This window comes from Agromyces mediolanus, from assembly GCF_023715325.1.
In the GTDB taxonomy this organism is placed as follows: domain Bacteria; phylum Actinomycetota; class Actinomycetes; order Actinomycetales; family Microbacteriaceae; genus Agromyces; species Agromyces mediolanus_A.
This window is the reverse complement of record NZ_JAMBNX010000009.1, coordinates 54,614-111,648: the sequence shown is the minus strand read 5'-3', so window position 1 is coordinate 111,648 and position 57,035 is coordinate 54,614. Positions and strand designations below refer to the sequence as shown.

Genomic DNA, 57,035 nt, shown 5'->3' with positions numbered 1-57,035 from the left:
CGGAGCGCATGCCATCGGCGGCATGAGCGCGTTCATCCCCGACCGCCGCGACCCGGAGATCACCGAGCGCGCGCTCGCCGCGGTCGCCGCCGACAAGCGCCGCGAGGCGGGCGACGGCTTCGACGGCACCTGGGTGGCGCACCCCGACCTGATCCCGACGGCGCGCGCCGAGTTCGACCGGGTGCTCGGCGAGCGGCCGAACCAGCTGGAGCGGCTCCGCGAGGACGTCGAGGTGACGGCGGCGCAGCTGCTCGACATCCCGTCCATCGGCGGCGCGGTCACCGAGGCGGGCGTCATCGACAACATCCAGATCGCCATCCGCTATGTGGAGTCCTGGCTCCGCGGCGTCGGCGCGGCCGCCATCGAGCACCTGATGGAGGATGCCGCGACGGCCGAGATCTCGCGCTCGCAGATCTGGCAGTGGCTGCACGACAACACGGTCACGGCCGAGGGCACCCGCATCGACCAGACGTACATCGTGCAGGCGATGGGCGAGGCCGTGCGCGGGTTGCCGCGCTTCGAGGGCGACCGCTTCGACGACGCCATCCAGGTGTTCCGCACGGTGGCGCTCGAGCCGGAGTTCCCGACCTTCCTCACCCTGGGTGCGTACGCCCGCTTCCTCTGAACAACGCCCACCCCCTCGACTTGCCCGACTTTCATGAAAGTCGGGCAAGTCGGGTTCGGGCAGAATCGGAGGGTGACCGTGCTGACGATCCGCGCCGCCGCGCCCGCCGACCTCGAGGAGCTGGCCGAGCTCGCGGCCGAGACCTTCCCGCTCGCCTGCCCGCCCGGAGCGACCGCCGCGGACATCGCCGCCTACCTCGCGGCCGAGCTCACCCCGGAGCGCTTCGCCGCGCATCTGGCGGACCCGGCCCGGGCGGTGCTCCTCGCCGCCGACGAGCGCGGGCGGCTCATCGGCTGGTCGATGCTCGTGGGCGGCGAACCCGGTGACGCGGATGCCGCCGCCGTCGTCGCGGCCCGCCCCACGATCGAGCTCAGCAAGTTCTACACGCACGCCGACGCACACGGCCACGGCGTCGCGGCCGAGTTGATGACGGCGAGCCTCGAGGTCGCCGCCGCGGGCGGCGCCGCCAGCGTGTGGCTCGGGGTGAATGCCGAGAACGCGCGAGCGATCCGCTTCTACGAGAAGCAGGGGTTCGCCCGGGTGGGCACGAAGCGCTTCCGGCTCGGCGACCGGCTCGAGCACGACCTCGTGCTCGAGCGCGCCTTCGCCGCCCCCGCCGGAGCCTAGGCGGCGGCCGGCTCGGCCGGCTCGGGCAGCTCGGCCGAGGCCGCATCCGCCCGGCTCGCGGCGCGGCGGGCGATCCAACGGATGCCGAGGCCCGAGGCGAGGAACACCCCGGCGAGCACCGCCCAGCCGGCGAGGCCATGCGAGATCGCGGTCGCATTCACGACGAGCGGCGCCGCGAGCGCGCCGACCGAGTAGCCCATGCCGAACACGCCCTGGTACGCGCCCGCCCGCACGGGGTCGGCCAGCTCGAAGCTGAGCCCCCAGCCGCCGGCCTGCGAGAGCACTTCGGCGAAGGCGTGCGCGACGGCCGCGATGACGAGGACGGCGATCGCGAACCCGACCGGCAGCCCCGCGGCGGCGGCGTAGACGAGGCACGCCGCCGCCATCAGCCACGCGGCGATGCCGGAGACGCGGCCCGCGACCCGGAGGTCGTGCGTGCCCCGCGAGGCGGGCACCTGGAAGACGATCACGATCGCGGTGTTCAGGATCAGCAGCACCGAGATGAGCACCTCGGGCACGGCCGTCTCGCGCGTGATCCAGAGCGGCACGCCGAGCTCGGCGACCCCGAACTGCATGCCGAAGATCGCGCTGAGGGCGGTGAGCAGCAGGTACCTGGGGTTGCGCCACGGCGAGTGGCTGCGCCAGTCGCGGCGCGCGGTGCGGGCGGCCGCGGCGGTGGCCGAGGCATCCACCGATCCGGTCTCGGTGACGACCTCGGCGATCGTGGCGCGCGCCGGGGCGTCGACGCGGGCCGGGAGCTTCACGAGCTGCAGCAGTCCGAGGAGGTAGAGCACGCCGGCGCCGACGATGAGCGCACGGTACGCCTCGGCGGTGCCGATCGCGAGGGCGAGCGCCCCGAGTCCGGAGCCCACCGCGATCGAGGCGTTCGTGACGGTGCGCAGCACCGCCCGGGCGCCGACCCGAGCCTCGCCCTCGAACGCCCGGGCGATGATCGCCGAGCGGGTGGAGTTCGCGCCCTGCTCGAAGAGCCCGCAGACGATCGCGATGACGAGCGCGGTGAGGAAGTCTCCGGCGAAGACGTAGGCGATGAGCGCGACGCCCTCGATCCCCGTCGCCCAGAGCAGCAGCCGCCTGGCGCTCACCCGGTCGGCGAGCCAGCCGCCGGCGAAGGAGGCGACGACGCCCGCCGCGCTCGCCGAGGCGAGCACGATCGCGACCTCGCCGGGGGTGAGTCCGACGATGAGGGTGAAGTACAGCACCGTCACCGTGAGGAAGATGCCGCGGCCGACGCGGGAGATGAGGGTCGAGCCGACGAGGATGCGCAGCACGGGGTCGCTCACCGCGGCGGCGAGGCGCTCGCGGAACGGCGGACGGGCGGGGGCGTCGGCGGGCGGGGTGCTGGTCACGGGTTCAGTTCTGCCAGAGCCGGATGCCGCGGGAAATCGATGTAGCGTTGTGCTTCATGCTCAGGTACGTGCTCAAGGAGTCCGATGTCGCCGCCGTGCGCTTCGGCATCTCCCCGCTGTGCGAGCTCGGCCTCTCGCTCCGAGCCGTCATGGTGCCCGCCGGGTTCCCGCTGCAGCTGCCCTGGCTGCGGCGCACCGAGGAGGCCCGCGCCGAGCTCGACCTCGAGGTGCTGCGCGCGCTCATCGACGAGCGGCTCTGGACGCCGGACTTCCTGAACCCCAGGCCGGCCTCCCCGCTCACCCGGATCGACGACGAGTTCGCGGCGCTCGAGGCGCTGCCCACCGAGGTGTTCCTCGCCGACCTCGTCGCCGTGCACGGGCGGATCCCCGACGCGCTCTCGGGGCCGCCGCGTGCGGCCTTCCGGCGGGTCATCCGCGCACTGCGCGAGCTCTGGACCGCGACCTTCGAGCCCTACTGGCCGCGCATGCGCACCGTGCTCGAGGCCGACGTCGTCTACCGCGGCCGGCAGATCGCGCAGAACGGGCTGTCGACGATGCTGAACGGCATCTCGTCGACGGTCGACTACGCCGACGGCGTCGTCGCGGTGCGCCTGCGCGACCCGGGGGAGCGGCTGCAGCCGATCGACGGCAACGGGCTCACCCTCGTGCCCACGATGTTCACGAGGCGCGCCTCCGCCCCCGTCGGCGACGGGCCGCCCATGCTGATGTACCCGGCGCGCGGGCAGGGGGCGCTCTGGGAGACCGAGCCGGTCGCGAACCCGGGCGCGCTCGCGGGCATCCTCGGCGAGACCCGGGCGAAGCTCCTCGCGGCCCTCGGCGACCCGGCCTCCTCGACGGAGCTCGGCGTGCGTTTCGGGGTGACCACGAGCGCGGTGAACCAGCACCTCCGCGCGCTCCGTGACGCCGGGCTGCTCGTCGGCACCCGCTCCGGGCGGAGCGTGCTGTACCTCCGCAGCGAGCTCGGCTCGGCGCTCCTCGCTGGTCGCAGCGGATAGCTCCCGACGGTCCCGGGGCAGCCACTAGGCTCTGGGCCATGCGCATCGCTTTCGCGGTCCTGCGGCTCGTCGCCGCCGCGGCCATCGTCGCCGCCGTCGTCGGCCAGTTCGTGAAGAGCCTCTCGCTCGTGCCCGAGCCCGGCGTCTTCCTGGTGAACTTCTTCAGCTTCTTCACCATCCAGTCGAACCTCATCGGGGCGGTCGTGCTCGTCATCGCGGCCGGGCTCGCGTTCCGCGGGCGCGACGACGCTCCGACGTTCGCGCTGGTGCGCGCCTGCGCGACCACGTACCTCACGACCACCCTCGTCGTGTTCAACCTGCTGCTGCGTGATCTCGCGCTCGACCAGGCGACGACCGTGCCCTGGTCGAACGAGATCCTGCACGTCTGGGCGCCGCTGTACGTGCTCGTCGACTGGGTCTTCGGGCCCGGACGGCGGCCGATCCCGTGGCGACGGCTCTGGCTCGTCGCCGTCTACCCGCTCGCGTGGGTCGTGTACACGATGGTCCGCGGGCCGATCGCCGACTGGTACCCGTACCCGTTCCTGAACCCGGACGTCGCACCGGGCGTCGGCTACGACGGCGTGCTCGTCTACGTGATCGCGATCGCGGCCTTCATCCTGCTGGTGGGTGCGGGCATCGTCGCGCTCAGCCGGACGAGTTGGCCGTACCCCCGGGCGACCGGGGCGGCGCCGCTCAGCGGCGGGGCGGATTCGCCTCCAGCCAGCGCGCCACGCCCTCGCGAATCCGTGCGCTGAGCGCGGGCAGGCCGTCCTCCCGCGGCGGGGCGACGACGAGTTCGGCCGCGAGCCCCGACGCCCAGCGTTCGCCGAGTTCGATCGGATGCACCGGATCGCGCTCGGCGGCGACCACGAGGGAGCGGACGCCCCCCTCGGGCACGCGCGCGAGCTCCGCGTCGCTCGCGAACGCGCGGTTGCGCGGCACCTCGACGAGCCGCACGGCCCGCTCCGCCGCCCGCGGCGAGCCGAACTGGCTGAGCAGTGCCCGCGCCCCCGCCGGCGAGCGGTGCTGCACCGTGCGGTAGTGCCAGCTCTCGCGGAAGTCCTCGACCGCGGCCGGCCCCCGGTCGTGCAGCAGCTGCCCCATGACGGGGAACGGCCGGAGCTGTTCGGGGTACGGGGTGTCGTCGAACGACGGCCGCACGAACACGGCCCGGTCGACGGGCAGCAGCCCCCGCAGGGCGATGCGCAGCGCGATCGCGGCGCCCATCGAGATGCCGAGGAGCGTCACCGGCCCATCCGCGAGGCCCGGATCGAGGGCGAGCGCGTCGGCGACCGCCTCTTCGGCGAGCCCGTCGAGCGCGAAGTCGGCGGGCGTGCCGAGGAGCGCGGAGTCGCCGTGCGCGCGGGCGTCGGTCGCGAGCATCCGCACCCCGGGCCCTTCGACGCCGATGAGGGGCGGGGCGAGCAGCTCCAGCGGCTGGCGACGGTCGGCGCCGAGTCCGTGCAGGAGCAGTGCGGTCACGCGAGCGCGCCCGGCCGGTAGAAGGAGCGGTCGCGCTCGCGGGGCTGCGGCGGGGCCGGGCGCGGCCCGAGCGCCTCGAGCAGTTCGCCGGCGAGGGTGACGAGGCGCTGGATCTCGTCGTCGTCGCGGTCGACCCAGCGGCAGCGCGGCTCGGGCTCGACGGGGACGAAGTCGTCGTGCTGCTCCCAGACGACGAGCGTTCGCTCGGCACCGAGCACGTACTGCTGCCACCACACCTGGCGGAGGTACGAGCGGGGGATGGAGCGCCAGGGCTTCGAGGTGGTCTTGATCTCGCAGAGCGTCAGCCGGCCGGCCGGGTCGGCGACGAGGCCGTCGGGCGTGGCGAGGTGGCGGCGCTCGGTCTCGGCGTGGAACAGGAGGCTCGAGGGCAGGATGCCGTGGGACTGCTTGACCCAGGCGGCGATGACGGGTTCGCGTTCGCGGCCGTGGTCGGTGAAGCGGCTGCCGCCGAAGCTCCGCCGGGAGCCGTGCAGCTTCTCGTACGCCGCCGAGCGGACCGACTCGCGGGTGGCGAGCTTCGCGGCATCCGTCGCGGTGATGCCCTGGCTGCGCGCCCGGAGCCAGGCGACGCGGTCGCCCGAATCGGCGACGATGCGCCGCTCGTGCGGGTGCGGCTCGTGCCGCAGCGCCTCGGACACCCTGGGCGCGACCTCGTCGAGGTCGAAGAGGGCGAAGGGCTCGGTCACCCTCCGAGGGTACCTCCGCCGGGCGACGGCGGCCGGATGCCGGGCGGGATGCCGTGGCCGGATGCAGGGCGGGATGCCGGGGCCGGATGCCGCCGAAGTCGGGGATTGACGGCCGCGAGCTCGCGCCGTACGCTTTGGAATCGATTCCGGAATCGATTCCATCCCCCAATCCCCGAGTCCGCACGTTCAATGAGGAGTGACATGGACACGACCGCCCCCTCGCCCACGAAGGCCCCAGCGGCCTCCTGGCGCGCCGTCACCGCCAGCACCATCGGATCGGTGCTCGAGTACTACGACTTCTTCGTCTTCGGCACGCTCTCCGCCCTCGTCTTCGGCCAGGTCTTCTTCCCGACGGGCGACGCCGGCGTCGCCACCCTGCTCTCCCTCGCCACCTTCACCGTCGGCTTCATCGCCCGGCCGCTCGGCGGCATCATCCTCGGCCACTTCGGCGACCGCATCGGCCGCAAGCGCGTGCTGCTGTTCACCTTCATGCTGACCGGCACCGTCACCGTGCTCATCGGCGTGCTGCCGACGTACGCGCAGATCGGCGTCGCCGCGCCCATCCTGCTCGTCGTGCTGCGCGTGCTGCAGGGCATCGGCATCGGCGGCGAGTGGGGCGGCGCGGCCCTCCTCGCGGTCGAGCACGCCCCGGCCGCGCGGCGCGGCTTCTTCGGCAGCCTCGTGCAGGCCGGCGCCCCGATCGGCGTCATCCTCTCGAGCGGGGTCGTCGCCCTGCTCACCGCCACCATCGGCCTCGAGGAGCTCGTCGCCTGGGGCTGGCGCATCCCCTTCCTCGCGAGCGCCCTGCTGCTCGTCGTCGGTGTCTTCCTGCGGCTGAAGGTCGACGAGAGCCCCGAGTTCGTCGCCGTGCAGGAGAAGAAGGCGGAGGCGAAGCTCCCGGTCTGGGAGGCCGTCCGGCGCTACCCGAAGGAGATCGCGGCCGCGGTCTTCATCCACACGAGCGACACCACCCTCGGCCTCATCCAGGGCGTCTTCGTGCTCGGCTACGCCTCCGGCGCCCTCGGCATGGACCCGACGGTCGTGCTGCTCGCGAACGTCTTCTCCTCGCTCACGAACCTCGTCACGACCCCGATCGCCGGGCACCTCGGCGACCGCTTCGGCCAGCGCCGGCTGCTCATGGTGGGCCTCGTGCTGCTGGTGCTCTGGGCGTTCCCGATGTTCTGGCTCATCGGCACCGAGACCGTCGTCGGCCTCTTCGCCGCGACAGGCGTCAGCGGCATCCTCGTCGGCCTGCTGTTCAGCCAGCAGGCGACGCTCTTCGCCGACCTCTTCGAGCCGCGCGTGCGCTACTCGGGCATGTCGCTCGGCTTCCAGCTCGGCACCGTGCTCGGCGGCGGCTTCGGCCCGCTCATCGCGCAGGCGCTCACGAACGCCGCGGGCGGCCAGACCTGGTCGGTCTCGAGCTACCTCGTGCTCGTCGCGGTCGTGGCCCTCGTGTTCACCGCGATCGTGAAGCCGCGGTTCGGCTCGCACGCCGTGCTGCCGCTGCCGGAGCCGGCCGCGCGCAGCCACGTCGGCTGAGCCCCGACACCACTCCCGCGACCAGGCATCGGCCGGGGCATCCGCCCGGCCCGGAAAGGCACCACCATGTCGACCACGCATCCCGACTTCCCCGGCCGGATCGGCACCACCGTCGCCGAGTCCACCCCGTGGTGGCCCGAGCGGCGCCAGGGCGCGAAGCGCCCGAACGTCGTCGTCGTCATCCTCGACGACACGGGCTGGGGCGACCTCGGCTGCTACGGCTCCGAGGTGCGCACGCCGACGATCGACGCCCTGGCCGATGCCGGCCTCCGCTACACGGGGTTCCACGTCACCCCGCTCTGCTCGCCGACCCGCGCCGCGCTGCTCAGCGGGCGCAACCACCACGGCATCGGTATGCGCTTCCTCGCCGACACCGACACCGGCTTCCCGAACTCCCGCGGCTCGATCCGCCGCGACGTGCCGCTGCTGCCCGAGGTGCTCCGCGAGGAGGGCTACGGCACCTACCTCGTCGGCAAGTGGCACCTCGCGCCGCTGCACGAGATCACGCCCGCCGGCCCCTACGGCAATTGGCCGCTCGCCCGCGGATTCGATCGCTACTACGGCTTCCTCGACGGCTGCACCGACCAGTACGAGCCCGAGCTCTTCGAGGACAACCACCCCGCGCCGGTGCCCGCGCGCGAGGGCTACCACCTCAGCGAGGACCTCGCCGACCGCGCCATCGGCTACGTGCGCGACCACCTCGCGTTCCGGCCGGGCGACCCGTTCTACCTGCACCTCGCCTTCGGCGCGACGCACGCGCCCTTCCAGACGCCGAGGGAGTTCATCGCGCAGTACCTCGACACCTTCACCGTCGGCTGGGACGAGACCAGGAAGGCCCGCCTCGCCCGGCAGATCGAGGCCGGGCTCGTGCCCGAGGGCACTCCGCTCGCCGAGCGCAACGACGGCGTGCGCCCCTGGGTCGAGCTCGACGACGACGAGCGCCGCGTCTACGCCGCGCTGCAGGCGGCGTTCGCCGGGTTCCTCGAGCACGCCGACGCGCAGCTCGGCCGCGTCGTCGCCGCGCTCCGCGAGTTCGGCGAGCTCGACGACACCATCGTGCTCGTCACGAGCGACAACGGCGCGAGCCGCGAGGGCGGACCCGGCGGCGACGTCGACACGAACGCGCCGTACAGCGGCATCCGCCGCCCGGCCGCCGAGCTCGTCGGCGAGCTCGACCGCGTCGGCACCCTCACCGGCGGCTCGCACTACCCCGAGGGCTGGGCGATGGCGGGCAACACCCCGTTCCGCCGGTACAAGCAGTTCGTCGACCTCGGCGGGGTGCGCTCCCCGCTCGTCGTGTCCTGGCCGAACGGACCGGGCACGCCCGGCGGCGTGCGCCGGCAGTTCGTGCACGCGATCGACGTCGCGCCGACGCTCTACGAGCTGCTCGGCATCCCGGCACCCGACGCGCTCGACGGCCGCAGCGTCGCCGCGACCCTCGCCGACGCGGCGAGCGACGCCGGGCGCACCACCCAGTACTGGGAGACGCTCGGCCACCGGGCGATCTGGCACGAGGGATGGCGCGCCGTCACCGCGCACGTCCCGGGCACCGACTACGCCGACGACGAGTGGCGGCTGTACGACACGGCCGCCGACTTCGCCGAGGCCACCGACGTCGCCGCCAGCGAGCCCGCCAGGCTCGCGCAGCTGCAGGAGCTCTGGTGGCAGGAGGCGCGACGGCACGACGTGTTCCCGCTCGACGACCGCCCGCTGCACGAGGTGATCGAGGCGCGCGGGCCGATCGGGCTGTACGCCGAACGGCGGATCGTGCTGCGTCCCGGGCAGAGCCACATCCCCTTCCCGAGCGCCGTGACGGGGTCGAACCGCTCGATCGACGTGCGGGCGCGGTTCCGCGCCGACGCCTCGACCGCGAGCGGCGTGCTGCTCTCGAGCGGGAACGCCCAGGGCGGCTACGTGCTCGCCCTCCAGGACGGCGTGCTCTGTTTCGCGCACTCGACGCTCGGCGAGACCGTCGAGCTGCGTGCGCCGCGCCCGCTCGACCCGGGGGAGCGGGAGGCCGGGTTCCGGCTGCGCTCGCTGCCCGATCTCAGCGGCGAGCTCGTGCTCGAGGCCGGCGGCGCGGAGCTCGCCTCCGCCCGCATCCCGCGCACCGGCGCCCACCTGTCGTTCTGGGGCCTCGACGTCGGGCAGGCGCCGGTCAGCGCGTTCAGCCCGCTGCAGGCCGTGCCGCTCGACCCCGAGCTGCTCGAGCTCGTCGCGATCGACGTGCACCCCGCGGCCGACGACGCCGCCGAGTACGCCGAGCTGATCCTGGCGAGCGAATGAGCGCGCGGCCGATCCCCGTCGTGCTCGACGTGGACACGGGCGTCGACGACGCCCTCGCCCTGCTGCTCGCGGTGCGCCATCCCGCCCTCGAGCTCCTCGCGGTCAGCTGCGCGGGCGGCAACGTGCCGCTCGCCCAGGTCGTGGAGAACACCCGCCGGGTGCTCGACCTCGCCGACGCGCCCGCGGTGCCGATCGCCGCGGGCCTGCACCGCCCCCTCGTCGAGACGCCGCGGGACGCGGCCTACGTGCACGGCCCGACGGGGCTCGGCACCCTGGAGCTGCCGCCGAGCGAGCGCGAGGTCGAACCGGTGCACGCGGTGGAGCTGCTGCGGCGCACCCTCCTCGACTCGCCCGAGCCGGTCACCGTGATCGCCCTCGCCCCGCTCACGAACGTCGCCGTGCTGCTGCGGATGCATCCGGAGGTCATGCCGCACCTCGCGCGGATCGTCATGATGGGCGGCGCGATCGGCGCGGGCAACGCGACCGCCGCGGCCGAGTTCAACGTCTGGCACGACCCGGAGGCGGCCGAGATCGTGCTCACGAGCGGCGTGCCGGTCGTGATGTACGGGCTCGAGCCGTTCTACCGCGCGACGGTGCCCGCGGAGCGGATCGCGCAGCTCGGGCGTTCGGCCGATCCGGTCGCCCGCGCCGCGGGCTCGCTGCTCGCGCACCTCGCCGGGGTCACCGAGGACGAGGGCCGAGTCGGCGCGGCCGGAGCCGCGGCCATCGGCGATGCGGGCACGGTCGCCGCGGTGATCGATCCGACGCTCCTGCGCCTGCAGCGCGCGCCGGTGCGCGTCGCGCTCGCCGAGGGCCCGACGCGCGGTTGCACCGTCGTCGACCTCCGCACCGGCCTCGGCGCGGGCGGCGAGACGACGAAGGATGCCGCGAGCGCCGTCGAGGTCGTCCTCGACCTCGACGGGGCGCGCTGCGCGGAGCTCTTCCTCGCCGCCGTCGACGCCGGTGCGGCGGTGCCGGCTCGATAGGATCGCGGATGTGACGGCACCGGAACGCGGCCAGGCGACCATCCTGGATGTCGCCCGGCTCGCCGGCGTCTCCCGGACCACGGTCTCGCGGGTGCTGAACGAGCCGGAGCGGGTGACCCCGGGCACGCTCGCGAAGGTGCGCGCCGCCGCAGACCGGCTGAACTTCGTGCCGAGCGCCGCCGCGCGGAGCCTCCGCAACGGCCGCACCGGCACGATCGCGCTGCTCGTCGGCGACGTGTCGCAGCCGTTCCACGGGGGCCTCGCGAAGACGATCTCGCACGAGGCCGACGACCTCGGCTACAGCGTCATGCTCTACGACCTCGCGCACAGCGAGACCCGCCTGCGGCGCGTGCTCGAGAAGCTGCCGAAGCAGGGCGTCGACGCGGTCGTGCTCGCGACCGCCGACGCCCTCGTCGAACCCGAGACGCTGCAGGCGCTCGAGGTGCTGCACGAGCAGGGCATCCCGGTGCTCACCACCGTCGACCGCGACGACGCGCGGCACGCGCTCAGCCTCGGCTTCGACTACCGCGAGCCCGCCCGGGCCGCGACGAGCGCGATGGCCGGTTCCGGCCACGGCCCGGTCGCCCTGCTCGTCGGCGAGGGCGTCGGTCCGCTCGGCCGACAGCTCGTCGCGGGCTACCTCGACGCCCTCTCGGCGGGTGCGCCGGAGCTCGTCGTGGAGACGCCGTACGACTTCGACGGCGCGCAGGCGGCGGCCGCGGCCCTCCTGGAGCGGGCGAGCGTCGGCGGCATCCTGGCGGCGACGGTGCCGATGGCGATCGGCGCGATCCGGGCGGCCGAGGCGCGCGGACTCCGCGTGCCCGACGACCTCGTGGTCCTGAGCGGCGAGGAGGTGCCGCTCGCGGCCCAGGTGCGTCCCTCGATCACGACGCTGTCGGCCGCCGCCGAGCGCAACGGCAGCGCGATCATGCGGCTGCTGGCGGACGCCCTCGCCGGGCGCGACGGGGCGCCTCCGGTGCTCGACGCGGAGCTCGTGGTGCGCGAGTCCTTCGTGCCGAGCGCCTAGCCTGTCGGTATGGCGGAGCGGGCGGGGCGCGGCTACACGAGGCGGGTGCGCGAGGACCGACGCGACGAACTGCTCGTGGCGGCGGTGAAGCTCGCGCGCGAGGGCGGGTTGACCTCGATCACGGCGCGACGGCTCGCGGCCGAGGTCGGGGTCGCGCAAGGACTCGTGACGCACTACTTCGGCACGGTGGACGAGCTGCTGGCCGCGGCGTTCGCGTTCGCCGCCGACGCCGAACGGCGCGAGCTGGCCGAGCGCGTGGCCGGCGACGGCCCGCTCGAGCAGCTCCGGGGGCTGCTCGCGGCGTACGGCGCCCACGAGCGCGATCCCGCGGCGCTGCTGTGGCTCGACGCCTGGCGGGAGAGCGCTCGACGCCCGGCCGTGCGCGACGCCGTGGTGCGCCAGATGGAGCAGGACCTCGCCGAGCTCGACGAGCTCGTCGGCGTCGGCGTCGCGGCGGGCGTGTTCCCGGCGGCCGGGCCGCACTCCGCGATGCGCATCCTCGCGCTCGTCGACGGGCTCGCGGCGAACGCGGCGGTGCGCACCGGCCTCGCGGACTCGCCGCTCGACTATGCGGACGTGTTCGACTTCGTGCTGCGCACGGCCGAGACCGAGCTGGGGCTCGAACCCGGTCTGCTCGACGCCTGAGTCGATCGCCGCTCCGGCAACTATTGACCGCGAGGCCAATAGCCGCTACTGTCGCTCATCATATTGGCCGATAGGCCAACAGCGCGAGGAGGCGTGAGATGAGCGACCGCGAGCGGAACACGGCGGCGGGTCGGATCGAGCAGCGGGGCACCGACCACGTCCCCGTCATCGAGCGGCACGGGACGGCGCGATCGCTGTTCACCGTCTGGGCGGCGTCGAACGTCACCTACCTCTACTTCGTGCTGGGCGGGCTGCTCGTGCTCTTCGGACTCGACGCGTGGCAGGCGATCGCCGTGGTGGTCGCGGGGAACCTCTTCTTCGCGGGCGTCGGGTTCCTCGCCGTCAGCGGGCCGACCGCCGGGGTGCCGAGCGAGGTGATCACCCGGGCGTTCTACGGCGTCCGCGGCAACCGCGTGCTGAACTTCACGGCCGGCTGGGCGATCGGCGTGCTCTACGAGGCGATCAACCTCGCGGTCGGCGCGACCGTCGGGTTCGCCCTCCTCCGCTGGTTCGCCCCGGAGGCGCCGGCCTGGCTGCAGGCCGTCATCGTCGTCGTCCTCGCGGTCGTCACGTTCACGATCAGCGTCTACGGTCACGCGACGATCGTGCGAGTGAGCGGCTGGGTGAGCTGGGTGCTCCTCGCCGGCATCGGGGTGCTCGCCGTGTTCGTCGTCGCCGGTGCGGACTTCGGCTACCAGCCGCCCGCCGGGCGGCTCGAAGGGGCGGAGCTCTGGGCGGTCGCGGCCGCGGGCTTCGCGATCATCGCCTCCGCACCGCTGTCGTGGCAGGTGGGTGCGGACTACTCGCGCTACCTGCCGGAGGACACGAGCCCGGTGCAGGTCGCGGGCTGGACCGCGCTCGGCGGATTCCTGCCGGCCGTCGTGATCGGCTCGCTCGGCGTGCTCGCCGGCACCGTGGTCGACATGTCCGACCCGGCGACCGCGATGGCCGGGATCGTGCCCGCGTGGTACTACCCGATCTTCCTCCTCGTCGTGGTCGTCGGCTCGATCGCGAACAACGCGCTCACGGCGTACAGCACCGGGCTCGCGCTGCTCGCCGCCGGGGTGCGCTGGCGCCGATCGGTCACGGTCGTGTTCGATGCGATCGTGGCGGTCGGCATCACCCTCTTCGCGCTGTTCGTCGTCGACTTCCTCGACGCGCTGAGCGGACTGCTCGAGCTCAGCATCGTGGTGCTGGCGCCGGCCATGGCGATCTACGCGGTCGACATCGTGCTGCGGCGCAACCGCTACGATGGCGCCCGGCTCGAGGACGAACGGCCCGGCGGAGCGAACTGGTTCTCCGGCGGGTGGAACCCGGCCGGCGTGATCGCGCTCGTCGGCGGCGCCACGGTCACGGCGCTGTTCGCCAGCACGACGTTCTACACCGGCCCGCTCGGGCTCGCGCTCGGCGGCGCCGACCTCTCGCCGCTCGTCGGGATGGCCCTCGGCGGCGGGCTCTACGCGGCGCTCGCGGCGCCCGGGCTGCGCGGCTCGGCGATCCGGGCCGAGGGCGCGGGGGATGCCGCGTGAGCGCGCTCCCCGTCGCGCACCCCTGGTTCCGCCGGGATCGCATCGACGACCGCCTCACCCGGATCGTCGAGCCGCACGTGCACGAGTTCCTCCAGGGCAACAGCTGGTGGCTCGCCGGGCGCGACCGCGACCTCGTGGTCGACGCCGGCCTCGGAGTGGCCTCGATGCGGGCGGAGCTGCCGGAGCTCTTCGCCCGGGAGCCCGTGCTCGTCATCACGCACGCGCACCTCGACCACATGGGCTCGGCGCACGAGTTCACCGAGCGCTGGGCGCACGCGGGCGAGCCGGTGGCGGCCCCACTCGGGCGTTCGCTCGTCGGCCGCCGCCTCGCGGAGGAGCTCGGCCTCCGGCTCGACCGGCACGGCCCGGTGCCGGAGCTGTTCCTCACGGCGCGGCCGCACGAGGAGTTCGATGCGGAGGCGCACCGGCTCGCCGCCGTGGAGCCGAGCGCCACGCTCGCCGACGGCGACGTGATCGACCTCGGGGACCGCGAGCTCGTGACGCTGCACCTGCCCGGCCACACTCCAGGCTCCCTCGCGCTGTTCGAGCCCGCAGCGGGCGCCCTGTTCAGCGGTGATGTGGTCTACGACGATGTGCTGCTCGACGACCTGCACGGCTCCGACCGGGCAGCGTACGCCGAGAGCCTGCGTCGACTGCTCCGGCTGCCGATCCGCACGGTGTACCCGGGGCACGGCGGCCCCTTCGGCGCCGCTCGGCTGCGCGAGATCGTCGAAGCGCAGCTGCGCGCCTGGGGCGAGGTCCGGGGTCCGAGCTGAGCGACCGACGCGCCCTGTTCAGCGGGCGGCGAGCTGGTCGATGCCCTCGGGGGAGAGCACGTGCTGGATGGCGAGCATGCTCGCGCCGAGCACCGCGGCGTTCTCGGCCGCCGCGGACTGCACGATCTGCAGGTGCTCCGTGGCGAGCGGCATCGAGCGGGTGTACACCGCCTCGCGCACGCCCGCGATGAGGTGCTCGCCGGCGCGGGCCATCGAGCCGCCGATCGCGATGACGGAGGGGTTGATGAGGCTCACCGAGGCGGTCAGCACCTCGCCGATGTCGCGGCCGGCCTGACGCACGGCCTGGATGGCGTCGAGGTCGCCGCGCTGCACGAGCGTCACCACGTCGCGTCCGCCCGCCGCGTCGAGCCCGCGCTCCCGGAGGGAGCGGGCGATGGCCGGGCCGGATGCGAGTGCCTCGAGGCAGTCCTGGTTGCCGCAGCTGCACGGCACTCCCGTGCCGCGCGAGACCCGCACGTGGCCGATGTCGCCGGCGATGCCCTGGGCGCCGCGCTGGAGGAGGCCGCCCGAGATGATGCCGGCGCCGATGCCGGTCGCGACCTTCACGAACATGAGGTGATCGGTCTGCGGCCAGGCGGCCTGGCGCTCGCCGAGCGCCATGATGTTCACGTCGTTGTCGACGAGCACGGGCACCTCGAGGTGCTGCTGCACCCAGCCGGGCACGTCGAAGCGGTTCCAGCCCGGCATGATCGGCGGATTCACGGGGCGGCCGGTGGAGTGCTCGACCGGGCCGGGGATGCCGATGCCGATCGCGGCGAGCTCGGCGCGATCGCGACCGAGCTCACGGAGCATGGCGAGGCCCGTGTCGACGAGCCAGCCGAGCACCGCCTCCGGGCCCTCGGCGATGTCGATCGGCTCGCTGCGCTCGAGCAGCACGGCGCCGGTGAGGTCGGTGATGGCGAGCGTCGCGTGGGAGGCGCCGAGGTCGGCGGCGAGCACCACGCGCGCGCTGGGGTTCAGGGCGAACTGCGAGGGCGGTCGACCGCCGGTGGAGGCGGCGTCGGCGACGGGGGCGACGAGGCCGAGCCGCATGAGCTCGTCGACTCGGGCGGCGACCGTGGACCTGGCGAGTCCGGTGGCCTGGGCGAGGGCCGCTCGAGTGCGCGGTGCCCCGTCGCGCAGCAGCTGGAAGAGCTCGCTCGCCCCGGAGGTGCCGGGCGCCGGCACCCGACTCGTGTCGACCATGTATCGAGTAAAGCACACCGCCTTGATATCCTCGCTCGGCACAAATTCGGAACGAATAGATCAACTTTTGATTCTTGACTAGCAAAAGTCGAGTAACCGTGTCACGATGTGCAGCATGACAACGGACGTCATTGCTCCAGCCCGTGCGATCCACGCCGGCATCATCGGCGGCGGGTTCATGGCTGCAGTGCACTCGCGCGCGGCGCGGGCGGCGAGCGCCGCGCTCGCGGGCTCCGCCTCCTCCTCCGCCGGGCGCGCGGCCGACGCCGCCGAACGCCTCGGCATCGCCGCCGCCTACGACTCCGTCGAGGAGCTGCTCGCCGATCCCGCGATCGACGTGGTCCACGTCTGCACCCCGAACACGACGCACGCCGGCTACGCCCGTGCCGCGCTCCTCGCGGGCAAGCACGTCATCTGCGAGAAGCCGCTCGCCACGAGCGCCGCCGACGCCGCCGAGCTCGCGGCCCTCGCCGGAGAGCGCGGGCTCGTCGCCGCCGTGCCCTTCATCTACCGCTTCCACCCGATGGCGCGCGAGGCCAGGGCGCGGCTCGCCGGCGGCTCCGCCGGTCCCCTCGTCAGCGTGCACGGCGAGTACCTGCAGGACTGGCTCGCCGACCCGCAGGCGGACGACTGGCGGGTGGACCCCGCGCTCGGCGGGCCCTCGCGGGCGTTCGCCGACATCGGCTCCCACCTCGTGGACCTGCTCGAGTTCGTCTCGGGTGAGCGCATCCTGCGCCTGAACGCCCGCACCCGCACCGTGTACCCGAACCGCGCCGGCCGCGACGCCACCGCGACGGAGGACCTCGTCGCCGTCGTCGTCGAGCTCTCCGGCGGAGCGATCGGCACGCTGCTCATCTCGCAGGTCGCGCCCGGCCGCAAGAACGCCCTCGTCGTCGAGCTCTCCGGCGCGCACGAGACGGTGCGCTTCGAGCAGGAACGGCCCGAGCGGCTCTGGCTCGGCCGGGTCGACGGCTCGGTGCTGCTCGACCGCGATCCCGCCCGGCTCTCGAGCGACGCCGCCCGGCTCTCGCTCGTGCCGGCGGGGCATCCGATGGGCTATCAGGACGCCTTCAACGCCTTCGTCGCCGACGCCTACGCCGCCATCGGCGGCGCTCGCCCGGACGGCCTGCCCGACTTCGACGACGGGCTCCGCTCCGCCCGGGTGACCGAGGCCGTCCTCGCCTCGGCCGGGAGCGGCGACTGGGTGGAGGTGGCCGCATGAGCGAGCCGATCCTCGTCGCCGAGGGCCTCGAGAAGTCCTTCTTCGGCGTGCAGGTGCTCCGCGGCGTCGGCCTCACGCTGCACCCGGGCGAGGTGCACGGGCTCATCGGCGAGAACGGCGCCGGCAAGTCGACCTTCATGAAGATCCTCGCCGGCGTCTACCAGCGTGACGGCGGCACCGTCCGCATCGCGGGCGCCGAGGTCGACTTCCAGCACCCCGTGCAGGCGGCCGAGGCCGGCCTCGCCACCGTGTTCCAGGAGTTCAACCTGCTGCCGGAGCGCACCGTAGCCGAGAACGTCTTCGTCGGCCGGGAGCCGCGGCGCTTCGGGCTGGTGGACCGGCGCCGGATGGTCCGCCAGACCGAGCAGCTGCTCGCCGAGCTCGGCATCGACTTCATCGACGCGGATGCCCCGGTGCGACGCCTGAGCGTCGCCGAGCAGCAGATCGTCGAGATCGTGAAGGCGCTCTCCGTCGACGCCCGCGTCATCCAGATGGACGAGCCGACCGCCGCGCTCGCCGACCACGAGGTCGAGCTGCTCTACGCGATCATCGCCCGGCTGAAGGCGAGGGGCGTCGCCATCCTCTACGTCTCGCACCGGTTGAAGGAGATCTTCGACCTCTGCGACACCATCACCGTGCTGAAGGACGGCGCGCTCGTCTCCACCGGCCCGGCCGACGAACTCGACACCGACGAGCTCGTGCGCCGCATGGTCGGCCGCCCCATCGAGACCTACTTCCCCGAGGCGGAGCCCGGCACGGAGCTCGGCGAGCCCCGGCTCGTGCTGCGCGGGGCGGGCAACGGCTACGTCGACGGCATCGAGCTCGAGCTGCGCGCCGGCGAGATCGTCGGCGTCGCCGGGTTGCAGGGCTCCGGCCGCACCGAGCTCGCCGAGGCCGTCTTCGGCATCGCCCCGTTCACCCGCGGCACCATGGAGCTCGACGGCCGGGCCATCCGCGTCACCGGCGCCCGTCAGGCCGTCCGCGAGGGCCTCGCCCTCGTCACCGAGGACCGCAAGGCCCAGGGTCTCGCCCTGAACCAGTCGGTGCTCGACAACGCGCTGCTCGTCATCCGCTCGGTCTTCTCCCGGCGCACCGCCGCCGTCCGGCGCGAGCTGCCCGGCGTGCTCTCGAGCCTCGAGGTCGCCTCCCGCGGCGTCGACCAGGAGGTGCAGTACCTCTCCGGCGGCAACCAGCAGAAGGTCGTGCTCGCGAAGTGGCTCGCCACCGAGCCCAGGGTCGTGCTCATGGACGAGCCGACCCGCGGCATCGACGTCGGGGCGAAGGTCGCCGTCTACCGGCTCATGCGCCGGCTCACCCGAGAAGGAGTCGCCATCCTCATGATCTCCTCCGAGCTGCCAGAGGTGATCGGCATGTCCGACCGCATCATCGTGATGCACGACGGCCGCGCCTCGGCCGAGCTGCCGGCACGCAGCGACGAGGCCACCATCCTCGCCGCCGCCACCGGCACCCTCGCCGCGATCGACCTCGAGGGAGGCGCCGCATGAGCGCCGCGACCCCCGCCGCCCGCCGCCGGCGCGGCCGGCTCGACTCCTCGCTGATCGTGGGCATCGCCCTCGTCGTCGTCATCGCGATCGGCGCGATCCTCGTGGCCACCGTCGGGCGCAACTTCTTCAGCCCGGGCAACATCCGCGACATCCTCACCGGCATGAGCGTGCTCGGCTTCGTGGCGATCGGGCAGACCCTCGTCGTGCTCTGCGCCTCCCTCGACCTCTCGGTGCTCTACGTCATCAGCCTCTCGAGCCTCATCGCCGCCGACCTCATGGCCGGCAACCCGGCGAACATCCCGCTCGCGCTCGCCGCCTCCCTCGGCGTCGCGGCGCTCATCGGCCTCGCGAACGGGCTCATCGTGACGAAGCTGAAGGTGAACGGCTTCATCGCGACGCTCGGCACCGGGCTCATCATCAAGGGCTTCCTCGACTCGAACTACAAGGGCACGAGCGGCGACGTGCCGATGGAGTTCCGCCTCATCGGCGCCACGGGGCTCGGCCCGGTGCCGGTGTCGACCATCCTGATGCTCGCCGTCGCCGAGCTCGTCTGGCTGTTCCTCGGCCGCACCCGCACCGGCCACCACATCTACGCCGTCGGCGGCAACGAGCAGGTCGCCCGGCTCTCCGGCATCCGCACCGCACGGCCCGTGATCGCCGCGCACGTGCTGTGCTCGATGAGCGCGGCCCTCGCCGGCCTGCTGCTCGCCAGCCGCTCCGGCGTCGGCAACCCGACCTTCGGCGCGCAGGGCGGCTACGACCTGCTCTCGATCGCCGCGGTCGTGCTCGGCGGCACCCTGCTCCTCGGCGGCCGGGGCTCCGTGTGGGGCACCATCGGCGGTGTCGCGATCTTCGCCGTCGTCGACAACGTGATGAGCGTCATGCAGGTGAACCCCTTCCTGAAGGACGTCGTGCGCGGCATCGTCATCGTCGCCGCCGTCGCGGTCTACGCGAGCCGCTCGGTCGAGCGCCGCCGGCCCCGCTTCGACGCGGGAGGGGCGCCGCCCGCGCCCGCCGCGGCGTCGCCGGCCGCCGTCGATCCCGCCGCCACGACGGAAGGAGCCGCGCGATGACCGCCGCCACCGAGCTCCGGCCGAGCGTCGGGCAGCGCCTCGCGGGGCTCGCCCGCACCCTGATCAGCCCGCGCGGCGCGGTCTTCCTGCTCCTCGTCGTGCTCCTCGTCGCCATCGCGGCGCTGAACCCCTCGTTCGCGGAGCCCAGCCAGTTCATCCGTTTCATCCAGCGGGTCGCCCCCGTCGCGATCGTCGCGATCGGCCAGTACTTCGTCATCGTCGGCGGCGAGTTCGACCTCTCGATGGGCTCCGTCGTCACCGCCCAGGTGGTGATCGCCGGCAACCTCATCGGCCAGGACGAGGCGAAGGCGCTGCCCGTGCTCGCCCTCATGCTCGGTTTCGGCGCGCTCATCGGCCTCGTGAACGGGCTCATCGTCTCGTTCCTGAAAGTGCCGAGCTTCATCGTCACCCTCGGCATGATGCTCGCGCTGCTCGGCGCGGTGCTCTACTGGACCGGCGGAGCGGCGACCGGCAACCCCGCCGACGGCTTCCGCGAGATCGGCCGCGGCGGCATCCGCGGCATCCCCGTCATCGACATCCTGCCGTGGTCGGTCGTCATCCTCGTGGTGGTGCTCGCGCTCGCCGTCTGGTTCGCGAAGCGGCCGTTCGGCCGCACCATCATCGCGCTCGGCGACAACCCGACGACCGCGCGCTTCTCCGGCACCCGCAGCTGGTGGGTGAAGACCTCGACGTTCATGATCTCCTCGCTCTCCGCGACGGTGGCCGGCGTGCTGCTCGTCGGCTACGCCGGCGTGCACCCCTCGGTGGGGCGGGGCTACGAGTTCACCGCGATCACCGCCGTGGTGCTCGGCGGCGTGGTGCTCGGCGGCGGACGCGGCTGGGTCGTCGCCGCGGCGGCGGGCGCCTTCGCCCTCGAAGCCCTCTTCACCCTGCTGAACTTCGCCGGCGTGCCATCGACGTACCGCGACGCGGTGCAGGGCGCGATCATCATCCTCGCCGTCGCGTACTCCGCGACGACCTTCCGCGCCAGGCGCCGCGGCCGGGCCCTCGAAGCCCCGGCCGGGCAGTCGCCCGGCACCCCGCCGCCGCAGGCGGCCCCAGAGACTTCGCCCGCATCCGGAGCGAAGACGGACGACTCCCCGGAGACGCCCGCCACCCCTGCACCCATTCCCTCGACGCAGAGGGCAGACAACGAAACCAAGGGAGGTTCGTGATGCGACGCAGGTACACCGTGGCATCCGCCATGGTCGGCGCCGTGGCGCTGATGACGCTCGCCGGTTGCACGACCGATCCGAGCGTGACCGACTCGAGCGAGGCGCCCGAGTCCAGCGAGGAGGCCTCGGTCGAGTGGTTCGACCAGGCCCTCTTCGACAAGCAGAACGCGGAGCGCACCGTCGTGCCCGAGGGGCCCGAGGGGCAGCCGTGGCTGCAGACCATCAACGCGGAGCTCGTCGACACGGCGCAGTACGCGAGCACCGGGGCGAAGAAGGCGTGCTTCGCGAACGCCTCGATCTCGAACCCGTGGCGCCAGACCGGCTGGATCACCATGAACCAGCAGCTGAAGGTGTTGCAGGACGCGGGGGTCATCAGCGCGATGGAGACCCGCGACGCGCAGGACTCCGACGACACGCAGATCGCCGACATCGACTACTTCATCAACGAGGGCAACTGCGACATCTTCCTGATCTCGCCGAACTCCACGGCGGCGATGACGCCCGCCGTCGAGCGCGCCTGCGACACCGGCAAGCCCGTCGTGGTCTTCGACCGCGGCGTGCAGACCGACTGCCCGGTGACGTTCATCCACCCGATCGGCGGCTTCGCCTGGGGGATCGACACCGCCGAGTTCCTCATCGACAACCTCGAGCAGGGCGACAAGGTCGTCGCGCTCCGCATCCTGCCGGGCGTCGACGTGCTCGAGCAGCGCTGGGCCGCCGCCGAGAAGCTCTTCGACGAGGCCGGCATCGACGCGGTCGACTACTTCACCGGCGCGGACCCGGCCGAGATCAAGAAGATCATCTCCGACGAGCTCGCGAAGGGCGACGTCAAGGGCATCTGGATGGATGCCGGTGACGGCGCCGTCGCCGCGATCGAGGCCTTCGAGGACGCCGGAGCGGACTACCCGGTCATGACCGGCGAGGACGAGATGAGCTTCCTCCGCAAGTGGAAGGAGACGGGCCTCACCGGGCTCGCCCCCGTCTACTCCAACTTCCAGTGGCGCACGCCCCTGCTCGCCGCGCAGAAGATCTTCGCGGGCGAGCAGGTGCCGGCCGAGTGGGTGCTGCCGCAGTCGCCCATCACCGCCGAGGAGGTCGACGGATACCTCGCCCTGAACGAGGGCATGCCCGACGGCCACTACGCCAAGTTCGGCGGCGAGGACCTGCCCGGCTACCCGCAGGTCTGGGAGGACCGGGTCGTCCCGTAAGCCGGCGCTCGGGGGAACACGCCGATCGCGGATCGGGGCCGCGGCACGCGCCGCGGCCCCGATACGCTCACCATCGACACGGGCGCTCGCGACGACGCGGCGCCGCGAGGAGGCAGCATGCGCCGCACCATCGGCGTGAACACCTGGGTGTGGGCGTCGCCGCTCACCGACGAGAACCTGCCGGGGCTCGCCGCGACGGCGGCAGGCCTCGGCTTCGGCGCGATCGAGCTGCCCGTCGAGCAGCCGGGGGACTGGGCGCCCGAGCGGGCCGCCGAGGTGGTGGCCGAGCACGGGCTCGCGCCGATCGTGGTCGGCGCCATGGGGCCCGGCCGCAACCTCGTCGCGGCGCCCGGCTCCGAGATCGTCGCGACGCAGAACTACCTCGTGCACTGCCTCGGCGTCGCCGAGCGGCTCGGCGCGCGAGTGGTCGCGGGCCCCTTCACCTCGGCGACCGGCCGGGCCTGGCGGATGGATGCCGCGGAGCGCCGCGAACGGATCGAGGAGCTCCGCCGGAACCTCGCCCCCGTCGTGCGCCAGGCGGAGGCCCGAGGCATCCGCCTGGCCGTCGAGCCGCTGAACCGCTACGAGACGAGCCTCCTGAACACCGTCGAGCAGGCGGTCGACGCCCTCGGCCCGCTGCTCGGCCCGGGCCTCGGCCTCGCGCTCGACAGCTACCACCTGAACATCGAGGAGCGCTCGATCGGCGACGCGATCCGCGCCGCGGGCGAGCACCTCGCCCACGTGCAGGTCTGCGGCAACGACCGCGGCCCCGTCGGCGACGACCACCTCGACTGGCCGGCGTTCCTCGACGCGCTCGACGACGCCGGCTACGCCGGACCGCTCGGCCTCGAGAGCTTCACCGGCGAGAACGCCACCATCGCGGTCGCCGCCTCCGTCTGGCGCCCGCTCGCGGCCTCGCAGGACGAGCTCGCCGCGCGCAGCATCCGCTATCTCCAGGCACTGCAGGACGAAAGGGCACGGGCATGACCGAGTCGACCGCATCCTCGACCGGGGCGACCGGGGGCCACCCCGTCACCCTCTTCACCGGCCAGTGGGCCGATCTCCCGCTCGAGGAGGTCGCCCGGCTCGCCGCCGGCTGGGGCTACGACGGGCTCGAGCTCGCCTGCTCCGGCGACCACCTCGACCTGAAGCTCGCCGAGGAGGAGCCCGGCTACCTCGCCGAGCGCGTCGAACTCCTGAAGCGGCACGGCCTCGAGGTTCACGCCATCTCGAACCACCTCACCGGCCAGGCGGTCTGCGACGACCCCATCGACTTCCGGCACGAGGCGATCGTGCGCCCGTACACCTGGGGCGACGGCGACGCCGAGGGGGTCAGGCAGCGCGCGGCGGAGGACATGAAACGGGCCGCCCGGGTCGCCCGGAAGCTCGGCGTCGACACCGTCGTCGGGTTCACGGGTTCGTCGATCTGGTCGTACGTGGCGATGTTCCCGCCGGTGCCGGCGTCGGTGATCGACGCGGGCTACGAGGACTTCGCGACGCGCTGGAACCCGATTCTCGACGTGTTCGATGCCGAGGGCGTGCGCTTCGCGCACGAGGTGCACCCCTCCGAGATCGCCTACGACTACTGGACGAGCGTGCGCACCCTCGAGGCGATCGGCCGGCGCGAGGCGTTCGGCTTCAACTGGGACCCCTCGCACATGATGTGGCAGGGCATCGACCCGATCGGCTTCATCGTCGACTTCGCCGACCGCATCTACCACGTCGACTGCAAGGACACCCGGCTCCGTCCGCCGAGCGGCCGCGCCGGCATCCTGGGCTCGCACCTCTCCTGGGGCGACCCGCGGCGCGGCTGGGACTTCGTCTCGACGGGGCGCGGCGACGTGCCCTGGGAGGACGCGTTCCGCGCCCTCGACGGGATCGGCTACACGGGGCCGATCTCGGTCGAGTGGGAGGATGCCGGGATGGATCGCCTGCACGGGGCTCCGGAGGCGCTGGCGTTCATCCGGCGCCAGCTCTTCCCGCGCCCGACGACGTCGTTCGACGCCGCCTTCTCGAACCAGTAGCCCTGGTTCCCTGAGCTCGTCGAAGGGCCGCCCTGGTTCCCTGAGCTCGTCGAAGGGGCCCTGGTTCCCCTGAGCTCGTCGAAGGGCCGCCTGGTTCCCTGAGCTCGTCGAAGGGGCCGCCCCGCTCCGACAAGCTCAGCGAACCACGCACCCTCCCTTCGACGGGCTCAGGGAACCAGGGGAGCGCACAGCCGGGGCATAGCGAACGCATAGCTCCGCGCGGATACTTGGAATCATGAGCACTCCCGCGCCCGCCCGCGCCCCGCAGATCGCGAAGCCCGACGGTTCGATGGTGCGAGTGCTCGTCGTCGACGACGAGCACTCGCTCACCGAGCTCCTGAAGATGGCCCTGAAGTACGAGGGCTGGGACGTGCGCACCGCCGGCGACGGGCTCACCGCGGTGAAGGTCGCCCGCGAGTTCCGCCCGGACGCGATCGTGCTCGACATCATGCTGCCCGACATCGACGGCCTCGAGGTGCTGCAGCGGGTGCGCGCCGACGGCACCGAGACGCCCGTGCTCTTCCTCACCGCGAAGGACGCCCTCGACGACCGCATTGCGGGGCTCACCGCCGGTGGCGACGACTACGTCACCAAGCCGTTCAGCCTCGAGGAGGTGGTGGCGCGGCTGCGGGGCCTCATCCGCCGTTCGACGCTCACCCTCGCCCAGGCCAAGGACCCGGTGCTCCGCGTCGGCGACCTCACCCTCGACGAGGACTCCTACGAGGTGCACCGCGGCGGCGAGCAGATCGAGCTCACCGCGACCGAGTTCGAACTGCTCCGCTACCTGATGCGCAATCCGCGCCGGGTGCTCTCCAAGGCGCAGATCCTCGACCGCGTGTGGTCCTACGACTTCGGCGGCAAGGAGTCGGTCGTCGAGCTCTACATCTCCTACTTGCGCAAGAAGATCGACGCCGGCCGCTCGCCGATGATCCACACGGTCCGCGGGGCGGGCTACCTGCTGAAGGCTGCGGAGTGACCCGGCCGGGCGACCCGGGGCATGCCGCGGAGGCGCGGGCGCGAGCGGAGCGGGCCGACGACGCGGATGCCGAGACGCCGGTCGTCGTCGTGGCATCCGCCCGCCGTCGTTGGACCCTCGAACGGCGCCTGGTCGTCGCGATGGCGGCCCTCCTCGCCGCGGTGAGCGCGGTGGTCGGGGTCGTCAGTGTCACGGTGTTCCACGGCTCATCGGTGCAGAGCGTCGACGACGACCTGCGCACCTCGCTGCAGCGCGCCGCGACGGGAATCGCCGCCGTCCCGACGCCGGGCGGCGACGTCGGCCTCGCGCTCGACGTGCCCGGCCAGTCGGCTGGCACGATCGCGGCGTTCGTCAACCAGGACGGCTCCGTCGACGGCGCCAGGTACATCGCCGACGGGGGACAGGTGCTGACCTTCCAGAGCGGTGCCGTCGCTGAGCTCGGCGACATCGCCGCCGACGGGCGGGCGCACACCGTCTCCTTCGGCGGGCAGCTCGGCGAGTACCGCGCGATGGCGGCCCCCGTGCTGCCGCAGCTGAACGTCGTGGTGGCGCTCCCGCTCGCGGGGGTGAACCGCGCGACCGGTCAACTCGTCCTCACGATCGCCCTGGTCGCCATCGCCGGCCTGTTCTTCGCCATCGCCTTCGGCACGCTCATCGTGCGCCGTGCCCTCGTGCCGCTCGCCCGCATGACGGACACCGCGCTCGCCGTGTCCGAGCGCCCGCTCGACCGCGGCGACGTCGACCTCGACGAACGGGTGCCCGTCGACGACCCGCGCACGGAGGTGGGCCGGCTCGGCACCGCGTTCAACCGGATGCTCGGGCATGTCTCGAGCTCCCTCTCGGCCCGCGAGCAGTCCGAGCGCAAGGTGCGCCGTTTCGTGGCGGATGCCTCGCACGAGCTGCGCACGCCGCTCGCCTCCATCCGCGGCTACGCCGAGCTCACCCGGCTGCATGGCGGCACGCTGCCCGAGGACGTCACGCACGCGATCTCCCGCATCGAGTCCGAGTCGCTGCGGATGACCGAGCTCGTGGAGGATCTGCTCCTCCTCGCCCGCCTCGACGAGGGGCGTGAGCTCGTGCACAGCCGGGTCGACCTGCGCACGATCGTCGTCGACGCCGTCGGCGACGCGCAGGTCGCGGGCCCCGACCACGAGTGGTCGGTGGCGGTGCCCGAGGGGCCCGTCGAGGTCTCCGGCGACGACGCGCGGCTCCGCCAGGTGCTCGCGAACCTGCTCGCCAACGCCCGGCTGCACACCCCGGCGGGCACCGCCGTGCACGTCACCGTGACGCCCGATCCCGGTGCCGACGGCGAGCCCGGCGTGGTCCGGGTCGCGGTCGCCGACGACGGCCCCGGCATCGACGAGGCGGTGCGCGCGACGATGTTCGAGCGCTTCGCCCGGGGGGATGCCTCGCGCTCCCGCCGTGCCGGATCGACGGGACTCGGGCTCGCGATCGTGCGGGCGGTCGTCGAAGCGCAGCACGGCACGGTCTCGGTCGAGTCGGAGCCCGGCCGCACCGTCTTCACCGTCGAGCTCCCGCTCGCCCCCTGACCTCCCGCCCCCGCCCCGCCCCCCGCCCCCACACAACTCAGGAACATCTGGCAGTTATGCGGCGCGAGCCATCCGGCGAAGCCGAGGATGACGCGGATGCCGGTTCGATTCTTCCTGAGTTGTCTCAGGATGCTCGGGCGGTTCCAGCCCCCGGCGACGCCGAACGGCCCACCCCGGAAGGGCGGGCCGTTCGAAACGAGTGCCGACCGGGGCCTACGCGTCGGCGATGACGCCGAGCATCTCCGCGAAGAGCAGCAGTTCCTCGGGCGTCCGCTCGCGGAGCGCCGCGTGCAGGCGTGACTGGTTGCGCGCCCGCATCGCGGTGACCCGCTCGATGGCCTCCGTCGTCGGCATGAGCACCCGCACCCGGCCGTCGCGCTCGTCGGGGCGGCTCTCGACGAGCCCCACCTCCTCGAGCATCCGCAGCTGGCGGCTGACGACGCTCTTGTCCATGTCGAACAGCTCCGCGAGCACGTGCGCGTTCGTCGAACCGAGTCGCACGACGGTCGACAGCAGCTTGTAGCCGGCCGGGTTCAGCTCGGGGTGGATCTGCTGCGCCGCCTCCTTCCAGACGGTGCGGGCGCGACCGAACACGACGGAGAGCTGGTCTTCCACGCGCGCGATCGCCTCGTCGACGGAGGACTCGGTCATGGCACTCATGCTACTTGCGGGCCGGGGCCGGCTCGTCCTCCGAAGCGGCGGCGGATGCCTCGGCCTCCGCCTGCGCGCGGGGCTCGCGGGAGGCATCCGCCTCGCTCATCGCGACCGCCGCGGTGACCGGCGAGCCGGTCTCGGCCTCGGCGAGGTCGATGGCGACCTCCTCGGCCTCCTCCGCCAGCGACTGCGCGGCGTTCTTCGTCGACAGCGGCTTGTTCGGCAGGAACGCGATCGCGATGAGGCTCAGCACGGCCAGCGGCACGGCGATGATGAACACGTCGGCGATGCCGTGGCCGTAGGCGCCCTCGACGATCACGCGGATGGCGTCGGGGAGCTCGCCCACCTTCGGCACGTTGCCGGACGCGAGGCCCTTGAGCGCCGCGACCTCGTCGGCCGAGGACGGGGTGAACTTCGCGAGCCCGTCGGTGATGTGCGTTGTCACCTGGCTGGCGAGCACCGAACCCATGATCGTCACGCCGATGGTGCCGGCGATCGAGCGGAAGAAGTTCACGTTCGAGCTCGCGGCGCCGAGCTGCGAGGCCGGGGTGTCGTTCTGCACGATGAGCGTGAGGTTCTGCATGACCATGCCGAGGCCGGCGCCGAGGATCACCATGTACACCGAGACCCAGAGGAAGTCGGTGTCGTAGCGGAGCGTCGATATGAGGCTCACGCCCGCGATGATGAGCGCGGAGCCGAGCAGCATCCAGCCCTTCCACTTGCCGAAGCGCGAGACGAGCTGACCGATGCCGATCGAGGCGCCCATCTGGCCGACGATCATCGGGATCGTCATGAGGCCCGACTCGGTCGGGGTCGCGCCGCGGGCGAGCTGGAAGTACTGCGCGAGGAAGACGCTCGTCGCGAACATCGCCACGCCCACCGAGATCGAGGCGATCACGGAGAGGGTGAAGGTGCGGTTGCGGAACAGCGACATCGGCACGATCGGCTCGGGCACGAAGAACTCGGTCACGATGAAGGCGAGGATGGCGAGCACCGCGCCGCCGATCATGAGGTAGCTCTGCATCGAGTCCCACTCGAACTGGCTGCCGCCCATGGACACCCAGATGAGGAGCACCGAGACGCCGACGGTGAGCAGCACCGCGCCGAGGTAGTCGATGCGGACGCGTTCGCGGTTCGGCTTCGGCAGGTGCAGGGTGCGCTGGATCATGATGATCGCGGCGATCGCGAAGGGGATGCCGATGAAGAAGTTCGCGCGCCAGCCGAAGGCGTCGGTGATGACGCCGCCGAGGAGCGGGCCGCCGATCGTGGCGAGCGCCATGATGCCGCCGACGACGCCCATGTACTTGCCGCGCTCGCGCGGGGAGATGATGAGCGCGACCGCGATCATGACGAGCGACATGAGACCGCCGGCGCCGAGGCCCTGCACGACGCGCACCGCGATGAGCATGGCGGTGTCCTGGGCGAAGCCGGCGATCGCCGTGCCCACGACGAAGAGGCCGAGCGCGAGCTGCAGCAGCATCTTGCGGTCGACGAGGTCGGCGAGCTTGCCCCAGATCGGGGTGGAGACGGCGGTCGCGAGCAGGCTCGCGGTGATCACCCAGGTGTAGGCCGACTGGTCGCCGCCGAGGTCGGCGATGATGACGGGCATCGAGGTCGAGACGACCGTGCCGGAGAGCACGGCCACGAACATGCCCATGATGAGCCCGGAGAGTGCGGTGAACACCTCACGGGGGGAGCGGGGTGCCTCGGTGGTCGAGGCGGTGAGCTGAGACGTCAAAGAAGTAGTCCTCATAGAAAGTTGATGTGCGTCAACGATAACGCTGTCGTTGATGTACGTCAACTATCGACCTTGGTCAACTATTCCCGCGCCATCCGCCCGCCCCGCCCTGCGCCGCGCGCCCCCCCGCCCTGCGCACCCCCTCACGCAACTCAGGAAGAATTGGATCGGCATCCGCGTGGTTCCGGGGGTGGACGGATGGCTCGGACGGCATAACCGCCACATGTTCCTGAGTTGTGTAAAGGGGGAGGGGGGAGCGGGGAGGGGATTTGGTGGATGGCGGGGGGTCGGGTACGCTGATCCGAGCCAAAGACCGCTGGTAGTCGTGCCCGAAGGGTTCGACCGAAGTTCTTGCGAGAGCAAGGGGCCCGCGCAGGTGTGACGAAGTCTCTCCGGAATTCTCCGGGCCGAAGCTCCGCGCGTCTGCGCCGGAGCTTTTTTCATGCCGGCGCTCCCAGGCCGTGCATCGTCACCGCGATGCGCGATGAAGACACAAGGAGTGGCCATGGCGAACAAGGAAGCCGCGGTTGCCGAGCTCCAGGAGATGTTCCAGAGCTCGACCGCCGTTCTGCTGACCGAATACCGCGGCCTCACTGTTGCTCAGCTCAAGGAGCTGCGCAAGTCCATCAGTGGGGACGCGAGCTACGCCGTGGTGAAGAACACGCTGACCAAGATCGCCGCGAACAACGCCGGCATCTCGGCGTTCGACGACGCCCTCGCGGGCCCGTCGGCGATCGCGTTCGTGCACGGCGACCCCGTCGCCGTCGCGAAGTCGCTGCGTGACTTCGCCAAGGCGAACCCCCTCCTCGTGGTCAAGGGCGGCTATTTCGATGGCAAGCCCCTGACCGCCGAAGAGGTAGGCAAGCTCGCCGACCTCGAGTCCCGCGAAGTGCTGCTGGCGAAGCTCGCCGGTGCCTTCAAGGCCTCGCTGTTCGGAGCCGCATATCTGTTCAACGCGCCGCTGTCGAAGGCCGTCCGCACGGTCGACGCGCTGCGCGAGAAGCAGGAGTCCGCTGCGTAAGGCGCGAGCCACGCTGCGGTGAGTACACAACAAGGAGAGAAAAATGGCAAAGCTTTCGACTGAAGAGCTGCTCGAGGCGTTCAAGGAGCTCACCCTCATCGAGCTCTCGGAGTTCGTCAAGGCGTTCGAGGAGACCTTCGAGGTCACCGCCGCCGCCCCGGTCGCCGTCGCGGCTGCCGGTGCGCCCGCCGCCGGTGGTGGCGACGCCGCCGCCGAGGAGGAGAAGGACTCGTTCGACGTCGTCCTCGAGGCCGCCGGCGACAAGAAGATCCAGGTCATCAAGGTCGTCCGCGAGCTCACCTCGCTCGGCCTCGGTGAGGCGAAGGCCGTCGTCGACGGTGCTCCGAAGGCCGTCCTCGAGGGCGCCAACAAGGAGACCGCCGAGAAGGCCAAGGCCGCCCTCGAGGAGGCCGGCGCCACCGTCACCCTCAAGTAATCCGGTGCACTCCCTGCGAGTGCACCCGGCTTGAGGCGACGAACGTCGCTGCAGTACACGGATGCCCCGTGCCGATTCGTTCGGCACGGGGCATCCGTCGTTCGCGCCGCCCCCGGCCCGCCTGCCCCCGCCCGCCCCCGCCGGAAGGGGGCATTGCCTTCGTCGGGCAAGAGGTATAACATCATACTGCGCGGGGAGCGAGTGCCCCGCGTCCTCCGCCCCCAGACAAGGACGTCATGATGCGAAGCTTCCCCCGACCCCTGCTCGCCACCGGCCTGACCGCCGGCGCCGTCGCGCTGCTGCTCTCGGGCTGCGGCTCCGCCCCTGCGGCGAGCGACGACCCGGCCGCCGCGAGCGACTTCACCCCGTGCGCCGTCTCCGACATCACCGGCTTCGACGACAAGGACTTCAACCAGCTCACCTACGAGGGGGTGAAGGCCGCCGCCGACGAGCTCGGCACGAAGGTGCTCACCGCCGACTCGAACACCGAGGACCAGTACGCCGGCAACATCCAGGGCCTCGTCGAGCAGGACTGCGACTTCATCGTCACGGTCGGCTTCGCCCTCGCGAACGCCACGCGGGATGCCGCGCAGCAGGCGCCCGAGGTCGACTTCGCCCTCATCGACAGCACCGTCACCGACGCCGAGGGCGCGCCGCTCGCGCTCGACAACGTGAAGCCCGTGCTCTTCGACACCGCCCAGGCCGCGGCCCTCGCCGGCTACCTCGCCGCGGGCGTCACGAAGACGGGCGCGGTCGGCACCTACGGCGGCATGCCGTTCCCCTCGGTCACCGTGTTCATGGACGGCTTCGCCGACGGCGTCGCCCACTACAACGAGACCCACGGCACCGAGGTGAAGGTGCTCGGCTGGGACAAGGCGGCGCAGAACGGCCTCTTCGTCGGCGGTTTCGACGACCAGATCAAGGCGCGCACGCTCACCGAGGGGCTGCTCGACCAGGGTGCAGACGTGGTGATGCCCGTCGCCGGGCGCCTGTTCGAGGCGAGCGCCACCGTCGCCGAGGAGCGGGGCACCGACCTCGCCATCATCGGCGTGAACGGCGACGTCTACGACGCCGTGCCGAAGTTCCGCCAGTACTACCTGACCTCGGTGCTGAAGAACCTCACCACCGCGGCCGAGGAGGTCACCCTCGCGGCGGCCGACGGCGACTTCTCCAGTACGCCGTACATCGGCACGCTCGAGAACGAGGGCGTCGGGATCGCGCCGACGCACGACTGGGAGTCGCGGATCGCCCCGGAACTCCTCGACGAGGTCGAGGCGCTGCGCCAGCAGATCATCTCCGGCGAGTTCGTCGTCGACTCGCCCTCCTCGCCGAGGGCCTGAGCGGGCCATCCGCCCTGCTCCGCCGCACTCCCACGCACCCGAACGAAAGGCTCGCGCCACGATGACCACGACCACCTCCGCCTCCGCCACCGCCGTCGACAAGGCCAGCGCCGGGATCGGCGAACGCCAGTACCACATCGGGGTCGCGCCCGGCGAGGTCTCGACGGTGGCGCTGCTGCCCGGCGACCCCTTCCGGGTGCCGATGATCGCCGAGTTCCTCACCGATGTGCGCACGGTCGCGCACCAGCGCGAGCACCTCACGATGACGGGCGACTACAAGGGCCGGCGGATCACGGCGACCTCGACGGGCATGGGCTGCCCCTCGGCGGCGATCGCGGTCGAGGAGCTCGTCCGGGTGGGGGTGACCTCCTTCATCCGGGTCGGCTCCTCGGCGGGGCTGCAGGCGGGCATCGCGCCCGGCGACCTGCTCGTGAGCGAGGGCTCGCTCCGCAACGACGGCACGACCGCCGCCTACGCGATGACCGGCTACCCGGCCGTGCCCGATCTCGCGATCACCGCAGAGCTCGCCCGCACCGCGCGGGAGCTCACCGAGGGCACGCGGGCGAAGGTGCACACCGGCATCAGCGTGAGCGACGACGCCTTCTACGCGGAGACTCCGGAGTGGATCTCGACGCTCCACGAGCTCGGCGTCACGAACGTCGAGATGGAGGCCTCGGCGATCTTCGTGGTCGCGCGGCTGCGCGGCGTGCGGGCCGGGATGATCTGCTCCACCTCGAGCAACCTCTACGACGGCACGAGCCTCTACTCGGGCGTCAAGGAGGCCCTGAAGGAGGGCTGGATGCGCAGCATCGAGGCGGCGCTCGAGACCGCCGTGCGACTCGAGCTCTGAGCCGCGGACCGATGCTGATCAACCTGCACAGCCACCTCGAGGGGCGGCTGCGGCCGGAGACGGCCGCCGAGCTCGCTCGGGGGGCCGGCGTGCCGGAGCCGCCCGCCGGCTGGGCGCGGGCGCTCCGGCTCGACGGGCCGGCGGATCTCACGGCGTACCTGGAGAAGGTCGCCGCGAGCTATCCGTTCTTCCGCCGGCTCGACGCGATCGAGCGGATCGCCAGGGAGGCGGTCGAGGATGCCGCGGCGGGCGGCCAGGACTACCTGGAGCTGCGCTTCGGACCGGCGACCCACGCCGACGACGGCCGCGGCCTCGCCGAGGTCGTCGCGGCGGTGGCCCGCGGGATGGCCGCGGGCAGCGCGGCGTCCGGCATGCCGTCCGGCGCCGTGGTCGCCGCGCTCCGCCATCATGACGAGGCGACGAACCTCGCCGTCGCGCGGGCCGCGGCGGCGGCCGCGGGCGAGGTCGTCTGCGGCTTCGACCTCGCGGGCGACGAGTCGCGCTTCCCGCGTCACGACGTGCACGCCCCGGCGTTCCGGGTGGCCGCCGCCGCGGGCCTCGGGCTGACCTGCCACGCCGCGGAGGCGGGCGAGGCCGAGGCGGTGGCCGACGCGGTCCGCCGGCTCGGCGTCAGCCGGATCGGGCACGGCGCGCACCTCGTCGACGATCCGGCGCTGCTCGGGTGGGCGGCCGATCAGGGCGTGGTCGTCGAGATCTGCCCCACCTCGAACCACTTCACCGGGGCGATCGACCGCGTCGCCGATCACCCGGGCGCCGCCATGCGCCGGGCGGGCGTCCGGCTCGTGCTCGGCGACGACAACCCGATGCAGACGGGCTCCGACCTCGCGGCCGAACGCCGGGTGCTCGCCGAGCAGCTCGGCTGGGATGCCGCGGGGCTCGACGCCCTCGACCGGGCGAGCGTCGACGCCGCCTTCCTGGAGCCGGCGGTGCGGCGTGCCCTCGAGGCGCGGCTCGCCCGCTGACGCCCGCCGCCGCCGCGGGGCGCGCTCGGGCGCTCAGCCGCCCGAGGACTGCCGCACCGCGAGGTGCCCGACGGTGGGCGAGACGATGACCTTCGCGAGGTAGGCGGGCCGCCCGTCGAGGTCGGCGGTCTGGGTGAGCAGCATCACGGGGTCTGCGGGCTTCAGCCCGAGCTGCTTCGCCCGGGTCGAGCCGGCGACGCTCACGCCGATGCGGCAGACGCCGGTCACGAACGCGAGCCCGGTGCGGTCGACGATGCGCATCAGCACGGTCGAGGCCGCCTCGTCGATGTCGGGCAGCGCGGCCTCGACCGCGGCGCCGAAGCCGGCGCGGTCGTCCCCGACGGGCAGGTACTCCTGGACGACCGCGATCGGCTCCCCGTCGCGGAACGCGATCGCCTCGCGGAACCAGAAGCGCGCATCGTCCGCGACGCGGAGGTAGGTCGAGACGAAGTCCGTCGCGGTCTGCTGCGTGAGCTCGACGTGGCGCAGCTCGACCGTGGCGCCGGGCTCGGCGAGCACGAGGTCGAGCGGCCGGAACTCCTCGAGGCCGGCGTGCGGCACGGCGTCGGCGACGAAGCGGCCGACGCCCCGCCTGGTGCTGATCAGGCCGTCCTCCTCGAGCAGCATGAGCGCTTCGCGGACGACGGTGCGGCTCACGCCGAGGGCGGTGCCGAGCTCGGTCTCGCGGGGGAGGGCCGTGCCGAGGGCGAACACCCCGGTGCGGATGCCGTGCGCGATGCGCGAGTAGACGGCCACCCGCAGCGGCTGGCCGGGCGAGGTGAGCAACGGCTGTTCGAGATAGCTGGTGCCCATCTGCGCCCTTTCGTCTGCGTCGCGGCGCTCGCGCGCAGCCCTCCTATTCTCGCGGGTCGGAGGGGTGTTTCGGGGGCCGGGAAGAGATATATAGCCAAGCTATGTATACTGGCGGCATGCCACGCGACCTCGACCTGCCCGCCCTCGTCGGCGCGCTCGTGTCGGCGAACAGCCGACTCGTCCGCGTCGCGGCGACCGCGACCGGCAGCGAGGAGTCGCCCGCCGTCTGGCGCACCGTCGGCGTGCTCCGCGACCTCGGCCCGCTGCGCCTCGGCGAGCTCGCCCGGGTCAGCCGGGTCACCCAGCCGACCATGACGAAGCTCGTCAACGCGCTCGAGGAGCGCGGCTGGGTGCGCCGCACACCCGACCCCGACGACGGCCGCGCCCTGCGCGTCGCCGCCGAGCCGGCCGGGCTCCTGGCCCTCGACGCGTGGCGCGACGAGCTCACGGCGACCATCGCGCCGATGTTCCCCGAGCTCTCCGACGATGACCTCGCCGCCCTGGAGCGCACCGTCGCGGTGCTCCAGGCCGGCCTCGATCGGGCCGACGCCAGTCTCGGCCGCAGCAAGGAGCACGAATGAGCCACGGCTCGCACGAGACATCCGGATCCATCCTGAAGCAGCCCAAGGCGGTGTGGGCGGTCGCCTTCGCCTGCGTCATCGCCTTCATGGGCATCGGCCTCGTCGACCCCATCCTCCCGGCGATCGCCGAGAGCCTGCAGGCGACGCCCACCGAGACCGAGATGCTCTTCACCAGCTACCTGCTGATCACGGGCCTCGCGATGCTCGGCACGAGCTGGCTGTCGAGCCGCATCGGCGCGAAGAAGACGCTGCTCATCGGCCTCGCCCTGATCGTGGTCTTCGCCGCCGCCGCGGGCCTCTCGCAGAACGTCGAGTCCGTCATCGGCTTCCGCGCCGGCTGGGGCCTCGGCAACGCCCTCTTCATCTCGACCGCGCTCGCCACCATCGTCGGCGCGGCCTCCGGCGGCACCGGCTCGGCGATCATCCTCTACGAGGCCGCCCTCGGCCTCGGCATCGCGATCGGCCCCCTCCTCGGCGGCCTCCTCGGCCACCTGAGCTGGCGCGGTCCCTTCTTCGGCACCGCCGCGCTGATGGCGATCGGCTTCATCGCGATCGTCGTCTTCCTGCAGCCGGAGCGCGGGGACGCCGCGAGGCCCGTGCCGACGAAGCTCTCCGCGCCCATCCGGGCGCTCCGCCAGCCGGCGCTCGCGGTGCTCGCCGCGGCCGCGCTGTTCTACAACATCGGCTTCTTCGTGCTGCTCGCCTACTCGCCGTTCCCGCTCGGCTTCGACGCGCTCGGCCTGGGGTTCACCTTCTTCGGCTGGGGCCTCGCGCTCGCGATCACCTCGGTCTTCGTCGCGCCGCTCCTGACGGCGCGGATGCCACGCACCCGCGTGCTGTGGATCGCGTTGCCGCTCCTCGCCGTCGACCTCGTCGCGGCCGGCCTCGTGATCGCGAACCCGACCGCGCTCGTCGTCTGCATCGTGATCGGCGGCCTCGTGCTCGGCGTGCTGAACACGGTGCTCACCGAGTGCGTCATGGAGGCGACCGACCTCCAGCGCTCGGTGGCCTCGAGCGCGTACTCCGCGGTGCGCTTCCTCGGCGGCGCGATCGCCCCGCCCGCGGCGGCCGAGCTCGCCCACCTGATCGCCCCCGACGCCCCGTACTACGCCGCTGCGGGCTCGGTCGCCGTCGCGCTCCTCATCGTGCTGTTCGGGCACCGGGCGCTCCGGCGCGTCGACCGGGTGGAGGCCGAACCGCCGCTCACGGAGGCCGAGGCGATCACCGCGGGCGACGCGAGCTAGTTCGGGGCGCGCATCGTCGTCGTGCGGACGACGAGGCGCGTCGGCAGCGGTGCGCCGGAGTCGGGCAGCGGGTCCGGCTCCGCGCCTTCGCCGAGCAGCCGTAGTACGAGGTCGACGGCGGCCCGGCCCTGCCCGCTGGGCGACTGCTCGACCGTCGTGAGGCCGAACATCTCGGCGTACTCGTGCCCGTCGACGCCGACGATCGAGAGATCGTGCGGCACCGAGATGCCGAGCCGCTCTGCGGCGCGGATGGCGCCGAACGCCACCTCGTCGGAGGCGGCGAACACCGCGGTCGGACGGCGGCCGGGCTGACCGAGGAGTTGCAGGGCGGCCCCGTAGCCGCCCGGCATCGTCATCTCGGTCTCGACGATCGCGGCCCGCCCGCGCGGCGCGAGACCGGCCGCCGACATCGCGTCGAGGTAGCCGTGCCGGCGCAGCCCCTGCACGCTCAGCGGTCTGGCGGCGGCGCCGTCGCCGGCCAAGTGTACGAGCCGGGTGTGGCCGAGTTGCAGCAGGTGCTCGGTGGCGAGCTGGCCGACCGCGCGGTCGTCGATGCCAAGCCGCGCGGGCCCGAGCGCGCCGGCCTCGCCGCCGCCGAGCACGACGACGGGTTTGTCGCGGCGTTCGAGCGCCGCGAGCTCGCGTTCGGTGAGGTCGACGCCGACGGCGATGACCGCGTCGACCCGCTTCCGCGCGAGGAAGAACTCGAAGACCCGGTCGCGGTCGGGACCGGCGCCGTCGACGTTGTAGAGCGTCAGGTCGTAGCCCGCGCTCAGCAGCGTGCGTTCGAGGCCCTCGAGCACCTCCCCGAAGAACCAGCGGTTCACGAACGGGATGACGACGCCGATGTTCTTCGTGCGGCCGGTGACGAGGCTCGCGGCATCGGGGGAGACGATGTAGCCGATCTCGGCGGCGGCGGCCTCGACCTTGCGACGTGTCGTCTCGGCGACGTGCCCACGGCCGGACAGGGCTCTGGAGGCCGTGGCCTTGGAGACGCCAGCGAGGCGGGCGACGTCGGCGATCGCGGTCATCGCGGCTCCTCACTCGGCGTATTCGATGCAGAGCATACTCGCCCGGACCACATGGATGGAACCGGTTCCACTCCACTTCTGGAATTGCCGATCGAACGGGCGATTTTCGTGGAAGCGCTCTCACCCAATGGTGGCAAGGGCGTCACTTGTCGCCGATTCGTGATCGGCGGTCACTTGTGGCGAAGCGCGACCGTGCTCTACGGTGGTCGCTGGAACCGGTTCCGGTCCGCCTGCACCACACTCAACGAGGAGAGAGCTATGCGTTTCACGCGTCATCGCCGATTGGTGGGCCCCGTCGTGGCGGCCGCCGCGGTCGGCTTGGCCCTCACGGCATGTACGGGCGACATCGCCAACGAGGATGCCGCCGACGTCGACTGCGCGCCCTACGAGCAGTACGGCACCTTCGACGGCAAGAAGGTGTCCATCAGCGGCACCATCCTCGACCTCGAGGCCGACCGCCTGGTCGAGTCCTGGAAGGACTTCCAGACTTGCACCGGCATCGAGATCACCTACCAGGGCTCGAGCGAGTTCGAGGCCCAGATCGCCGTGCTGGCCGAGGGTGGCAACGCCCCCGACATCGGCATCGTGCCGCAGCCGGGCCTCCTCGGCCGCCTCGCCGACGGCGGCTGGCTGATCCCCGCATCCGAGAAGGTCGAAGCGAACGTCGACGAGTTCTGGAGCGAGGACTGGAAGCAGTACGGCACCTACGACGACACCTTCTACGCCGCGCCGCTCATGGCGAGCATCAAGGGCTACATCTGGTACTCGCCGTCCGAGTTCGAGGAGAAGGGGTACGAGATCCCGAAGACCCTCGACGAGCTGAACGCGCTGTCCGAGAAGATCGCGGCCGAGGGCGACCACAAGCCCTGGTGCGTCGGCTTCGAGTCGGGCGATGCCACCGGCTGGCCGGGCACCGACTGGATCGAGGACTACATGCTGCGCCTGCACGGCGCCGACGTGTACGACCAGTGGGTCACCCACGGCATCCCGTTCAACGACCCGAAGGTCGCCGAGGCCTTCGACGCCGCGGGCGAGATCCTGAAGAACCCGGACATGGTGAACGGCGGCATCGGCGACGTCTCGACGATCGTCACCGAGGCCTTCCAGACCGCCGGTCTCCCGATCCTCGACGGCCAGTGCTCGCTGCACCACCAGGCCTCGTTCTACGAGACCTTCTGGAACCCGGACGGCGGCGACGCCAACACGGTCGCGAGCGACGGTTCCGTCTTCGCCTTCCTGATGCCGCCGGCCAACGCCGACGACCCGCTGTCGGTCACCGGCGGCGGCGAGTTCCCGGTCGCCTTCCGTGACGCCGAAGAGGTCGAGGCCGTGCGGGCCTACCTCTCCAGCGACACCTGGGCGAACAACCGCGTGAAGCTCGGTGGCGTCATCAGCGCGAACAAGGGCCTCGACCCGAAGAACGCGTCGAGCGAGCTGCTCGAGCAGTCGATCGAGATCCTGCAGGACCCCGAGACGACGTTCCGCTTCGACGGTTCGGACCTCATGCCCGGTGCCGTCGGCGCCGACTCCTTCTGGAAGGGCATGGTCGCCTGGACCACGGGGCAGAGCACCGCGGACACCCTGAACACCATCGAGTCCAGCTGGCCCGCCAGCTGAGTGAACGCCGCGCGCCGGTCGCAGACCCAGCACCCCGCGCGGCATGATCGAGGGGCGGAGCCGGACGGCTCCGCCCCTCGCACCCCCCTCCAGCTCCGGCTGGCTTCGAAGACGAAAACCCGGGAGGCACGATGACGACCGCCGATCTGCTCGGCAAGCTCCTGCAGGTGGTGATGGGGCTCGCCGTACTGGCCGCCGTCGTCGGCCTGCTCATCTTCTTCATCGACAAGGCGCCGAAGAAGGGCCGCGACTACTGGCAGCTCGTCGGGTTCCTGGCGCCCGCCCTCATCTTCCTCGCGATCGGCCTCGTGTACCCGGCCATCCGCACCTCGCTCCTCGCCTTCCAGACGTCCGGCGGCGAGTGGACCCTCGACAACTTCGTGTGGACCTTCACGCAGCCGACGGCCATCCGCACCCTCATCAACACCGTGATCTGGGTGCTGCTCGTGCCGACGGTGTCCACGGCCATCGGCCTCGCCTATGCCGTCTTCATCGACCGCTCCCGGGGTGAGAAGTACTACAAGGTCATCCTGTTCATGCCCATCGCGATCTCCTTCGTCGGCGCGGGCATCATCTGGCGCTTCGTCTACGAGTACCGCTCGGGCGACCGCGAGCAGATCGGCCTGCTGAACGCGATCGTGACCGCCTTCGGCGGCGAGCCGGTGCAGTTCATGCAGACCGATCCGTTGAACACCTTCCTCCTCATCATCGTGATGATCTGGATCCAGACCGGCTTCGCGATGGTGCTGCTGAGCGCGGCCATCAAGGGCGTGCCGACCGAGCAGATCGAGGCCGCCCAGCTCGACGGCACGAACGGCTGGCAGCGCTTCGTCAACGTGACCGTTCCCGGCATCCGTGGCGCGCTCGTCGTGGTGCTCACGACGATCTCGATCGCGACGCTGAAGGTCTTCGACATCGTCCGCACGATGACGGCCGGCAACTTCAACACCTCCGTCATCGCGAACGAGATGTACACCCAGGCGTTCCGGGCGAGCGAGGTGGGACGCGGCTCGGCGCTCGCGCTCATCCTGTTCCTGCTGGTGCTGCCGATCGTCGTCTACAACATCAACGTGCTCCGCAAGCAGAGGGAGATCCGATGAGCATCGCGCCCGCCGACCTGCCCACGGGCAAGGACCGCGGCTCGATCGAGGGGGCCGCCGAGACGACCGCCCTGACCGAGGTCGTCGGCACCAAGTCCGCCCGCGTCAAGAAGCGGCTCACCTCGCGCACCGCGACGATCGCGGCGCTCATCATCGCCGTGCTCTGGACCATCCCGACCTTCGGCCTGCTGATCTCCTCGTTCCGCCCCGCCGAGCTCGTGCGCACCACGGGCTGGTGGACGATCTTCGAGAACTGGGGCTTCACGCTCGACAACTACCGGGACGTGCTGCTCTCGACGTCGCAGTCGTCGCCGCAGCTCGGCGCCTACATCGTGAACTCGATCGCGATCTCGCTCGTCGGCACGCTCATCCCGCTCGTGCTCGCGACGATGGCGGCGTACGCCTTCGCCTGGATCAAGTTCAAGGGCGCCGGGGTGCTGTTCATCCTCGTGTTCGCGCTGCAGATCGTGCCGCTGCAGATGGCCCTCGTGCCGTTGCTGCAGATCTTCTCGACCTGGCTGCGGCCGATGCAGGCGTGGCTGCACGACGTCGTGCCGATCATCCCGGAGCAGAACTACGCCCCGGTCTGGCTCGCGCACGCGATGTTCGCGCTGCCGCTCGCGATCTTCCTGCTGCACAACTTCATCGCGGAGATCCCGAGCGAGGTCATCGAGGCCGCGCGCGTCGACGGCGCCACCCACGGGCAGATCTTCTTCCGCATCGTGCTGCCGCTTGCGACGCCGGCGATCGCCTCGTTCGCGATCTTCCAGTTCATCTGGGTCTGGAACGACCTGCTGGTCGCCCTCATCTTCTCGGGCGGCACGCAGGACGTCGCGCCACTCACCCAGCGATTGGCGGAGATGGTGGGTTCGCGCGGGCAGGAGTGGGAACGCCTGACGGCCGGCGCCTTCATCTCGATCATCATTCCGCTCGCGGTCTTCTTCGGGCTGCAACGGTACTTCGTGCGCGGCCTCCTGGCGGGGTCGACCAAGGGCTGAGCCCGGCCCGGCCGGGGCGTCCCCGGTGCAGCGTAGGGTGAAGCGGTGAGCATGAACCGAACCGCGCCGGGCGGGCAGAGCGGGCGCATGGGCAAGCCCCGCACGCGCATCGCCTCGGCCGACGAGGCCGCCCAGCGCGCCGAGAACGCCGAGGCACCGAAGATCCCGAACCTGCTCGGCCGCATCGCCGAGCTGTTCGCGCCGCACCGGGCCGCGCTCGTCACCACCGTCGTGCTGGTGCTCATCGGGGCGGCGCTCAGCGTCATCCCGCCACTGCTCACCCAGCGCGCCTTCGACGACGGCCTGTTCCCCAAGAACGCGGCGGGCGACGCGCTGCCGCCCGACGTGCCGGTCCTCACCTGGCTCGTCGTCGGCATGATCGCGGTCTTCATCGTCTCGGCCCTGCTCGCGGTGTGGCAGACGTGGCTCACCTCCACGATCGGCAACAAGGTCATGGGCGCGCTGCGGGTGCGCCTGTTCTCCCATCTGCAGTCGATGGAGTTGAGCTTCTTCACCCGCACGAAGACGGGCGTCATCCAGTCCCGGCTGCAGAACGACGTCGGCGGCGTCGCCGGGGTGCTCACGAACACGGTCTCGAGCGTGCTCGGCAACACGGTGACCGTCATCTCGGCGTTCGTCGCGATGCTCATCCTGAACTGGCAGCTCACGTTCGTCGCGCTCGTGCTCATGCCGTTCATGGTGATCGCGCAGCGCCGGGTCGGCCAGGTGCGGGCGCGCATCGCGGGCAAGACGCAGGAGTCGCTGTCCGAGATGACGGCGATCACCCAGGAGACGCTGTCGGTCTCCGGCATCCTGCTGTCGAAGAGCTTCACCCGCCAGCAGAGCGAGATCGACCGCTACGCCGACGAGAACCGCAACCAGATCAGCCTGCAGGTGCGCCAGCAGATGACCGGGCAATGGTTCTTCGCGATGGTGAACATCTTCATGTCGTCGATCCCGGCGGTCGTCTACCTCGTCTCGGGCTGGCTCATCACCGGCGGCGCGGTCGACGTGACGGCCGGCACGATCGTCGCGTTCACGACCGTGCAGGCGCGGCTGCTGTTCCCGCTGATGGGGCTCATGCGCGTCGCGCTCGACCTGCAGACCTCGAGCGCCCTCTTCGCGCGCATCTTCGAGTACCTCGATCTGAGACCGGCGATCACCGACGCGCCCGACGCGCGGGAGGTCCCCGACGGGCCGGCGCTCGGGCGGGTCGAGTTCGACCGGGTGTCGTTCCGCTACCCCGACGCCGAGGGCGACAGCCGGCCGACCCTCGACGAGGTGTCGTTCACGATCGAGCCCGGCCAGTTCGCCGCCTTCGTCGGCCCCTCGGGCGCCGGGAAGACGACGGTCTCCTACCTCGTGCCGCGGCTCTACGAGGCGACGAGCGGCGCCGTGCGCTTCGCCGGGGTCGACGTTCGCGAACTCGAGCAGGAGTCGCTCGTCGGGCGCATCGGCATCGTCAGCCAGGAGACCTACCTGTTCCACGCCTCCATCGCCGAGAACCTCCGCTACGCGAAGCCCGACGCCACCGACGCCGAGCTTGAGGCCGCGGCGCGCGCGGCGAACATCCACGAGACCGTCGCGAGCTTCCCCGAGGGCTACGACACGGTCGTCGGCGAGCGCGGCTACCGGCTCTCGGGCGGTGAGAAGCAGCGCATCGCGATCGCCCGGGTGCTCCTGAAGGATCCGCCCGTGCTGGTGCTCGACGAGGCGACGAGCGCGCTCGACACGATCTCCGAGCGCGTCGTGCAGGCGGCGCTCGACGACGCCGCGAAGGGGCGCACGACGATCGCGATCGCGCACCGGCTGACGACCGTGGTCTCGGCCGACGTCATCTTCGTCGTCGTCGCCGGGCGCATCGTCGAGCGCGGCACGCACGCCGAGCTGCTCGGCCTCGGCGGGGTGTACGCCTCGTTGTACCGCGAGCAGGCCGACACCGCCCTGCCGGCGCTCGACTGACGGGCCGCCGGCCGGTCGGCGGTTCAGCCGCGTGCGTCGAGCATGCCCTGCATGAGCTCGATCTCGGACTGCTGCGAGGCGATCACGGCCCGCGCGAAGGCGAGGGCGACCGGATGGCTCGACCGCGTCTCGAGCGCCTCCGCCATCTCCACCGCGCCGAGGTGGTGCGCGATCATGAGCTCGAGGAACTCCCGCTCCGCTTCGACGCCGGTCGCGGCGCGGAGCACGTCGATCTGCTCGGGCGTGGCGAGGCCGGGCATCGGCTCGCCCGCCGTGTGCGAGTGCGCCCCGCCGTCGGCCATCCACGTCATCTGCGGCTCGGCGCTGTACTGCGGCAGGTCCCAGATGTTCAGCCAGCCGGCGAGCTGACCCGACTGCTGCGCCTGCGTCGCGGCGATGTCGTCGGCGAGCAGGCGCACCTCGGCGTCGTCGGTGAGCCGGCTCACGAGCAGCGCGAGCTCGACGCCCTGCTTGTGATGCACCTGCATGTCGCGGGCGAAGCCCGCCTCGGCGCTGCCCTCGGCGGGTGTCGCCTCGGGCACGGTCGAGAGCCGGCCGAACGCGAACGCGGCGACCGCGACGAGCACGAGCGCGACGACGCCCGCGACGGCGGCCGCGACGACCCGGGTGCGGCTCACGGGGTCAGGAGACCTTGCCGGGCGCGTCGTACGCGCCCGTGCAGAGCGCGCCGGGCTCGGGCACGTTCTGGCTCTGCCAGTACTCCTCGAAGAACTCGGGGATGCGCGGGTCGGCCGCATCGTCGAGCTTCAGCTGCGTGTTCCAGCCGCTGAGGGCGATCGGGGCGTCCATCCCGTCGAACGGCGAGAGGACCACGTAGGTGGAGGGCAGCTTCGACTTCAGCGTGGCGAGCTCGTCGCCCGCGAGCTGCTCGGGGTCGTAGGTGACCCAGATGGCGCCGTGCTCGAGCGAGTGCACGACGTTCTCGTTCGGCACGGGCTGCTCGTAGACGCCGCAGTTCAGCCAGAGCTGGTTGTGCTCGCCGCCGGCTGGCGGGCTCTGCGGGTAGTTGACGGTGCCGGCGACGTGACCGGCGCTGTTCTCGAAGGTCTCGACGCCGTCGATCTCGGTGCCCGTGCCGCCCTTGCTGTAGCTCGCCGGCTTCGGCGTCAGCACGATCGCCGTGACGAGCAGGCCGATGACCGCGACCACGGCGACGATGGCCGAGGCGATCCCGATCGTGCGCACTCGCTTGCGGCGCGCTTCCTTGGCGCGGAACGCCGCGAGTTTCGCCTCGCGGGCGGCAGCACGCTGCTGCTTGATCGACGGCTGCTTGGGGCTGGCGCTCACTGGGTGACCTCTCTCGACGCGTCGCTCCGATGATACGGATGCATGGATCCCGGAGCCGGTACCGGGGCGGGTACTCCCAGGGCTTTGGCAGGCTCGACGGGATACCACCTGTGCCGCCACCCCCTCGTGCTCCGGCGCACCGAAGGCATAGTCTGTGCCCGACGCCGGGGTGGGCCGGCGAGCAAGGAGACGGCACATGACGAGCGCAGCAGCCGAGCCGCAGGCCGGCGCCGGGGGAGACGGGCTCAACGCGAAGGTCGTCGGCCTCGCGGCCGCGGGCGCGGTCGGCGGCTTCCTTTTCGGCTTCGACTCCTCCGTGGTGAACGGCGCCGTCGACGCCATCCAGCACGAGTTCGACCTGAGTTCCGGCGTGACCGGCTTCGCGGTGGCGAGCGCCCTGCTCGGCTGCGCCGTCGGCTCCGAGCTGGCCGGCCGGCTGGCCGACCGCTTCGGCCGGATCCCCGTGATGGTGCTCGGCGCGATCCTCTTCCTCGTCTCGTCCCTCGGCTCCGGCTTCGCCTTCGGGGTCGTCGACCTCATCGTCTGGCGGCTGATCGGCGGCGTCGGCATCGGCATCGCCTCGGTCGTCGCTCCCGCGTACATCGCCGAGATCTCGCCGCGCAAGGCGCGTGGGCGGCTCGCCTCGCTGCAGCAGCTCGCGATCGTGTTCGGCATCTTCGCCGCGCTCCTGTCCGACGCGCTCTTCGCGACGGCGGCGGGCGGGGCCTCCGAGTCGTTCTGGTTCGGCCTCGAGGCCTGGCGCTGGATGTTCCTCGCCTGCATCGTGCCGTCGCTCGTCTACGGCCTGCTGGCGCTCACTCTCCCCGAGTCGCCGCGCTTCCTCGTGAAGGTCGGCAAGGAGGAGAAGGCCAAGGAGGTGCTCGCGCGCATCCAGCCGCACGAGGTGGACCGGGCGATCCGCGACATCCACGACTCGATGCAGCAGGACGCGTACGCGAAGCGGAAGGGCGCGCTCCGCGGGCCCGTGCTGGGGCTCCAGGGCATCGTCTGGATCGGCATCCTGCTGAGCGTCTTCCAACAGTTCGTCGGCATCAACGTGATCTTCTACTACTCGACGACCCTCTGGAAGGCCGTCGGCTTCGACGAGTCGAACTCGCTGCTCATCTCGGTGATCACCTCGGTGACGAACATCGTCGTCACCTTCGTCGCGATCGCCCTCGTCGACCGGGCCGGCCGTCGGCCGCTCCTCCTCGTCGGCTCGGCGGGCATGACGGTGTCGCTCGCGGCGATGGCGCTCGCCTTCGCCAACTCGGTCACCGTCGACGGCGAGGTCTCGCTGCCCGGGGTCTGGGGGCCGGTCGCGCTCGTCGCCGCGAACCTGTTCGTCGTGTTCTTCGGCTTCTCGTGGGGCCCGCTCGTCTGGGTGCTGCTCGGCGAGATCTTCCCGAACCGCATCCGCGCCCGCGCTCTCGGACTCGCCGCGGCCGCGCAGTGGATCGCGAACTTCCTCATCACCGTCAGCTTCCCCGCGCTCAGCGACTTCTCGCTCCTGTTCACCTACGGGATGTACGCGCTGTTCGCGGCGCTCTCCTTCGTCTTCGTGTTCCTCAAGGTCCCCGAGACGAACGGCATGTCGCTCGAGGAATCCGAGACGCTGTTCCCCCCGAAGGGATCGGCCAAGCGCCGGGCCGAGGCGAGCGGCTAGGCTGTCGTCCGTGAACTCTTCGCTGTGTTGTTGTCGCTGATCTCCGCGACCCCTATTCATCGCGTCGCGCGCGGCATCCGTTCGATGCGACGCACCCCACACGAGGAATGAACACGGCAATGAAGTACGCAGAATCGATCGTCGATCTCGTCGGCGACACCCCGCTCGTCAAGCTGTCGCGCGTCACCGAGGGCGTGACACGGGCGACGGTGCTCGTGAAGCTCGAGTACCTGAACCCCGGCGGCTCCTCGAAGGACCGCATCGCCGGCCGCATCATCGACGCCGCCGAGCGCGAGGGCAAGCTGAAGCCGGGCGGCACGATCGTCGAGCCGACGAGCGGCAACACCGGCGTCGGCCTCGCGCTCGTCGCCCAGCAGCGCGGCTACCGCTGCATCTTCGTCTGCCCCGACAAGGTCGGCGAGGACAAGCGCAACGTGCTCACCGCCTACGGGGCCGAGGTCGTCGTCACCCCGACGGCGGTCGCGCCCGACAGTCCGGAGTCGTACTACGGCGTCTCGGACCGGCTCGTCCGCGAGATCCCAGGGGCGTTCAAGCCCGACCAGTACTCCAACCCGAACGGGCCGCGCTCGCACTACGAGACCACCGGGCCCGAGATCTGGCGCGACACCGAGGGCCGGGTCACCCACTTCGTCGCGGGCGTCGGCACGGGCGGCACGATCACCGGCACCGGCCGCTACCTCCGCGAGGTCTCGGATGACCGGGTGCGCATCATCGGCGCCGACCCGGAGGGCTCGGTGTACTCGGGCGGCACCGGGCGACCCTACTTCGTCGAGGGGGTCGGCGAGGACTTCTGGCCGACGGCCTACGACCCGGCGGTGCCGCACGAGATCATCGAGGTCTCGGATGCCGCGTCGTTCGCCATGACCCGTCGGCTGGCCCGTGAAGAGGGCATCCTCGTCGGCGGTTCGAGCGGCATGGCCGTCGTGGCCGCGCTCGAGGCGGCGGCGAAGGCCGGCCCCGACGACGTGTTCGTCGTGCTGCTGCCGGACGGCGGCCGCGGCTACCTCGGCAAGATCTTCAACGACAAGTGGCTGCGCGCCTACGGCTTCGGCAACGCCCCGAGCGGGCACACCGTCGCCGACCTGCTCGCCGCGAAGGCCGACCGCACCGAGCCGCTCGTGCACGTCTTCCCGCAGGACACGGTGCGCGACGCGATCGACCGCATGACCGCGACCGGCGTCTCGCAGCTCGTCGTCGTCGGGCACGAGCCGCCCGTCGTGCTCGGCGAGGTGCTCGGCGCGCTGCACGAGGAGGAACTGCTCGAACGGGTCTTCTCCGGCGAGGCGAAGCTCACCGACGAGGTCGCCCAGGTGCTCGGCGCCCCGCTGCCGCTCATCGGCGTGAACGAGCCGGTCGCCGCCGCGCGCCAGGCGTTCACCGACGTCCCGGCCATGCTCGTCACCGACGGCGGCAAGGCGCTCGGCGTCGTCACCCGCAGCGATCTGCTCGGCTACCTCTCCCACTGAGCCCGGTCCCGCACCGGCCGCAGTCACTCCTCCCTCCGTCTCTCCGTACGACTCGAAAGCGACTCCTCATGAACTCCGACGACGCCCGTTTCGACACCCGCGCCATCCACGCCGGCCAGGCCTTCGACCCCACGACCGGGGCGGTCATCCCGCCGATCTACGCCACCTCGACGTACGTGCAGGACGGCATCGGGGGCCTCCGCGGGGGCTACGAGTACTCGCGCGGCGGCAACCCGACCCGCACCGCGCTCGAGACCCAGCTCGCTGCGCTCGAGGGCGGCGCGCACGCACTGTCCTTCGCGTCGGGCCTCGCCGCCGAGGACGCCCTGCTGCGCACCGTGCTCGCCCCCGGCGACCACGTCGTCATCGGCAACGACGTCTACGGCGGCACGCACCGGCTGATCCGCCGGGTGCACGGCGCCTGGGGCGTGCGCCACTCGACCGTCGACACGAGCGACCTCGACCTCGTGCGCGCCGCGATCGAGCCGGGCGCGACGAAGGTGCTCTGGATCGAGACACCGTCGAACCCGCTCATGAAGATCTCCGACGTGGCCGCGCTCGCGGGGCTCGGCCACGAGGCGGGCCTCCTCGTCGTCGTCGACAACACCTTCGCGAGCCCCGCGCTGCAGCAGCCGATCGCGCTCGGCGCCGACGTCGTCGTGCACTCGACCACGAAGTACCTCGGCGGGCACTCCGACGTGATCGGCGGCGCCGTCGTCTTCGCGCCCGGCCGTGACGAGCTGCACGAGCGGGTGCAGTTCACCCAGTTCGCCGCGGGGGCCGTGTCGGGCCCGTTCGACGCGTTCCTCACCTCGCGGGGCATCAAAACGCTCGGCATCCGCATGCAGCGGCACAGCCAGAACGCGCTCGCGATCGCCCGCAGGCTCGAGGAGCACGCGGGGATCGCCCGTGTGTACTACCCGGGCCTCGAGTCGCACCCCGGTCACGAGCTCGCCGGTCGCCAGATGTCGGGCTTCGGCGGCATGCTCTCGATCGAGCTCGCCGGTGGCGGCGAAGCGGCGCGCCGCTTCGCGGAGTCGACGGAGCTCTTCCAGCTCGCCGAGTCGCTCGGCGGCGTCGAGTCGCTCGTGAACTACCCCTCGGAGATGACGCACGCCTCGGTGCGCGGCACGGAGGCGGAGGTGCCGGCCTCGATCGTGCGGCTGTCGGTCGGCATCGAGGACGTCGACGACCTGCTCGCCGACATCGACCAGACGCTCGCGCGGCTGTAGGCATCCGCCGATCCGCTTGAGCGGCCGGAGCTTGGCAGGATATGTACTGATGGTGTCATTCCTGCCAGTGCGGGCGGATGCCTCGTGCGCGAGACTGTGCGGGTGACCTCGACGCAGCACCCCGCGACCGCACCGGAGACCCCGGCCCCCGGCCACGGCACCCTCGGCCTCGGGCAGGGCACGGCGCTCTACATCGCGAGCGTGCTCGGCACCGGCATCCTCGCCCTCCCCGGCCTCGCCGCCGCCGCGGCCGGACCGGCCTCGGTGCTCGCCGTCGCCGCCGTGCTCGTGCTGTCGATCCCGCTCGCCGGGACGTTCGCGGCGCTCGCCGCCCGCTTCCCCGATCCCGGCGGCGTCGCGAGCTACGCCCGTCGCGCGCTCGGCGACACCGTCGCCAGGATGACCGGGTACTGGTTCTACTTCGGCGTCTGCGTCGGCGCCCCCGTCGTCACGCTCCTCTGCGGCGAGTACGTGGTCGCCGCCCTCGGCGTCGACCGCTCGGCCGTGCCGCTCATCGCCGCCGCGATCTTCGTGCCGCCGTACGTCGTCAGCTGGTTCGGCGTGCGCGTCGCCGGCTGGGTGCAGCTCGTGCTCACGGCGCTGCTGCTCGCGGTCGTCGTCGCGGTCGTCGCGCTGACGTTCCCGCACGTGGAGGCGGCCTCGTTCACCCCGTTCCTGCCGAACGGCTGGGCCGGCGTCGGCACGGCGATCAGCCTGTTCGTGTGGGCGTTCGCCGGCTGGGAGGTCGGCACGCACATCGCCGGCGAGTTCCGCGACCCCCGTCGGGTCATCCCGATCGCGACCGCCATCGCCATCGTGGTGGTCGGCGTCGGCTACCTCGCGCTGCAGTTCGTCACCGTCGGCGTGCTGGGCGAGCGCGCCGGGCAGGGCGTGGTGCCGCTCATCGACCTCGTCGACGTCGTGCTGCCGGGCATCGGGCCGGCCATCGTCGCGGCGATCGCCGTGATCGTCACCGTCGGAGTCATGAACGCCTACTTGCCGGCCTTCGGCAATCTCGGCGCCGCGCTCGGCCGCGACGGCGATCTGCCCCGCTTCTTCGCGAAGGGTGCCGCGGGGGGACAGGTGCCCAGGCGCGCGCTCGCCCTCACCGGGGTCGTCTCGCTCGCGTACTTCGTGCTCGTCGTCGCGAACGGCGGCGCGCTCGGCGGGTTCATCCTGATCCACACGAGCAACATGGTCGCGATCTACTTCGTCGGCATGCTCGCGGCGACGCTGCTCCTGCGCCGCTGGAGCGTGGGCTGGTGGCTCGCGGTCGTCGCGACCGTGCTCACCGCCGGCCTGCTCGTGCTCGCCGGGACGAATCTCGTCGTGCCGGCACTGCTCGCCGCGGCCGCGCTGACGGTGACCGTCGTGCGGCGCGTGCGCTCGCGACGGCACCCGCGCCAGAACGATCCCGACCCGCGGCCCGGCGACACGGGATCCGAACCAGTGCACCCAGTGGAGGAGCGCGTATGACCGAGTACCGAGCCGTCTTCGACGCCGAGATCGCCTTCGTGAACGGCGGCGGGCTGAGCGCCCGCGGCTTCCGGCTCGACGTGCCGGGCCTCGACGTCGGCGAGGCCGCGGTCGCCGAACTCCTCGTGCGGCATCTCGGGCTCGCGCTCGTCGGCTCGGTCGAGTTCCCCGCGTTCGAGATCGTCGCCGAGGCGCACAAGGGCTCGCGGGGCATCGCGACGGATGCCTCGAACGGCACTCCGCCGACCGAGGCATCCGCCGACCGGGGGTCGCGCCTCGTCGATCTCAGCCACCCGATCCGCGCCGGCCTCGTCACCTACCCCGGCATCCCGGCCCCGAGCATCGCGCCGCACCTCACGCGCGCCGCCTCGCGGGCGGTGTACGCGCCGGGCACGGAGTTCGCGATCGACGTGATCACGATGGCGGGCAACACGGGCACCTACCTCGACAGCCCGTTCCACCGCTACGCGGACGGCGGCGACCTCGCCTCGCTCGAGCTCGCGACACTCGTCGGGCTCCCGGCTCAGGTGCTGCACCTCGCGGATGCCGCGGAGCGCGGCATCCCCGCGGAGGTCTGCTTCGAGCGCACGGCCGCGGAGCTCGCGGGTGCCGCGGTGCTGCTGCACACGGGCTGGAGCCGGCACTTCGGCACCCCGGAGTACGCCGTCGGTGCGCCGTTCCTGAGCGAAGCGGGCGCACGGTTCCTCGCGGAGTCGGGGGTCGCGCTCGTCGGCATCGACTCGCTGAACATCGACGACACCGAGGGGCGGGGGGAGCGGCCCGCGCACTCGCTGCTGCTCGCCGCCGGCATCCACGTCGTCGAACACCTCGCCGGTCTCGACCGGCTGCCCGCCCGGGGCGCGCGCTTCACCGCGGTGCCGCCGCGGATCGAGGGCTTCGGCACCTTCCCGGTGCGGGCCTTCGCCGAGCTCCCGGTCCCGGGTCCCGGCGCGGCCGGTTGACCTCAAGGGGCCTTGAAGTCCTAGGGTCGATCAAGTGAGCGATTCCCCGAGCCCCGACACCGACCCTCGCCCTGCGGCACCGATCGAGCCGACCGCGAGCGAAGGGCCGGCGGTGCTCGCGCCGCCCGTCGGCGGCCCGCTGGCCCGGCCGTACCGCTGGCTCTCGGTCGGCATGTTCGCGCTCATCTTCCTCGCGGCGTTCGAGGCGATGGCCGTCACCACGATCATGCCGCTCGTCGCCCGCGACCTCGACGGCGAGACGCTCTACGCGCTCGCCTTCGCCGTGCCGCTCGCCGCGGGCATCATCGGCATGGTCATCGCCGGGAACTGGACCGACCGCAACGGCCCGTTGCCGTCACTGCTCACCTCCGGTGTGCTCTTCGTCGTCGGGCTCGTGATCGCCGGGACCGCGACCGACATGACCGTCTTCATCGTCGGCCGTTTCGTGCACGGCATCGCGGGCGCCGCGGTCATCGTGCCGCTCTACGTGATCGTCGGCCGGGTGTACCCCGAGGCGATCCGCGCGAGGGTCTTCGCCGGTTTCGCGGCGGCGTGGGTGATCCCCTCGATCGTGGGCCCGGCCATGGCCGGGTTCGTCGCCGAGCAGGCGAGCTGGCACTGGGTCTTCCTCGGCGTGATCGCGATCGTGATCCCCGCGACGGCGATGCTGCTGCCGCCCCTCCTCCGCGCCCGTTCGAAGGTGCAGGGCGACCCCGCGGTGCGCTGGAGCCCGTCGCGGGTCGGCTGGGCGGTGCTCACCGCCGCCGCCGCCCTCGGGGTGTCGCTCGCGAAGGAGTTCGACTCGCCGCTGCGCTGGGTCGTCGCGGCGCTCTCGGTCGTGGTCGTGATCGTGGCGGTGCGTCCGCTGCTCCCGGCCGGCACGCTGCGCGCCGCGCGCGGCCTGCCCGCGACGGTCCTCATGCGCCTCGTGGTCGCGGGGGCGTTCTTCGGCAGCGAGATCTACCTGCCCTACCTCTTCATCGAGGACTACGGCTTCGAGCCGAGCCTCGCCGGAGCGGTGCTGACCGGGGCCGGCGTGAGCTGGGCGGCCGCCTCCTGGCTGCAGGGCCGACTCGGCGACCGCATCTCGAACGTGCGGGCCGTCGTCACCGGTTCGACGCTGCTCGTGGTCGCGCTGGCCGTGGTGCTCGCGGTCGCGGCCCTGCACCTGCACCCGGCGATCGCCTTCGTCGCGTGGACGCTCGCGGGCGGCGCGATGGGGTTCATGTACCCGCGCTTCTCGGTCGCGGTGCTGAGCCTGTCGCCGGTGTCTGCGCAGGGCTTCAACAGCGCCGCGCTGTCGATCGCGGAGTCCCTCGGCGCCTCGATCGCGCTCGCCATCACGGCGCTCGTCTCGAGCGCGGTGGTCTGGGGCGGCTTCGCTCCGGACTTCGCGGTGGCGCTCGCGATCGCGGTGGTCGCCGTGCTGCTCGCCTCGCGGGTGCGCCCGGCCGCCGTGAGCTGAGCGGGGTGGAGCTGGCGCACCCGCCGCTCAGGATGTCTCGAGCACGACCTCGGGCGTTCCGCTCTGCGTGGTCGCCGCGATTCCGGCGGCCACGCTCACGATCATGACGACGAGCCACACGGCGATCGCTACGCTCAACAGGATGATCGCGGTGCGCGGCGGCCGCCGCCTGAGCCGGAGGATCGCGAAGACCAGTGCGAGCCCGCCGAGGAGCAGCCCGAGCGCGGTCACCAGTGCGGCGGCGGCGGAGCCGAGCAGAGCGGCGGCGATCGCCCAGTCTCGAGGTTGGGGCAGGGTGATCGGCGAGCGTGTAGCGGTGGTCATGGCCCCCTCAGAGGTTCTTGATGTAGTTGCGGAGCAGCGCCGGCTTGCCGTTGTAGCTGAGGCCCTGTTCCTTGACACCCGTCAGCATGCTCCCCTTCACGAGGACCGACATCCGGTGGGTTCCAATGCAGGTGCCCTTGCCGCCGGAGATCCACTGCTTCGCGGTGGACGAGATCGACGCGAATCCGGAGAACCCGGACCACCACGCTGTGCACTCGACGTTCCGAGTCACAGCGGTCCCGTTCGACTCGAAGCGGTAGCGGAGGCTGAAGGTGCCCGTTTGGATCCCGAGCGCGCTGACTTTGTAGGACTGGTTCGCGGTGTTGAGGCGACGGTTCGCTGTCGCGTACCCCTGCACGGCCGGGGGTTCTGATACGGCGATGGGCATCGAGTCGATCTCCGCCGGCGAGATGGGAGTGAGTTCCATCACGGCGAGGGGATCTTCGGCTGCGGCGGCGAGGAACTCCTCCCGTTCCGAGACGGTGAGGTCATCCACCAGGTCCTGCAGCTCGCTCTCGATGCTCTCGCCGACGCCGATGGCACTCGTGAATTCCCTCAGTCGGGGGTCGACGACTTCCTCCGCCTGGGCGGGGGGCCGACGGCACGATGAAGGCGATCGCGAGGGCTGCAACCAGTACGGTCGTTCGGGGTGTGTTCACGGAGTGGGCTCCTGCCTGTGCGGTCGAGCCGAGTGGTTTCGGCCCGTCTGGAGAGGTGTTTCCACTTCGGGGCATTGCGTTACACCCTGAGGTAAAAACACTATAAGAAACCCCTGGCAGCGCGTTGCTCGCCCGGCTCCCGCGCGCCGCGCGGTGGAGTGCGGTCAGCATCCGCGGAGGTGAAGCCGCCGGGATCTGTAAGAGCTCCCCGAATGTCCCCGCGGCGATTCAATGAACGCGCTCTCATCCGCTCGTCGCTGGTCGATTCGATTCGATCGCCCGTTGTGACTGTCACATCGCCGATCTGTACGCCGGGAGCGAGCCGTGCATAATGGATGCGACAGTGGATGTGAACGTGCACATTCGGATCGGCGAACAGTGTCTCCTCCCCAGGACCGCGGGCGTGCGCCCAGCATCCGCGATGTCGCGCGCCTGGCCGAGGTCTCGCACCAGACCGTGTCCCGCGTGCTGAACGATCACCCGAGCATCCGCCCCGAGACGCGCGAGCGCGTGCTGCAGGCGATGGAGACGCTGCAGTACCGGCCGAACCGCGCCGCCCGCACCCTCGTGACCAGTCGCTCCAACACGATCGGCGTGCTCGCCGCGTTGAGCACCACGTACGGGCCGGCGACGAGCATCGCGGCGATCGAGGACGCCGCCCGCGAGCACGGCTACCACGTGAACACCGCGAACCTCGCCGACACCTCGCCCGCGGGCATCGCCGACGCGATCGAGCATCTGATGCTGCAGGCGATCGAGGGGCTCGTCGTGATCGCGCCCCAGGTGCGCGTGTTCGAGGTGCTCGCGGCGTCGTCGATCGGCGTGCCCTTCGTGAGCCTCCAGTCGACGGGCCGGCGCGACCACCTCGCGCTTTCGGTCGACCAGGTGACGGGCGCCCGGCGTGCGACGCAACACCTGATCGGACTCGGTCACCGCGAGATCGTGCACCTCGCCGGGCCGCAGGACTGGATCGAGGCCGAGGCGCGGATGCGCGGCTTCCTCGAGGCGATCGACGACGCCGAGCTCGGGCTGCATCCGCCGATCCTCGGCGACTGGACCGCCGACTTCGGCTACTACGCGGGCAGCGAGCTCGTGCGACGGCGGGACTTCACCGCCGTGTTCGCCGCGAACGACGAGATGGCGATCGGGCTCATGCACGCGTTCCGCGACGCCGGGCTCGACGTGCCGGGCGACGTCAGCGTCGTCGGCTTCGACGACATCCCGGTGGCGAAGCACGTCGCGCCGACCCTCACGACCGTCTACCAGGACTTCCACGAGATCGGCCGCCGGGCCGTCGCGCTGCTGCTGAACCAGGTGCACGGCGCCGAGCGGATCGAGGTCGAGGACATCGTGCCGCGGCTCGTGGTGCGCGGCTCGACCGCGCCCGTCGCGGTGCGCCCGGCGCCCTCCGCGCGCTGAGCGGCACACCGCGCCCGTTCTGCGCATCGGCTTGACACGCCCGCCCCGCGGATGCAGCATGGTGTCGATGTGAACGGTCACACGATCACGTCACACGCAGCAGCACACCCTGACACCGAGGTCCAGATCAGTGATTCCGTCGATGACGACCAGCGCCCGAGCGGGCAGCCGATGAGCGCGCCGCCGCCCATCCTGGAGATGCGCTCCATCACCAAGGAGTTCCCCGGGGTGAAGGCGCTGAGCGACGTCTCCCTCACCGTCATGCCCGCCGAGATCCACGCGATCTGCGGCGAGAACGGCGCAGGCAAGTCCACCCTGATGAAGGTGCTCTCCGGCGTGTACCCCCACGGCACCTACACCGGCGAGATCTTCTTCCGCGGCGAGGAGGTGCAGTTCCGGGACATCCGCCAGAGCGAGCACGCCGGCATCGCGATCATCCACCAGGAGCTCGCGCTCATCCCCGAGCTGTCGATCACCGAGAACATCTTCCTCGGGAACGAGATCGCCCGCGGCGGCCGGATCGACTGGCCGGCCGCGAAGCGGAAGGCCCTCGACCTGCTGGCCCGAGTTGGCCTCTCCGAGGACCCCGACACGCAGATCAAGCACCTCGGCGTCGGCAAGCAGCAGCTCGTCGAGATCGCCAAGGCGCTCGCCAAGGACGTGAAGCTGCTCATCCTCGACGAGCCGACGGCGGCCCTGAACGAGGACGACTCGCAGCACCTGCTCGACCTCATCCTCGGCCTGAAGGGCCGCGGCATCGCGTCGATCATGATCAGCCACAAGCTCAACGAGATCGAGCAGATCGCCGACGCGATCACGATCATCCGTGACGGCCACGCCATCGAGACCCTCGACGTGCACGGCGGCGACGTCGACGAGGACCGGATCATCCGCGGCATGGTCGGCCGCTCGCTCGAGAGCCGCTACCCCGACCGCACGCCGCACATCGGCGAGGTGTTCTTCGAGGTGCGCGACTGGACGATCCAGCACCCCCAGGTGCCCGAGCGGCTCGTCGCCAAGGGCTCGAACCTCGAGGTGCGTCGCGGCGAGATCGTCGGGCTCGCGGGGCTCATGGGCGCCGGGCGCACCGAGCTCGCGATGAGCATCTTCGGCCGCTCCTACGGCACCTACCTCGCCGGCACGATCGTGAAAGACGGCAAGGAGATCGTGCTGAAGGACGTCGAGTCCGCGATCGACCACGGCCTCGCCTACGTGAGTGAGGACCGCAAGGTGCTCGGCCTGAACCTGCTCGACACGATCAAGCGCTCCATCGTCTCCGCGAAGCTGCGCAAGATCTCCCGGCTCGACGTCGTCGACGAGTTCAAGGAGTCGCAGGTAGCCGAGAGCTACCGGAAGCAGCTGCGCATCAAGTCGCCGAGTGTCGACATGGGCGTCGCGAAGCTCTCCGGCGGAAACCAGCAGAAGGTCGTCCTCGCCAAGTGGATGTTCACCGACCCCGACCTGCTGATCCTCGACGAGCCCACCCGCGGCATCGACGTGGGGGCGAAGTACGAGATCTACACGATCATCCAGCAGCTCGCCGCACAGGGGAAGGGCGTCATCCTCATCTCCAGCGAGCTGCCGGAGCTGCTCGGCATCGCCGACCGCATCTACACGGTCTTCGAGGGCCGCATCACCGACAACCTGCCCGTTTCCGAGGCGACCCCGGAGGCGCTCATGCGCAGCATGACCTCCGCGAAGAAGAAGGCGAACGCATGACCACTCCGACCGGCGCGACCCCGACGGGCGCCACGACGACCGGCGCAACGCCCGAGAAGCGCGGCGGCCTCGCCGACCTGCGGAAGATGTTCGGCAACGGCCAATCGACGCTTCGTCAGTTCGGCATCCTCGGCAGCCTCGTCGTCATCATCGGGCTCTTCCAGCTGCTGACGTGGCTCATCAAGGGGACGGGCCTCACCCTCTCCTCGACGAACCTGATCAACGTCGTGAACCAGTACAGCTACATCCTGATCCTCGCGATCGGCATGGTGATGGTCATCATCATGGGGCACATCGACCTCTCGGTCGGCTCGGTGGCGGCGTTCACCGGCATCATCGTCGCGAAGGCCATGTCCGAGTGGAACCTGCCCTGGCCGCTCGCGATCGTGCTCGGCC

52 protein-coding genes (2 of these 52 running past the window's edge) are annotated in these 57,035 nt (G+C 71.7%); 40 read left to right on the top strand and 12 right to left on the bottom strand.

All coding sequences use genetic code 11. The annotated features are described in order from the left end of the window. Both aceB and M3147_RS15525 read left to right on the top strand, forming a co-directional pair. Positions 1-625, top strand: partial view of a malate synthase A gene (gene aceB, locus M3147_RS15530; protein WP_251204320.1) — the end only. The gene continues 1,040 nt to the left of window position 1, outside the view; the window shows 625 of its 1,665 coding nt (coding positions 1,041-1,665); its start codon lies beyond the left edge, outside the window; it ends in the stop codon at positions 623-625. 72 nt (positions 626-697) lie between these two features. Then, entirely contained in the window at positions 698-1,252 is a 555-nt protein-coding gene (locus M3147_RS15525) for a GNAT family N-acetyltransferase (protein ID WP_251204319.1), read from the top strand. On the opposite strand, the gene M3147_RS15520 is transcribed toward M3147_RS15525, so the two are convergent. Beyond that, positions 1,249-2,619: an MFS transporter gene (locus tag M3147_RS15520; protein ID WP_251204318.1), complete on the bottom strand. Its 1,371-nt coding sequence runs from the start codon at positions 2,617-2,619 to the stop codon at positions 1,249-1,251. The two genes, M3147_RS15525 and M3147_RS15520, sit on opposite strands and share 4 nt — an antisense overlap. A gap of 56 nt (positions 2,620-2,675) precedes the next feature. Between M3147_RS15520 and M3147_RS15515 the strand changes: the two genes are divergently transcribed. Both M3147_RS15515 and M3147_RS15510 read left to right on the top strand, forming a co-directional pair. Beyond that, on the top strand, positions 2,676-3,635 hold the full coding sequence (locus M3147_RS15515; RefSeq protein ID WP_251204317.1) for an ArsR/SmtB family transcription factor: 960 nt from the start codon (positions 2,676-2,678) through the stop codon (positions 3,633-3,635). Between the two features lie 38 nt (positions 3,636-3,673). Next, entirely contained in the window at positions 3,674-4,390 is a 717-nt protein-coding gene (locus M3147_RS15510) for a Pr6Pr family membrane protein (protein WP_251204316.1), read from the top strand. On the opposite strand, the gene M3147_RS15505 is transcribed toward M3147_RS15510, so the two are convergent. Continuing rightward, the gene (locus M3147_RS15505; protein ID WP_251204315.1) at positions 4,329-5,117 is read right to left on the bottom strand and encodes an alpha/beta fold hydrolase; all 789 of its coding nucleotides are present in this window, start codon (positions 5,115-5,117) and stop codon (positions 4,329-4,331) included. The two genes, M3147_RS15510 and M3147_RS15505, sit on opposite strands and share 62 nt — an antisense overlap. Beyond that, a complete protein-coding gene (locus tag M3147_RS15500) occupies positions 5,114-5,776 on the bottom strand; it encodes a YqaJ viral recombinase family protein (RefSeq protein ID WP_251204377.1) in 663 nt (220 codons plus the stop codon). The genes M3147_RS15505 and M3147_RS15500 overlap by 4 nt, the downstream gene beginning before the upstream one ends. A 249-nt stretch (positions 5,777-6,025) precedes the next feature. Here M3147_RS15500 and M3147_RS15495 point away from each other — a divergent pair, with 249 nt between their 5' ends. The 7 genes from M3147_RS15495 to M3147_RS15465 all read left to right on the top strand — a co-directional run bounded on the left by M3147_RS15495 (position 6,026) and on the right by M3147_RS15465 (position 14,615). Then, positions 6,026-7,366 (top strand): MFS transporter, encoded by a 1,341-nt coding sequence (locus M3147_RS15495; protein ID WP_251204314.1) that lies wholly within the window; start codon positions 6,026-6,028, stop codon positions 7,364-7,366. Positions 7,367-7,432: 66 nt separating this feature from the next. After that, positions 7,433-9,652 (top strand): arylsulfatase, encoded by a 2,220-nt coding sequence (locus M3147_RS15490; RefSeq protein ID WP_251204313.1) that lies wholly within the window; start codon positions 7,433-7,435, stop codon positions 9,650-9,652. Further along, entirely contained in the window at positions 9,649-10,638 is a 990-nt protein-coding gene (locus M3147_RS15485) for a nucleoside hydrolase (protein ID WP_251204312.1), read from the top strand. Before M3147_RS15490 ends, M3147_RS15485 begins: the two co-directional genes overlap by 4 nt. Positions 10,639-10,648: 10 nt before the next feature. After that, complete coding sequence (locus tag M3147_RS15480) at positions 10,649-11,665, top strand: LacI family DNA-binding transcriptional regulator (RefSeq protein ID WP_251204311.1); 1,017 nt, start codon at positions 10,649-10,651, stop codon at positions 11,663-11,665. A 9-nt stretch (positions 11,666-11,674) separates the two neighbouring features. Further along, on the top strand, positions 11,675-12,310 hold the full coding sequence (locus tag M3147_RS15475) for a TetR/AcrR family transcriptional regulator (RefSeq protein WP_251204310.1): 636 nt from the start codon (positions 11,675-11,677) through the stop codon (positions 12,308-12,310). A 98-nt stretch (positions 12,311-12,408) separates the two neighbouring features. After that, positions 12,409-13,839 (top strand): purine-cytosine permease family protein, encoded by a 1,431-nt coding sequence (locus tag M3147_RS15470; protein WP_251204309.1) that lies wholly within the window; start codon positions 12,409-12,411, stop codon positions 13,837-13,839. Further along, complete coding sequence (locus M3147_RS15465) at positions 13,836-14,615, top strand: MBL fold metallo-hydrolase (protein ID WP_251204308.1); 780 nt, start codon at positions 13,836-13,838, stop codon at positions 14,613-14,615. The genes M3147_RS15470 and M3147_RS15465 overlap by 4 nt, the downstream gene beginning before the upstream one ends. An 18-nt stretch (positions 14,616-14,633) precedes the next feature. Here M3147_RS15465 and M3147_RS15460 read toward each other — a convergent pair whose 3' ends face one another. Next, positions 14,634-15,821, bottom strand: coding sequence for an ROK family transcriptional regulator (locus M3147_RS15460; protein ID WP_251204307.1), 1,188 nt, complete (start codon positions 15,819-15,821; stop codon positions 14,634-14,636). A 115-nt stretch (positions 15,822-15,936) separates the two neighbouring features. On the opposite strand from M3147_RS15460, the gene M3147_RS15455 reads away from it, so the two are divergent. The 9 genes from M3147_RS15455 (at position 15,937) to M3147_RS15415 (ending at position 26,554) form a co-directional block, all read left to right on the top strand. Next, positions 15,937-17,043 carry a Gfo/Idh/MocA family protein gene (locus M3147_RS15455; RefSeq protein WP_251204306.1) on the top strand — a complete coding sequence of 369 codons (1,107 nt, stop codon included), beginning with the start codon at positions 15,937-15,939 and terminating at the stop codon, positions 17,041-17,043. Continuing rightward, a complete protein-coding gene (locus M3147_RS15450) occupies positions 17,040-18,548 on the top strand; it encodes a sugar ABC transporter ATP-binding protein (protein WP_251204305.1) in 1,509 nt (502 codons plus the stop codon). The genes M3147_RS15455 and M3147_RS15450 overlap by 4 nt, the downstream gene beginning before the upstream one ends. Continuing rightward, complete coding sequence (locus M3147_RS15445; RefSeq protein ID WP_251204304.1) at positions 18,545-19,621, top strand: ABC transporter permease; 1,077 nt, start codon at positions 18,545-18,547, stop codon at positions 19,619-19,621. Before M3147_RS15450 ends, M3147_RS15445 begins: the two co-directional genes overlap by 4 nt. Continuing rightward, a complete protein-coding gene (locus M3147_RS15440; RefSeq protein ID WP_251204303.1) occupies positions 19,618-20,796 on the top strand; it encodes an ABC transporter permease in 1,179 nt (392 codons plus the stop codon). The genes M3147_RS15445 and M3147_RS15440 overlap by 4 nt, the downstream gene beginning before the upstream one ends. After that, positions 20,796-22,004, top strand: a complete 1,209-nt coding sequence (locus M3147_RS15435; protein ID WP_251204302.1) for a substrate-binding domain-containing protein — start codon at positions 20,796-20,798, stop codon at positions 22,002-22,004. The genes M3147_RS15440 and M3147_RS15435 overlap by 1 nt, the downstream gene beginning before the upstream one ends. 117 nt (positions 22,005-22,121) lie before the next feature. Continuing rightward, complete coding sequence (locus M3147_RS15430) at positions 22,122-22,991, top strand: sugar phosphate isomerase/epimerase family protein (RefSeq protein ID WP_251204301.1); 870 nt, start codon at positions 22,122-22,124, stop codon at positions 22,989-22,991. Beyond that, complete coding sequence (locus tag M3147_RS15425) at positions 22,988-24,028, top strand: sugar phosphate isomerase/epimerase family protein (RefSeq protein ID WP_251204300.1); 1,041 nt, start codon at positions 22,988-22,990, stop codon at positions 24,026-24,028. Before M3147_RS15430 ends, M3147_RS15425 begins: the two co-directional genes overlap by 4 nt. A gap of 235 nt (positions 24,029-24,263) precedes the next feature. Further along, positions 24,264-25,004: a response regulator transcription factor gene (locus M3147_RS15420; RefSeq protein ID WP_285873946.1), complete on the top strand. Its 741-nt coding sequence runs from the start codon at positions 24,264-24,266 to the stop codon at positions 25,002-25,004. Further along, positions 25,001-26,554 carry a sensor histidine kinase gene (locus M3147_RS15415; RefSeq protein ID WP_251204299.1) on the top strand — a complete coding sequence of 518 codons (1,554 nt, stop codon included), beginning with the start codon at positions 25,001-25,003 and terminating at the stop codon, positions 26,552-26,554. Before M3147_RS15420 ends, M3147_RS15415 begins: the two co-directional genes overlap by 4 nt. 213 nt (positions 26,555-26,767) lie before the next feature. Here the strand turns inward: M3147_RS15415 and M3147_RS15410 are convergent, their stop codons facing one another. Further along, on the bottom strand, positions 26,768-27,205 hold the full coding sequence (locus tag M3147_RS15410; RefSeq protein ID WP_251204298.1) for a MarR family winged helix-turn-helix transcriptional regulator: 438 nt from the start codon (positions 27,203-27,205) through the stop codon (positions 26,768-26,770). Positions 27,206-27,215: 10 nt separating this feature from the next. After that, the gene (locus tag M3147_RS15405) at positions 27,216-28,946 is read right to left on the bottom strand and encodes an MDR family MFS transporter (RefSeq protein ID WP_285873944.1); all 1,731 of its coding nucleotides are present in this window, start codon (positions 28,944-28,946) and stop codon (positions 27,216-27,218) included. Positions 28,947-29,451: 505 nt separating this feature from the next. On the opposite strand from M3147_RS15405, the gene rplJ reads away from it, so the two are divergent. From rplJ to add, 5 genes are all read left to right on the top strand, one after another. Further along, positions 29,452-29,967, top strand: coding sequence for a 50S ribosomal protein L10 (gene rplJ, locus M3147_RS15400; protein ID WP_189085698.1), 516 nt, complete (start codon positions 29,452-29,454; stop codon positions 29,965-29,967). A 43-nt stretch (positions 29,968-30,010) separates the two neighbouring features. Further along, positions 30,011-30,403 carry a 50S ribosomal protein L7/L12 gene (gene rplL / locus M3147_RS15395; protein ID WP_189085699.1) on the top strand — a complete coding sequence of 131 codons (393 nt, stop codon included), beginning with the start codon at positions 30,011-30,013 and terminating at the stop codon, positions 30,401-30,403. Between the two features lie 239 nt (positions 30,404-30,642). Then, a complete protein-coding gene (locus tag M3147_RS15390; protein ID WP_251204297.1) occupies positions 30,643-31,743 on the top strand; it encodes a BMP family lipoprotein in 1,101 nt (366 codons plus the stop codon). Between the two features lie 61 nt (positions 31,744-31,804). Next, on the top strand, positions 31,805-32,593 hold the full coding sequence (locus tag M3147_RS15385) for a nucleoside phosphorylase (protein ID WP_251204296.1): 789 nt from the start codon (positions 31,805-31,807) through the stop codon (positions 32,591-32,593). Positions 32,594-32,604: 11 nt separating this feature from the next. Continuing rightward, on the top strand, positions 32,605-33,576 hold the full coding sequence (gene add, locus M3147_RS15380; RefSeq protein WP_251204295.1) for an adenosine deaminase: 972 nt from the start codon (positions 32,605-32,607) through the stop codon (positions 33,574-33,576). A 33-nt stretch (positions 33,577-33,609) separates the two neighbouring features. Here the strand turns inward: add and M3147_RS15375 are convergent, their stop codons facing one another. Beyond that, a complete protein-coding gene (locus M3147_RS15375; RefSeq protein ID WP_251204294.1) occupies positions 33,610-34,389 on the bottom strand; it encodes a GntR family transcriptional regulator in 780 nt (259 codons plus the stop codon). 116 nt (positions 34,390-34,505) lie between these two features. Here M3147_RS15375 and M3147_RS15370 point away from each other — a divergent pair, with 116 nt between their 5' ends. Both M3147_RS15370 and M3147_RS15365 read left to right on the top strand, forming a co-directional pair. After that, positions 34,506-34,970 carry a MarR family winged helix-turn-helix transcriptional regulator gene (locus tag M3147_RS15370; protein ID WP_251204293.1) on the top strand — a complete coding sequence of 155 codons (465 nt, stop codon included), beginning with the start codon at positions 34,506-34,508 and terminating at the stop codon, positions 34,968-34,970. Then, positions 34,967-36,214, top strand: a complete 1,248-nt coding sequence (locus M3147_RS15365; protein WP_251204292.1) for an MFS transporter — start codon at positions 34,967-34,969, stop codon at positions 36,212-36,214. Before M3147_RS15370 ends, M3147_RS15365 begins: the two co-directional genes overlap by 4 nt. Here the strand turns inward: M3147_RS15365 and M3147_RS15360 are convergent. Then, positions 36,211-37,245 (bottom strand): LacI family DNA-binding transcriptional regulator, encoded by a 1,035-nt coding sequence (locus tag M3147_RS15360; RefSeq protein ID WP_251204291.1) that lies wholly within the window; start codon positions 37,243-37,245, stop codon positions 36,211-36,213. The genes M3147_RS15365 and M3147_RS15360 overlap by 4 nt on opposite strands. A gap of 258 nt (positions 37,246-37,503) precedes the next feature. On the opposite strand from M3147_RS15360, the gene M3147_RS15355 reads away from it, so the two are divergent. The 4 genes from M3147_RS15355 to M3147_RS15340 all read left to right on the top strand — a co-directional run bounded on the left by M3147_RS15355 (position 37,504) and on the right by M3147_RS15340 (position 42,922). After that, positions 37,504-38,862, top strand: a complete 1,359-nt coding sequence (locus M3147_RS15355) for an ABC transporter substrate-binding protein (RefSeq protein WP_251204290.1) — start codon at positions 37,504-37,506, stop codon at positions 38,860-38,862. Positions 38,863-38,993: 131 nt separating this feature from the next. Continuing rightward, positions 38,994-39,962 (top strand): carbohydrate ABC transporter permease, encoded by a 969-nt coding sequence (locus tag M3147_RS15350; RefSeq protein WP_189085708.1) that lies wholly within the window; start codon positions 38,994-38,996, stop codon positions 39,960-39,962. Continuing rightward, complete coding sequence (locus M3147_RS15345) at positions 39,959-40,960, top strand: carbohydrate ABC transporter permease (RefSeq protein WP_251204289.1); 1,002 nt, start codon at positions 39,959-39,961, stop codon at positions 40,958-40,960. The genes M3147_RS15350 and M3147_RS15345 overlap by 4 nt, the downstream gene beginning before the upstream one ends. Before the next feature lie 51 nt (positions 40,961-41,011). Beyond that, positions 41,012-42,922: an ABC transporter ATP-binding protein gene (locus M3147_RS15340; RefSeq protein WP_439954205.1), complete on the top strand. Its 1,911-nt coding sequence runs from the start codon at positions 41,012-41,014 to the stop codon at positions 42,920-42,922. 23 nt (positions 42,923-42,945) lie between these two features. On the opposite strand, the gene M3147_RS15335 is transcribed toward M3147_RS15340, so the two are convergent. Further along, positions 42,946-43,560: a DUF305 domain-containing protein gene (locus M3147_RS15335; RefSeq protein ID WP_251204288.1), complete on the bottom strand. Its 615-nt coding sequence runs from the start codon at positions 43,558-43,560 to the stop codon at positions 42,946-42,948. A gap of 4 nt (positions 43,561-43,564) precedes the next feature. Then, positions 43,565-44,230, bottom strand: a complete 666-nt coding sequence (locus M3147_RS15330; RefSeq protein WP_251204287.1) for a DUF3105 domain-containing protein — start codon at positions 44,228-44,230, stop codon at positions 43,565-43,567. A 196-nt stretch (positions 44,231-44,426) separates the two neighbouring features. On the opposite strand from M3147_RS15330, the gene M3147_RS15325 reads away from it, so the two are divergent. The 6 genes from M3147_RS15325 (at position 44,427) to M3147_RS15300 (ending at position 52,518) form a co-directional block, all read left to right on the top strand. Beyond that, positions 44,427-45,896: a sugar porter family MFS transporter gene (locus tag M3147_RS15325; protein ID WP_251204286.1), complete on the top strand. Its 1,470-nt coding sequence runs from the start codon at positions 44,427-44,429 to the stop codon at positions 45,894-45,896. A gap of 119 nt (positions 45,897-46,015) precedes the next feature. Further along, positions 46,016-47,383 carry a cystathionine beta-synthase gene (locus M3147_RS15320; protein WP_251204285.1) on the top strand — a complete coding sequence of 456 codons (1,368 nt, stop codon included), beginning with the start codon at positions 46,016-46,018 and terminating at the stop codon, positions 47,381-47,383. 68 nt (positions 47,384-47,451) lie between these two features. Beyond that, positions 47,452-48,615, top strand: coding sequence for a cystathionine gamma-synthase (locus M3147_RS15315; protein WP_251204284.1), 1,164 nt, complete (start codon positions 47,452-47,454; stop codon positions 48,613-48,615). 102 nt (positions 48,616-48,717) lie between these two features. After that, a complete protein-coding gene (locus tag M3147_RS15310) occupies positions 48,718-50,091 on the top strand; it encodes an APC family permease (protein WP_251204283.1) in 1,374 nt (457 codons plus the stop codon). After that, positions 50,088-51,053, top strand: a complete 966-nt coding sequence (locus M3147_RS15305; RefSeq protein WP_251204282.1) for a cyclase family protein — start codon at positions 50,088-50,090, stop codon at positions 51,051-51,053. The genes M3147_RS15310 and M3147_RS15305 overlap by 4 nt, the downstream gene beginning before the upstream one ends. 34 nt (positions 51,054-51,087) lie before the next feature. Then, positions 51,088-52,518 carry an MFS transporter gene (locus M3147_RS15300; protein ID WP_251204281.1) on the top strand — a complete coding sequence of 477 codons (1,431 nt, stop codon included), beginning with the start codon at positions 51,088-51,090 and terminating at the stop codon, positions 52,516-52,518. A gap of 27 nt (positions 52,519-52,545) precedes the next feature. Here M3147_RS15300 and M3147_RS15295 read toward each other — a convergent pair whose 3' ends face one another. Together M3147_RS15295 and M3147_RS15290 are read right to left on the bottom strand one after the other, a co-directional pair. Further along, positions 52,546-52,842 (bottom strand): hypothetical protein, encoded by a 297-nt coding sequence (locus M3147_RS15295; protein ID WP_251204280.1) that lies wholly within the window; start codon positions 52,840-52,842, stop codon positions 52,546-52,548. Between the two features lie 7 nt (positions 52,843-52,849). After that, positions 52,850-53,338: a hypothetical protein gene (locus tag M3147_RS15290; protein WP_251204279.1), complete on the bottom strand. Its 489-nt coding sequence runs from the start codon at positions 53,336-53,338 to the stop codon at positions 52,850-52,852. Positions 53,339-53,879: 541 nt separating this feature from the next. On the opposite strand from M3147_RS15290, the gene M3147_RS15285 reads away from it, so the two are divergent. From M3147_RS15285 to mmsB, 3 genes are all read left to right on the top strand, one after another. Then, complete coding sequence (locus M3147_RS15285; protein WP_251204278.1) at positions 53,880-54,920, top strand: LacI family DNA-binding transcriptional regulator; 1,041 nt, start codon at positions 53,880-53,882, stop codon at positions 54,918-54,920. Positions 54,921-55,091: 171 nt separating this feature from the next. After that, positions 55,092-56,639, top strand: a complete 1,548-nt coding sequence (mmsA, locus tag M3147_RS15280) for a multiple monosaccharide ABC transporter ATP-binding protein (protein ID WP_251204277.1) — start codon at positions 55,092-55,094, stop codon at positions 56,637-56,639. Next, positions 56,636-57,035 carry the 5' end (the start) of a multiple monosaccharide ABC transporter permease gene (mmsB, locus tag M3147_RS15275; RefSeq protein ID WP_439954204.1) on the top strand. Its footprint extends 995 nt past the window's final position, so 400 of the gene's 1,395 nt are visible here — the first part of the coding sequence; its start codon is at positions 56,636-56,638; the stop codon falls past the right edge of the window. The genes mmsA and mmsB overlap by 4 nt, the downstream gene beginning before the upstream one ends.

Coding starts and splice junctions, on each gene's coding strand:
- M3147_RS15510 (WP_251204316.1), top strand. CDS start 3,674: ATGCGCATCGCTTTCGCGGTCCTGCGGCTCGTCGCCGCCGCGGCCATC.
- M3147_RS15325 (WP_251204286.1), top strand. CDS start 44,427: ATGACGAGCGCAGCAGCCGAGCCGCAGGCCGGCGCCGGGGGAGACGGG.
- rplL (WP_189085699.1), top strand. CDS start 30,011: ATGGCAAAGCTTTCGACTGAAGAGCTGCTCGAGGCGTTCAAGGAGCTC.
- M3147_RS15340 (WP_439954205.1), top strand. CDS start 41,012: ATGAACCGAACCGCGCCGGGCGGGCAGAGCGGGCGCATGGGCAAGCCC.
- M3147_RS15420 (WP_285873946.1), top strand. CDS start 24,264: ATGAGCACTCCCGCGCCCGCCCGCGCCCCGCAGATCGCGAAGCCCGAC.
- M3147_RS15495 (WP_251204314.1), top strand. CDS start 6,026: ATGGACACGACCGCCCCCTCGCCCACGAAGGCCCCAGCGGCCTCCTGG.
- M3147_RS15350 (WP_189085708.1), top strand. CDS start 38,994: ATGACGACCGCCGATCTGCTCGGCAAGCTCCTGCAGGTGGTGATGGGG.
- M3147_RS15490 (WP_251204313.1), top strand. CDS start 7,433: ATGTCGACCACGCATCCCGACTTCCCCGGCCGGATCGGCACCACCGTC.
- M3147_RS15345 (WP_251204289.1), top strand. CDS start 39,959: ATGAGCATCGCGCCCGCCGACCTGCCCACGGGCAAGGACCGCGGCTCG.
- add (WP_251204295.1), top strand. CDS start 32,605: ATGCTGATCAACCTGCACAGCCACCTCGAGGGGCGGCTGCGGCCGGAG.
- M3147_RS15360 (WP_251204291.1), bottom strand. CDS start 37,245: ATGACCGCGATCGCCGACGTCGCCCGCCTCGCTGGCGTCTCCAAGGCC.
- M3147_RS15320 (WP_251204285.1), top strand. CDS start 46,016: ATGAAGTACGCAGAATCGATCGTCGATCTCGTCGGCGACACCCCGCTC.
- mmsA (WP_251204277.1), top strand. CDS start 55,092: ATGAGCGCGCCGCCGCCCATCCTGGAGATGCGCTCCATCACCAAGGAG.
- M3147_RS15425 (WP_251204300.1), top strand. CDS start 22,988: ATGACCGAGTCGACCGCATCCTCGACCGGGGCGACCGGGGGCCACCCC.
- M3147_RS15390 (WP_251204297.1), top strand. CDS start 30,643: ATGCGAAGCTTCCCCCGACCCCTGCTCGCCACCGGCCTGACCGCCGGC.
- M3147_RS15430 (WP_251204301.1), top strand. CDS start 22,122: ATGCGCCGCACCATCGGCGTGAACACCTGGGTGTGGGCGTCGCCGCTC.
- M3147_RS15385 (WP_251204296.1), top strand. CDS start 31,805: ATGACCACGACCACCTCCGCCTCCGCCACCGCCGTCGACAAGGCCAGC.
- M3147_RS15315 (WP_251204284.1), top strand. CDS start 47,452: ATGAACTCCGACGACGCCCGTTTCGACACCCGCGCCATCCACGCCGGC.
- M3147_RS15375 (WP_251204294.1), bottom strand. CDS start 34,389: ATGGGCACCAGCTATCTCGAACAGCCGTTGCTCACCTCGCCCGGCCAG.
- M3147_RS15295 (WP_251204280.1), bottom strand. CDS start 52,842: ATGACCACCGCTACACGCTCGCCGATCACCCTGCCCCAACCTCGAGAC.
- M3147_RS15475 (WP_251204310.1), top strand. CDS start 11,675: ATGGCGGAGCGGGCGGGGCGCGGCTACACGAGGCGGGTGCGCGAGGAC.
- M3147_RS15515 (WP_251204317.1), top strand. CDS start 2,676: ATGCTCAGGTACGTGCTCAAGGAGTCCGATGTCGCCGCCGTGCGCTTC.
- M3147_RS15305 (WP_251204282.1), top strand. CDS start 50,088: ATGACCGAGTACCGAGCCGTCTTCGACGCCGAGATCGCCTTCGTGAAC.
- M3147_RS15470 (WP_251204309.1), top strand. CDS start 12,409: ATGAGCGACCGCGAGCGGAACACGGCGGCGGGTCGGATCGAGCAGCGG.
- M3147_RS15445 (WP_251204304.1), top strand. CDS start 18,545: ATGAGCGCCGCGACCCCCGCCGCCCGCCGCCGGCGCGGCCGGCTCGAC.
- M3147_RS15435 (WP_251204302.1), top strand. CDS start 20,796: ATGCGACGCAGGTACACCGTGGCATCCGCCATGGTCGGCGCCGTGGCG.
- M3147_RS15440 (WP_251204303.1), top strand. CDS start 19,618: ATGACCGCCGCCACCGAGCTCCGGCCGAGCGTCGGGCAGCGCCTCGCG.
- M3147_RS15460 (WP_251204307.1), bottom strand. CDS start 15,821: ATGGTCGACACGAGTCGGGTGCCGGCGCCCGGCACCTCCGGGGCGAGC.
- rplJ (WP_189085698.1), top strand. CDS start 29,452: ATGGCGAACAAGGAAGCCGCGGTTGCCGAGCTCCAGGAGATGTTCCAG.
- M3147_RS15370 (WP_251204293.1), top strand. CDS start 34,506: ATGCCACGCGACCTCGACCTGCCCGCCCTCGTCGGCGCGCTCGTGTCG.
- M3147_RS15355 (WP_251204290.1), top strand. CDS start 37,504: ATGCGTTTCACGCGTCATCGCCGATTGGTGGGCCCCGTCGTGGCGGCC.
- M3147_RS15450 (WP_251204305.1), top strand. CDS start 17,040: ATGAGCGAGCCGATCCTCGTCGCCGAGGGCCTCGAGAAGTCCTTCTTC.
- M3147_RS15455 (WP_251204306.1), top strand. CDS start 15,937: ATGACAACGGACGTCATTGCTCCAGCCCGTGCGATCCACGCCGGCATC.
- M3147_RS15365 (WP_251204292.1), top strand. CDS start 34,967: ATGAGCCACGGCTCGCACGAGACATCCGGATCCATCCTGAAGCAGCCC.
- M3147_RS15485 (WP_251204312.1), top strand. CDS start 9,649: ATGAGCGCGCGGCCGATCCCCGTCGTGCTCGACGTGGACACGGGCGTC.
- M3147_RS15410 (WP_251204298.1), bottom strand. CDS start 27,205: ATGACCGAGTCCTCCGTCGACGAGGCGATCGCGCGCGTGGAAGACCAG.